The organism is Nocardia sp. NPDC051832 (assembly GCF_040681285.1).
GTDB lineage: Bacteria > Actinomycetota > Actinomycetes > Mycobacteriales > Mycobacteriaceae > Nocardia.
In genome coordinates, this window is the sequence record NZ_JBFAYL010000002.1 from 735,019 (window position 1) to 790,488 (window position 55,470).

Annotated in this window: 53 protein-coding genes and 4 tRNA genes (2 of these 57 cut by a window edge); 28 read left to right on the forward strand and 29 right to left on the reverse strand. The window is 68.7% G+C overall.

What is annotated here, in order from left to right:
- Positions 1–311, forward strand: the final stretch of a protein-coding gene (locus tag AB0M14_RS13225) for a cation:proton antiporter (protein WP_364993342.1). 868 nt of this gene lie to the left of the window's left edge; the window shows 311 of its 1,179 coding nt (coding positions 869–1,179); its start codon lies beyond the left edge, outside the window; the stop codon is at positions 309–311.
- Positions 312–351: 40 nt separating this feature from the next.
- On the opposite strand, the gene AB0M14_RS13230 is transcribed toward AB0M14_RS13225, so the two are convergent.
- Both AB0M14_RS13230 and AB0M14_RS13235 read right to left on the reverse strand, forming a co-directional pair.
- Positions 352–1,107, reverse strand: coding sequence for a rhomboid-like protein (locus tag AB0M14_RS13230; RefSeq protein WP_364993345.1), 756 nt, complete (start codon positions 1,105–1,107; stop codon positions 352–354).
- A 207-nt stretch (positions 1,108–1,314) separates the two neighbouring features.
- Entirely contained in the window at positions 1,315–2,436 is a 1,122-nt protein-coding gene (locus tag AB0M14_RS13235; protein WP_364993351.1) for an MHYT domain-containing protein, read from the reverse strand.
- Positions 2,437–2,647: 211 nt separating this feature from the next.
- Here AB0M14_RS13235 and AB0M14_RS13240 point away from each other — a divergent pair, with 211 nt between their 5' ends.
- The gene (locus AB0M14_RS13240; RefSeq protein WP_364993354.1) at positions 2,648–4,141 is read left to right on the forward strand and encodes a carboxylesterase family protein; all 1,494 of its coding nucleotides are present in this window, start codon (positions 2,648–2,650) and stop codon (positions 4,139–4,141) included.
- Between the two features lie 67 nt (positions 4,142–4,208).
- Here AB0M14_RS13240 and AB0M14_RS13245 read toward each other — a convergent pair whose 3' ends face one another.
- Together AB0M14_RS13245 and ppgK are read right to left on the reverse strand one after the other, a co-directional pair.
- Positions 4,209–5,570 carry an RNA polymerase sigma factor gene (locus tag AB0M14_RS13245; RefSeq protein ID WP_364993357.1) on the reverse strand — a complete coding sequence of 454 codons (1,362 nt, stop codon included), beginning with the start codon at positions 5,568–5,570 and terminating at the stop codon, positions 4,209–4,211.
- 187 nt (positions 5,571–5,757) lie between these two features.
- The gene (gene ppgK, locus AB0M14_RS13250; protein WP_364993361.1) at positions 5,758–6,516 is read right to left on the reverse strand and encodes a polyphosphate--glucose phosphotransferase; all 759 of its coding nucleotides are present in this window, start codon (positions 6,514–6,516) and stop codon (positions 5,758–5,760) included.
- A 101-nt stretch (positions 6,517–6,617) separates the two neighbouring features.
- Here ppgK and AB0M14_RS13255 point away from each other — a divergent pair, with 101 nt between their 5' ends.
- Entirely contained in the window at positions 6,618–7,529 is a 912-nt protein-coding gene (locus tag AB0M14_RS13255) for an inositol monophosphatase family protein (protein WP_364995740.1), read from the forward strand.
- Between the two features lie 4 nt (positions 7,530–7,533).
- On the opposite strand, the gene cei is transcribed toward AB0M14_RS13255, so the two are convergent.
- Positions 7,534–8,208 (reverse strand): envelope integrity protein Cei, encoded by a 675-nt coding sequence (gene cei, locus AB0M14_RS13260; protein ID WP_364993367.1) that lies wholly within the window; start codon positions 8,206–8,208, stop codon positions 7,534–7,536.
- A 380-nt stretch (positions 8,209–8,588) separates the two neighbouring features.
- Here cei and AB0M14_RS13265 point away from each other — a divergent pair, with 380 nt between their 5' ends.
- Complete coding sequence (locus AB0M14_RS13265) at positions 8,589–8,891, forward strand: DUF4193 domain-containing protein (RefSeq protein WP_364993372.1); 303 nt, start codon at positions 8,589–8,591, stop codon at positions 8,889–8,891.
- 50 nt (positions 8,892–8,941) lie between these two features.
- On the opposite strand, the gene AB0M14_RS13270 is transcribed toward AB0M14_RS13265, so the two are convergent.
- Positions 8,942–9,451 (reverse strand): DUF3093 domain-containing protein, encoded by a 510-nt coding sequence (locus AB0M14_RS13270; protein WP_364993375.1) that lies wholly within the window; start codon positions 9,449–9,451, stop codon positions 8,942–8,944.
- Between the two features lie 52 nt (positions 9,452–9,503).
- Between AB0M14_RS13270 and dut the strand changes: the two genes are divergently transcribed.
- Positions 9,504–9,980: a dUTP diphosphatase gene (gene dut / locus AB0M14_RS13275; RefSeq protein ID WP_364993377.1), complete on the forward strand. Its 477-nt coding sequence runs from the start codon at positions 9,504–9,506 to the stop codon at positions 9,978–9,980.
- A gap of 8 nt (positions 9,981–9,988) precedes the next feature.
- On the forward strand, positions 9,989–10,828 hold the full coding sequence (locus AB0M14_RS13280; RefSeq protein ID WP_364995743.1) for a DUF3710 domain-containing protein: 840 nt from the start codon (positions 9,989–9,991) through the stop codon (positions 10,826–10,828).
- 23 nt (positions 10,829–10,851) lie between these two features.
- Here the strand turns inward: AB0M14_RS13280 and AB0M14_RS13285 are convergent, their stop codons facing one another.
- Complete coding sequence (locus tag AB0M14_RS13285; protein WP_364995746.1) at positions 10,852–11,577, reverse strand: alpha/beta hydrolase; 726 nt, start codon at positions 11,575–11,577, stop codon at positions 10,852–10,854.
- Between the two features lie 168 nt (positions 11,578–11,745).
- Between AB0M14_RS13285 and AB0M14_RS13290 the strand changes: the two genes are divergently transcribed.
- The 3 genes from AB0M14_RS13290 (at position 11,746) to AB0M14_RS13300 (ending at position 13,662) form a co-directional block, all read left to right on the forward strand.
- Positions 11,746–12,123, forward strand: coding sequence for an OB-fold nucleic acid binding domain-containing protein (locus tag AB0M14_RS13290; RefSeq protein ID WP_194814291.1), 378 nt, complete (start codon positions 11,746–11,748; stop codon positions 12,121–12,123).
- Between the two features lie 202 nt (positions 12,124–12,325).
- A complete protein-coding gene (locus AB0M14_RS13295; protein WP_364995748.1) occupies positions 12,326–12,910 on the forward strand; it encodes a DUF3159 domain-containing protein in 585 nt (194 codons plus the stop codon).
- A 116-nt stretch (positions 12,911–13,026) separates the two neighbouring features.
- Complete coding sequence (locus tag AB0M14_RS13300) at positions 13,027–13,662, forward strand: sigma-70 family RNA polymerase sigma factor (protein ID WP_364993381.1); 636 nt, start codon at positions 13,027–13,029, stop codon at positions 13,660–13,662.
- Here AB0M14_RS13300 and AB0M14_RS13305 read toward each other — a convergent pair.
- On the reverse strand, positions 13,652–14,323 hold the full coding sequence (locus tag AB0M14_RS13305; protein ID WP_364993384.1) for a TrkA family potassium uptake protein: 672 nt from the start codon (positions 14,321–14,323) through the stop codon (positions 13,652–13,654). The two genes, AB0M14_RS13300 and AB0M14_RS13305, sit on opposite strands and share 11 nt — an antisense overlap.
- Positions 14,324–14,325: 2 nt before the next feature.
- Positions 14,326–14,991 carry a TrkA family potassium uptake protein gene (locus tag AB0M14_RS13310; RefSeq protein ID WP_364993388.1) on the reverse strand — a complete coding sequence of 222 codons (666 nt, stop codon included), beginning with the start codon at positions 14,989–14,991 and terminating at the stop codon, positions 14,326–14,328.
- A gap of 204 nt (positions 14,992–15,195) precedes the next feature.
- Between AB0M14_RS13310 and AB0M14_RS13315 the strand changes: the two genes are divergently transcribed.
- On the forward strand, positions 15,196–17,208 hold the full coding sequence (locus AB0M14_RS13315) for an APC family permease (protein WP_364993391.1): 2,013 nt from the start codon (positions 15,196–15,198) through the stop codon (positions 17,206–17,208).
- A complete protein-coding gene (locus AB0M14_RS13320) occupies positions 17,201–18,613 on the forward strand; it encodes a TRAM domain-containing protein (protein WP_364993394.1) in 1,413 nt (470 codons plus the stop codon). The genes AB0M14_RS13315 and AB0M14_RS13320 overlap by 8 nt, the downstream gene beginning before the upstream one ends.
- Positions 18,614–18,617: 4 nt before the next feature.
- Here AB0M14_RS13320 and AB0M14_RS13325 read toward each other — a convergent pair whose 3' ends face one another.
- Positions 18,618–19,430 carry an alpha/beta hydrolase gene (locus AB0M14_RS13325; RefSeq protein ID WP_364993397.1) on the reverse strand — a complete coding sequence of 271 codons (813 nt, stop codon included), beginning with the start codon at positions 19,428–19,430 and terminating at the stop codon, positions 18,618–18,620.
- Positions 19,431–19,496: 66 nt separating this feature from the next.
- Here AB0M14_RS13325 and AB0M14_RS13330 point away from each other — a divergent pair, with 66 nt between their 5' ends.
- Positions 19,497–20,228 (forward strand): AraC family transcriptional regulator, encoded by a 732-nt coding sequence (locus AB0M14_RS13330; RefSeq protein ID WP_364993401.1) that lies wholly within the window; start codon positions 19,497–19,499, stop codon positions 20,226–20,228.
- Here the strand turns inward: AB0M14_RS13330 and AB0M14_RS13335 are convergent.
- The gene (locus tag AB0M14_RS13335) at positions 20,209–20,943 is read right to left on the reverse strand and encodes an SIMPL domain-containing protein (protein WP_364993405.1); all 735 of its coding nucleotides are present in this window, start codon (positions 20,941–20,943) and stop codon (positions 20,209–20,211) included. The genes AB0M14_RS13330 and AB0M14_RS13335 overlap by 20 nt on opposite strands.
- Positions 20,944–21,211: 268 nt before the next feature.
- On the opposite strand from AB0M14_RS13335, the gene dxs reads away from it, so the two are divergent.
- Both dxs and AB0M14_RS13345 read left to right on the forward strand, forming a co-directional pair.
- Positions 21,212–23,137 carry a 1-deoxy-D-xylulose-5-phosphate synthase gene (gene dxs, locus AB0M14_RS13340; protein WP_364993408.1) on the forward strand — a complete coding sequence of 642 codons (1,926 nt, stop codon included), beginning with the start codon at positions 21,212–21,214 and terminating at the stop codon, positions 23,135–23,137.
- 63 nt (positions 23,138–23,200) lie between these two features.
- Positions 23,201–23,620: an SRPBCC family protein gene (locus tag AB0M14_RS13345; protein ID WP_364993413.1), complete on the forward strand. Its 420-nt coding sequence runs from the start codon at positions 23,201–23,203 to the stop codon at positions 23,618–23,620.
- On the opposite strand, the gene AB0M14_RS13350 is transcribed toward AB0M14_RS13345, so the two are convergent.
- Positions 23,617–24,894: a ribonuclease D gene (locus tag AB0M14_RS13350; RefSeq protein ID WP_364993416.1), complete on the reverse strand. Its 1,278-nt coding sequence runs from the start codon at positions 24,892–24,894 to the stop codon at positions 23,617–23,619. The two genes, AB0M14_RS13345 and AB0M14_RS13350, sit on opposite strands and share 4 nt — an antisense overlap.
- A 22-nt stretch (positions 24,895–24,916) precedes the next feature.
- The gene (locus AB0M14_RS13355; RefSeq protein WP_364995750.1) at positions 24,917–25,468 is read right to left on the reverse strand and encodes a DUF3000 domain-containing protein; all 552 of its coding nucleotides are present in this window, start codon (positions 25,466–25,468) and stop codon (positions 24,917–24,919) included.
- A gap of 215 nt (positions 25,469–25,683) precedes the next feature.
- Here AB0M14_RS13355 and hemE point away from each other — a divergent pair, with 215 nt between their 5' ends.
- The 3 genes from hemE to hemQ all read left to right on the forward strand — a co-directional run bounded on the left by hemE (position 25,684) and on the right by hemQ (position 29,093).
- The gene (gene hemE / locus AB0M14_RS13360) at positions 25,684–26,754 is read left to right on the forward strand and encodes a uroporphyrinogen decarboxylase (RefSeq protein ID WP_364993419.1); all 1,071 of its coding nucleotides are present in this window, start codon (positions 25,684–25,686) and stop codon (positions 26,752–26,754) included.
- A gap of 69 nt (positions 26,755–26,823) precedes the next feature.
- Positions 26,824–28,170 (forward strand): protoporphyrinogen oxidase, encoded by a 1,347-nt coding sequence (locus AB0M14_RS13365; protein ID WP_364993423.1) that lies wholly within the window; start codon positions 26,824–26,826, stop codon positions 28,168–28,170.
- Between the two features lie 227 nt (positions 28,171–28,397).
- Positions 28,398–29,093: a hydrogen peroxide-dependent heme synthase gene (gene hemQ, locus AB0M14_RS13370; protein WP_364993425.1), complete on the forward strand. Its 696-nt coding sequence runs from the start codon at positions 28,398–28,400 to the stop codon at positions 29,091–29,093.
- A gap of 100 nt (positions 29,094–29,193) precedes the next feature.
- Here the strand turns inward: hemQ and msrB are convergent, their stop codons facing one another.
- From msrB to AB0M14_RS13390, 4 genes are all read right to left on the reverse strand, one after another.
- A complete protein-coding gene (msrB, locus tag AB0M14_RS13375; RefSeq protein ID WP_364993429.1) occupies positions 29,194–29,625 on the reverse strand; it encodes a peptide-methionine (R)-S-oxide reductase MsrB in 432 nt (143 codons plus the stop codon).
- Positions 29,622–30,941 carry a glycosyltransferase family 87 protein gene (locus AB0M14_RS13380; protein ID WP_364993433.1) on the reverse strand — a complete coding sequence of 440 codons (1,320 nt, stop codon included), beginning with the start codon at positions 30,939–30,941 and terminating at the stop codon, positions 29,622–29,624. The genes msrB and AB0M14_RS13380 overlap by 4 nt, the downstream gene beginning before the upstream one ends.
- Before the next feature lie 66 nt (positions 30,942–31,007).
- Positions 31,008–32,570 carry an alpha/beta hydrolase gene (locus tag AB0M14_RS13385; protein ID WP_364993437.1) on the reverse strand — a complete coding sequence of 521 codons (1,563 nt, stop codon included), beginning with the start codon at positions 32,568–32,570 and terminating at the stop codon, positions 31,008–31,010.
- Between the two features lie 103 nt (positions 32,571–32,673).
- On the reverse strand, positions 32,674–33,486 hold the full coding sequence (locus AB0M14_RS13390) for a pyrimidine reductase family protein (protein ID WP_364993441.1): 813 nt from the start codon (positions 33,484–33,486) through the stop codon (positions 32,674–32,676).
- 35 nt (positions 33,487–33,521) lie between these two features.
- Here AB0M14_RS13390 and zapE point away from each other — a divergent pair, with 35 nt between their 5' ends.
- Positions 33,522–34,541: a cell division protein ZapE gene (zapE, locus tag AB0M14_RS13395; RefSeq protein WP_364993445.1), complete on the forward strand. Its 1,020-nt coding sequence runs from the start codon at positions 33,522–33,524 to the stop codon at positions 34,539–34,541.
- Between the two features lie 43 nt (positions 34,542–34,584).
- The gene (locus AB0M14_RS13400) at positions 34,585–35,370 is read left to right on the forward strand and encodes a tyrosine-protein phosphatase (protein ID WP_364993448.1); all 786 of its coding nucleotides are present in this window, start codon (positions 34,585–34,587) and stop codon (positions 35,368–35,370) included.
- A 16-nt stretch (positions 35,371–35,386) separates the two neighbouring features.
- Here the strand turns inward: AB0M14_RS13400 and AB0M14_RS13405 are convergent, their stop codons facing one another.
- From AB0M14_RS13405 to AB0M14_RS13415, 3 genes are all read right to left on the reverse strand, one after another.
- Positions 35,387–35,878 (reverse strand): winged helix DNA-binding protein, encoded by a 492-nt coding sequence (locus tag AB0M14_RS13405; RefSeq protein ID WP_364993451.1) that lies wholly within the window; start codon positions 35,876–35,878, stop codon positions 35,387–35,389.
- A gap of 78 nt (positions 35,879–35,956) precedes the next feature.
- Positions 35,957–36,736, reverse strand: coding sequence for an ABC transporter permease subunit (locus tag AB0M14_RS13410; protein ID WP_364993454.1), 780 nt, complete (start codon positions 36,734–36,736; stop codon positions 35,957–35,959).
- A 27-nt stretch (positions 36,737–36,763) separates the two neighbouring features.
- On the reverse strand, positions 36,764–37,651 hold the full coding sequence (locus AB0M14_RS13415; RefSeq protein ID WP_364993457.1) for an ABC transporter ATP-binding protein: 888 nt from the start codon (positions 37,649–37,651) through the stop codon (positions 36,764–36,766).
- 105 nt (positions 37,652–37,756) lie between these two features.
- Between AB0M14_RS13415 and AB0M14_RS13420 the strand changes: the two genes are divergently transcribed.
- Entirely contained in the window at positions 37,757–38,512 is a 756-nt protein-coding gene (locus tag AB0M14_RS13420; RefSeq protein WP_364993460.1) for an alpha/beta hydrolase, read from the forward strand.
- Between the two features lies 1 nt (position 38,513).
- Here the strand turns inward: AB0M14_RS13420 and AB0M14_RS13425 are convergent, their stop codons facing one another.
- Together AB0M14_RS13425 and AB0M14_RS13430 are read right to left on the reverse strand one after the other, a co-directional pair.
- Entirely contained in the window at positions 38,514–39,053 is a 540-nt protein-coding gene (locus AB0M14_RS13425; RefSeq protein WP_364993463.1) for a GNAT family N-acetyltransferase, read from the reverse strand.
- Positions 39,050–40,279 carry an MFS transporter gene (locus AB0M14_RS13430; protein ID WP_364993466.1) on the reverse strand — a complete coding sequence of 410 codons (1,230 nt, stop codon included), beginning with the start codon at positions 40,277–40,279 and terminating at the stop codon, positions 39,050–39,052. The genes AB0M14_RS13425 and AB0M14_RS13430 overlap by 4 nt, the downstream gene beginning before the upstream one ends.
- A gap of 136 nt (positions 40,280–40,415) precedes the next feature.
- Between AB0M14_RS13430 and AB0M14_RS13435 the strand changes: the two genes are divergently transcribed.
- Positions 40,416–41,717, forward strand: coding sequence for a cytochrome P450 (locus tag AB0M14_RS13435; protein WP_364993468.1), 1,302 nt, complete (start codon positions 40,416–40,418; stop codon positions 41,715–41,717).
- 82 nt (positions 41,718–41,799) lie between these two features.
- Positions 41,800–43,341 carry an NAD(P)/FAD-dependent oxidoreductase gene (locus AB0M14_RS13440; protein ID WP_364993471.1) on the forward strand — a complete coding sequence of 514 codons (1,542 nt, stop codon included), beginning with the start codon at positions 41,800–41,802 and terminating at the stop codon, positions 43,339–43,341.
- 1,237 nt (positions 43,342–44,578) lie between these two features.
- Here the strand turns inward: AB0M14_RS13440 and AB0M14_RS13445 are convergent.
- Positions 44,579–46,018 (reverse strand): hypothetical protein, encoded by a 1,440-nt coding sequence (locus AB0M14_RS13445; protein ID WP_364993475.1) that lies wholly within the window; start codon positions 46,016–46,018, stop codon positions 44,579–44,581.
- Between the two features lie 554 nt (positions 46,019–46,572).
- On the opposite strand from AB0M14_RS13445, the gene AB0M14_RS13450 reads away from it, so the two are divergent.
- Positions 46,573–47,529 carry a hypothetical protein gene (locus AB0M14_RS13450; protein ID WP_364993478.1) on the forward strand — a complete coding sequence of 319 codons (957 nt, stop codon included), beginning with the start codon at positions 46,573–46,575 and terminating at the stop codon, positions 47,527–47,529.
- Between the two features lie 22 nt (positions 47,530–47,551).
- Here the strand turns inward: AB0M14_RS13450 and AB0M14_RS13455 are convergent, their stop codons facing one another.
- The 3 genes from AB0M14_RS13455 to AB0M14_RS13465 form a co-directional block, all read right to left on the reverse strand.
- Positions 47,552–48,751 (reverse strand): hypothetical protein, encoded by a 1,200-nt coding sequence (locus tag AB0M14_RS13455; RefSeq protein WP_364993481.1) that lies wholly within the window; start codon positions 48,749–48,751, stop codon positions 47,552–47,554.
- A gap of 99 nt (positions 48,752–48,850) precedes the next feature.
- Positions 48,851–49,615: a glucose 1-dehydrogenase gene (locus AB0M14_RS13460; RefSeq protein WP_364993484.1), complete on the reverse strand. Its 765-nt coding sequence runs from the start codon at positions 49,613–49,615 to the stop codon at positions 48,851–48,853.
- 68 nt (positions 49,616–49,683) lie between these two features.
- Positions 49,684–50,523 (reverse strand): helix-turn-helix transcriptional regulator, encoded by an 840-nt coding sequence (locus tag AB0M14_RS13465; RefSeq protein WP_364993488.1) that lies wholly within the window; start codon positions 50,521–50,523, stop codon positions 49,684–49,686.
- A gap of 172 nt (positions 50,524–50,695) precedes the next feature.
- Here AB0M14_RS13465 and bla point away from each other — a divergent pair, with 172 nt between their 5' ends.
- Positions 50,696–51,601 carry a class A beta-lactamase gene (gene bla, locus AB0M14_RS13470; protein ID WP_364995753.1) on the forward strand — a complete coding sequence of 302 codons (906 nt, stop codon included), beginning with the start codon at positions 50,696–50,698 and terminating at the stop codon, positions 51,599–51,601.
- Between the two features lie 82 nt (positions 51,602–51,683).
- The gene (locus tag AB0M14_RS13475) at positions 51,684–52,529 is read left to right on the forward strand and encodes a type II CAAX endopeptidase family protein (RefSeq protein ID WP_364993491.1); all 846 of its coding nucleotides are present in this window, start codon (positions 51,684–51,686) and stop codon (positions 52,527–52,529) included.
- Positions 52,530–52,563: 34 nt separating this feature from the next.
- Here AB0M14_RS13475 and AB0M14_RS13480 read toward each other — a convergent pair.
- The 3 genes from AB0M14_RS13480 to AB0M14_RS13490 form a co-directional block, all read right to left on the reverse strand.
- Positions 52,564–52,638 (reverse strand) — tRNA-Val (locus AB0M14_RS13480).
- Position 52,639: 1 nt separating this feature from the next.
- Positions 52,640–52,710, reverse strand: a tRNA-Cys gene (locus AB0M14_RS13485).
- Positions 52,711–52,750: 40 nt separating this feature from the next.
- A tRNA-Gly gene (locus AB0M14_RS13490) sits at positions 52,751–52,822 on the reverse strand.
- A gap of 400 nt (positions 52,823–53,222) precedes the next feature.
- Between AB0M14_RS13490 and AB0M14_RS13495 the strand changes: the two genes are divergently transcribed.
- From AB0M14_RS13495 to AB0M14_RS13505, 3 genes are all read left to right on the forward strand, one after another.
- Positions 53,223–53,297 (forward strand) — tRNA-Val (locus AB0M14_RS13495).
- A gap of 155 nt (positions 53,298–53,452) precedes the next feature.
- Positions 53,453–53,770: a YdeI/OmpD-associated family protein gene (locus AB0M14_RS13500; protein ID WP_364993494.1), complete on the forward strand. Its 318-nt coding sequence runs from the start codon at positions 53,453–53,455 to the stop codon at positions 53,768–53,770.
- Between the two features lie 117 nt (positions 53,771–53,887).
- Positions 53,888–55,470 carry the 5' portion of an FAD-binding oxidoreductase gene (locus AB0M14_RS13505; RefSeq protein ID WP_364993497.1) on the forward strand. 22 nt of this gene lie beyond the right edge of the window, so 1,583 of the gene's 1,605 nt are visible here — the first part of the coding sequence; it begins with the start codon at positions 53,888–53,890; its stop codon lies off the right edge, out of view.

The following is a 55,470-nucleotide window of genomic DNA, read 5'->3' on the forward strand; positions in this document are numbered from 1 at the left end:
TGCTCGGCTGGGCGATCGCGCTGGCGCTGATCACCGTGGCGACGAAGGTGGCGACCGGCTGGTGGGCGGCGAGCCGGCAGGGCATCGCCCGGATGGGCCGGGCGCGGGCCGGGGCCGCGTTGGTCGCGCGCGGCGAATTCTCCATCGTCATCGCAGGATTGGCGGTCGGGATGACGACCGTCGGCAAGGAGCTGGCCGCGCTGGCTTCGGCCTATGTGCTGCTGATGGCGGTGCTCGGGCCGGTGGCGGCGCGGGTGGTGGAGCCGGTCATCCGGTTCGGCCTGAACCGGACTCGCACCGAGGCGATTTGAGCGGTCGCGCGCGGCGATTCCCTCGGCTGCGCGCGGCGGTTCATGCGGTCGCGCGCACGACCCGGCGGTGTTCGATCCGGCCCCAGAACGTGCTGGCGATGGTGCCGGCGAGCAAGCCGATCAAGCCCGCGCAAAGGTGGCCGTAGTCGGTGAACGTCCGGTTGCTGACGCACGCGGCGATCAGCACGGCGAGTACCAGCACGACCCACCCCAGCCGCACGACGCCGCGGAACCGGAACGCCAGCGCCGCCAGCACCGCGGTGAACCCGTAGCTGGTGCCGACATCCGGCGCGATCGCGACCCGCAAGGGAATCACCTTGTGCTCGATGGCGCGGGCAATGCCATAAACGGTGACCAGTGACGCCCCGATATGACCGGTCGCGAACAACAGGATCCAGCGCCCGGTCCCCAGCCAGCGCTCCGCGTACGCCATCACGATCAGGAACTCGGCGATGGTCACCCACGGAAAGTTCCCCTCGGTCCAGAACGCTGAGGCGACCAGCACCTGCACCGGATTGTGGTGCATGTTGTACAGATTGGTCGAAGCGGACAGGATCAGCCGCCGCTCCTCGACGGGGCCGAGCCCGCGCAACGTCCACCAGGTGACGAACAAGGTGAACGCGTAGGCGGTGCTGGCCGGGGCCTGGCTCAGATGCCGGCGCAGCGCCGGATAGATCCGAGACAGCAGCCCAGGCCGGCGCAGCCAATCCCACGCCGCACCCACTTCGGCCCGCAGCGCGACGGTCCGGGTCCACGGCGCGTGGTAGCGACCGTCGCCGGCGGTGGAAGTAGCCACAGTGCGAAAGTGTGCCGCGTGGCGCGCACCCACCCGAGGTGCCGCGCCCAGACGAGCGGAACTAACCCTAGGACTGGCGTCGCCGCGAGGGTGACAGTCGCGGCGTGGGATGTCGGCACCGACCAGCCGGGGGCACTGAGCGAAAAGGTCGAGGTGGGCACGGCGGAAATAACGCCGGTGCGAGGCGGGAGAGGTGCGCGCTCTGCGCTAGGAGAAGTTCTGCCGGCGCAGCCAGCCGTCGCCCGGTTCGCGGGGCGGGGCGTCCTCCGCCGGGTCCGGCTCGGCGGCGAAGTCTTCCATTCCGGCACCCTTGGCGAGTAGGCGTTGGCGGTCGGCGCGGGCCAGGGCCTTGCGGGTGTGTGATTCGGTGACCGGGATTGCCGAGCGCGGGCGCGGGTCGCGCTGGGTTGGTGCGGCCCACTGTGTCTTTGAGCCGGGTTGTGGTGGCCAGTAGGAATTGGTGATTTCGGACGGGGCGGGCTCGTCGGGCTTGCGCTGTGGTTGGGGCCGTTGGGGTTTCAGGGTGACCTGGTGCGCGGGCGGGTCCACCGGTTCCGGTTCCGGCGGGCGCGGTGTCGTGCGGCGCAGCCGGGGGAGGTCGACGATGTCGTCCTCGACGGTGGTCAGGCTGACGGCTATCAGCAGCAGCATGGTGGCGATGCTGATCAGCAGGATCAGGGGGGCCAGTAGTTGCGCCGGGTCGGCGCCCGAGGGCGCGGCGGTCTGGCCGGTGTGCTGCGCGTGCATCGAGGTCATGCCGGTGTAGTGCATGCCGGAGACCGCGACGCCCATGATCAGCGCCGCCGCGATCGTCGCGCCGATGCCGTTGACCCGCAACGCGAACCACAGCGCCACCGTCGCCGCGACCACCGCGATCAGCACCGACAACCCCACGCGCGGCAGGTCGTAGGTGAGGTGCGCGTTCGACTTCATCGCGTACATGCCGGTGTAATGCATGGCCGCGACGCCGAGCCCGGTGATCGCGCCGCCGGACAGCAGGGCCGGGACCGTGGGCTGCGGCCGGATCACGATGAACAACCCGATACCCACCACCACGATGGCGGTCACCGCGCTGAACAGCGTCAGCAGCACGTTGTAGCGGATTTCCGCGCCCTCGATCGAAAAGCCCAGCATGGCAATGAAATGCATGCTCCAGATGCCCGCGCCGCCGATCGCCACGGCCGCCGCGACCAGCCAGCCGGAACGGACCTGCCCTTGCTGGCGGGCGCGGACCGCGCATTGCAGGCCGAGCAGGGCGCCGAGGATGGACATCAGGTACGCCATCAGAGGGGTGACCCAGCCGTAGCTGAAGTGAGAGATGTCGAGCACGAGAACCCCGCTGTTCGGGGCGAATCCGCCCCGTGAGTGAAACCAAGTTGGTCAGACGATACGACAGCGGGCGGCGATTTATACAGCGAAAGAACGGCGTCGGCCAGTGGTTTCAATCACTTTTTGTTTAGCGCTGGTCTGCCGAAGTTCGGCGAGAAACGCTCACGCGCGGCGTACGGTGACGGCGAGCGTTTCCCGGATCGGAGCACAGATGGAACCCATAGTCGCAGTCACCGGCGGCCACGTCAGCGGGCGAATCATCGAGGGCGTCAGCGTATTTCTCGGCATCCCCTACGCGGCGGCCCCGGTGGGCGCCGCCCGGTTCGAACGCCCCGCGCCCCCGGCTGCCTGGGACGGCGTACGTCCCGCGGTCGAGTTCGGTGCGACGTGTATGCAGACGCCCTACCCGCCCGCCATCGCCGAAATCCTTGGCAGCGACCATATTCCGGGCGCGGAATACTTGAATGTGAATGTGTGGACGCCGGATACCGGCGCGGCGGACCTGCCCGTGATGGTATGGATCCACGGCGGCGCGTTCACCCGGGGCGCGAATTCCCGCACGGCTTATGACGGCGCCGCCTTCGCTCGCGACGGCGTGGTGCTCGTCTCGGTGAACTACCGGCTCGGGATCTCCGGCTTCGCCGTCCTCGACGGCGCACCCGCCAATCGGGGCCTGCTCGATCAGATCTACGCCCTCGAATGGGTGCGCGACAATATTCGCGGCTTCGGTGGTGACCCGGGCAATGTCACGGTGTTCGGTGAGTCGGCGGGCGGCATCAGCGTGGCCGCGCTGCTCGCCGCGCCGCCGGCGCGCGGGCTGTTCACAAAGGCCATCGTGCAGAGCGGCACCGGGCGGATGGCCGCCGAAGTCGCGGACGGGCGGCTCCTGGGTGCGGAACTGGCTGCCGGGCTGGGCATTCCGGCGACCGCGGCGGCCTTCGCCGAGATCGAACCCGCTACCTTGCTGGCGGCGCAGGAAACGCTGATCGCGCAGTTCACGGCCGATCCCGATCCGAAGCGCTGGGGCGCGTCCATCGTGTCCAGCGGACTCGGCATCACCTGCCTGTTCCCGGTGATCGACGGTGTGGTCCTGACCGGCCCGGTGGCTGACGCACTCACCGCCGGCTCGGCGGCCGGCGTGCCGCTGCTGCTGGGCTACACCGCGGAGGAATTCCGGCTCTTCCTGGTACCCACCGGGATGGCGGCGCTGGTGTCCGACGACGCGTTGCCGGTGCTGCTCACCCGCTACGGTCTCGACCCCGCGCTCGCGCAGGTGTACGCGGCCGATCGCCCCGAGGCCGCCCCGGGTGACCTCCTCGCCGCCATTCTCACCGACCACGCCTTCCGCGCCCCCACCATGGAACTGGCGGACGCGCAGGCCGACACCGGCGCAGCGGTGTATGTCTACGAGTTCGGCTGGCGGCGCACCGATCGCGCCCTGGGCGCGATGCACGCATTGGAAATCCCGTTCGTCTTCGACACGCTCGCCGTCGCCACACCGCTCACCGGCCCGGACGCACCGCAACCCCTCGCCGACGACATGCACGCCTCCTGGATCGCGTTCGCCAAGTCCGGCAACCCCGGCTGGGATCCCTATGACTCCCACACCCGCCCGGTCATGACCTTCGACCACCCGGAATCGGCCCTCGTCTACGACCCGCGAGCGAAGGAGCTGGCGGCGGTGAGCGGCGAGCAGGCCACCTGAACGGCCTCGCCCCGAACAGCGGAAGGGCCGCTGAGCAGTAGCTCAGCGGCCCTTCCCGTGTCATGTCCTAGTCCAAATAGTCGCGCAGGACCTGCGAGCGGCTGGGGTGGCGCAGCTTGCTCATGGTCTTGGACTCGATCTGGCGGATGCGCTCACGGGTGACGCCGTAGACCTGGCCGATCTCGTCCAGGGTGCGGGGCTGGCCGTCGGTGAGGCCGAAGCGCAGGCGGACGACGCCCGCTTCGCGCTCGGACAGCGTCTCCAGGACCGACTGCAGCTGATCCTGCAGCAGGGTGAAGCTGACCGCGTCGACCGCGACGACCGCTTCGGAATCCTCGATGAAGTCACCGAGCTGGCTGTCGCCCTCGTCGCCGATGGTCTGGTCCAGCGAGATCGGCTCACGCGCGTACTGCTGGATCTCCAGCACCTTCTCCGGCGTGATGTCCATTTCCTTGGCCAGCTCCTCCGGCGTGGGCTCACGGCCCAGGTCCTGGAGCAGCTCGCGCTGGATGCGGCCGAGCTTGTTGATGACCTCGACCATGTGCACCGGGATACGGATGGTGCGGGCCTGGTCGGCCATGGCGCGGGTGATGGCCTGCCGGATCCACCAGGTGGCGTACGTGGAGAACTTGTAGCCCTTGGTGTAGTCGAACTTCTCGACCGCGCGGATCAGACCGAGGTTGCCCTCCTGGATCAAGTCCAGGAACGCCATGCCGCGGCCGGTGTAGCGCTTGGCCAGCGACACGACCAGTCGCAGGTTGGCCTCGAGCAGGTGGTTCTTGGCGCGGTTGCCGTCGCGGATGATCCAGTTGAAGTCACGGCGGGTGGCCACGGGCAGCTTCTCGCCGGCCTCGGCCCACTCGCGCATCTTCTCCGCCGCGTAGAGACCGGCCTCGATCCGCTTGGCGAGCTCGACCTCCTCCTCGGCGTTGAGCAGCGCGACCTTGCCGATCTGCTTGAGGTAGGCACGCACCGAGTCGGCGGAGGCGGTGAGCTCGGCATCCTTGCGGGCCTGGCGCAGCGCCTCGGATTCCTCTTCGTCCCAGACGAAATCACCGGAGGCCTTGTCGGCCGCGGTGGGCTCCTCGGCCTCCTCGGCGGCTTCCTCGGGGGCCTCGGCGACCAGTTCCTCGGCGTCCTCGGTGAGGTCGTCCTCGGAGACTTCGAGATCCTCGAGGTCTTCGATGTCGAGCGACTCGTCTTCGACGGCCTCGTCGGCGCCGGGCTCGCCCTCGGCCCCGGTGGCCTTCTTCGCTGCCTTCTTGGCCGGAGCCTTCTTGGCCGCCGCTTTCTTGGCGGGAGCCTTCTTGGCGGCGGCTTTCTTGGCCGGAGCCTTCTTGGCGGCAGCCTTCTTGACCGGCCGTGCTTCGGTTACATCTGCGGAGTCGGCTTCGGCCGAGTCGGCGGTCTGACGGGTCGTGGCTACCACGTACGCCCTTTCGTGACGGTCTCGTGCGGCGTCACGCCAGAGTGGTGTTCCGGCGGAGCGGTCTGTCGGGTTTCACCGGCGGAAGGCCGGTCGGGTTTCACCGGGCGGGGCCGGGCACGTTCCATTGTAACGATCCTGCCAGGGTACTCATGCCCGCCTTGGCTTGGACGCACGACGCGCAGATCTGTTACGGCAGCAACCCCGCCTCGACCGCCATCGCGGCGCCGACGATGCCCGCGGTGTTTCTCAAATGCGCGGGCACCACCTGAGTTCGGTTGGTGAGCAACGGAATCCACTGATCGGCATCGCGGCTGATACCGCCGCCGGCGACGATGACATTCGGCCAGAAGAGATTCTCCAGCCCGATCAGCACCGTGGACACCTCCGCCGCCCACTGTTCGAAACTCAGTTTCTGGCGATCCTTCACCGAGGCGGCCGCCCGGTGCTCGGTTTCCATGCCGCCGACCTCGAGGTGCCCGAGTTCGGTGTTGGGCACCAGCGCGCCGTGGTAGATCAGGGCGGAGCCGATGCCGGTGCCGAAGGTCAGCAGCAGCACCATCCCGGCGTAATCCTTTGCCGCGCCGTAGGTGTCCTCGGCCATGCCCGCGGCGTCGGCGTCGTTGAGCACGGTCACCGCCCGGCCGCCGAGCGCGGCGGAGAACAGCGCGCGAGCGTCGGTGCCGATCCAGGCCTTGTCGATATTGGCCGCGGTGCGCGTGACGCCGTCCAGCACGACCGCCGGGAGCGTCAGCCCGACCGGCCCGTCCCAGTTCGCCTCGGCGACCACCTTGGCGACGGCCTCGGCCACGGCCTGCGGCGTCGACGGATTCGGCGTCGCGATCTTGATCCGTTCGTGCACCAACTCGCCGGTGGCCAGATCCACCGCAGCGCCCTTGACGCCGCTGCCACCGATATCGATTCCGAACGCGTGCCCCCGAGCGGACATGGCTAACCCCTCGTTCCGTGTTTGACATGCAGCCAATGACGACAGTGCCCGACAAGAGTAAAGGCAGCCCGTTCTGCGCGCCGGAGCGTATCTGTGATGCGATGGTCGACGTGCCCGAAACCACGAGCTCCCTCGCCGCGTCCGTAGCCCTCCCGCCCGAAGAAGTGGCCGAATTGCGCCGCATCGCGGTCGATCTCGCCGAGACCGCCGCCGCGCACGTGCGCACTCGCCGCCCCGAGGTTTTCGGCCCGGCCGGGCTGCCGGCCGAGGACGCCGTCCAAGCCAAGGGCCACCCCACCGACCCGGTGACGGTGGTCGACACCGAGACCGAGGAGCTGATCCGCAAGCTGCTGGCCGAACAGCGTCCCGGCGACCCGATCCTCGGCGAGGAGGGCGGCGGCGATCTCGCGGCCGCCGGTGACGCGGTGACCTGGGTGGTCGACCCGATCGACGGCACCGTCAACTTCCTCTACGGCCTGCCCGGGTACGCGGTGTCGGTGGCCGCGATGCGCGGCGGCCGTTCGATCGCCGGCGCGGTGGTCGACGTGGCGCGCGGGGCAACCTACAGCGCGGGCCTCGGGCTCGGCGCCATGCGCGTGGACGGCGACGGCTCGGTCGAACACCTGCGCTGCAATCCGGTCGGCGAGCTGTCGATGTCGTTGGTGGCCACCGGGTTCGCCTACGGCGTGCACCGCCGGGCCCGGCAGGCCGAGATGGTGGCGCGACTGCTGCCGCGGGTCCGTGACATCCGGCGGCTGGGCGCGGCGGCGCTGGACCTGTGCAATGTCGCGGCGGGTCAGGTCGACGCGTATTACGAGCACGGCCTGAACGCCTGGGATTTCGCGGCCGGTGCGCTCATAGCGTCGGAGGCCGGTGCGCTCCTGCGGCTTCCGGCCGCGACCGTGCCCGGGTCGGCGGGCGACCTGGTGGTCGCCGCCGCACCCGGGATCGCCGAGGAGCTCGGTGCGCTTTTGGCCGAGATCGGCGCGACGGCGTCGCTGCCGGATCAGTAGGGGTTCAGCACCTGGCCGAGCGGGCGGCGCTGAGCAGCTTCGAATCGATGGAGCTGCCCGGCACCGGATTCTTCAGCGACCGCAGCACCTCCTCGGCGTCGTTGCCCGGTTGCAGGTCGCTGCCGAACAGTGAGCCCAGCACCAGGTCGACGGTGTCGTCGGTGCGCTGATCCTCGATCAGCTCCGCGCAGGGCGCGACCAGCTGCACCGACGCGGCGGCCGGGCGGCCGTTCACGCCGAAGCGGAGTTGCCCGGTGCACTCCAGGTCGCCATTGACGTAGACCGGATCGTTGCCGGCCTGTGTCCCCGGGGCGGTCGCGAAACCGAGGTCCCCGAGCTGGCCGGCGATGTGTCCGGCCTGCCCACGCTGGCTACTCGCGTTCAGGACGCGCACCTTGGTGGCCGACAGGGCCGCCGGTTCCACGTCCTGCAGCCTTGACGCCCCCACGCGCTGTCCGAGCGGCACGGCGGGGGCGGTGCTGTTGCCGGTAGCGGGGCTCGGCGAGTTGCACGCCATCGCAGTGCCGCTGTTGTCTGTCGTCGTCAACGCCTTGATCCACACGATTGCGCAGATCAGCGTCATCACGCCGAGCAGAATGAGCCAGGGCCGCGGGCGCCGTCGGATCCAGGGGCGACCCTGGGGATCGGAGGGGCTGCCTTCGGTGATCAGTGAAACCACGAGCACACTCTACGAAAATGTCTCGGCAACGGTGCGCAAGGTCTCGGCGAGTTCGACTCGAGGTGTCGATTCACCCTCGATTTCGAATCGTCTGTGTTTTGATTGCGACTTTTCCGCCGGGGTCCGCTATTGTCTGGCGGCCCAGATCGAATCGCCAGCGGCGAAAACCGGTGATCGGTCGCGGGAACAAGTAGGGCATGTCCTGCGTTTACCGAGCGCTATCCCGTGTGGATCTACCACGATCCGCCCTGATAGAGCACCGGTGCACGTGTGATGTGCACCACCGGCGGGGCGGTGCACGCCACCTCGGTTCCACACCAGGAATCGGTGTAGCGCGAGCCGGTCCGGGATATACGGAGTAAGGACGAGGGGAAGACGACATGGCAACCGACTATGACGCACCGAGGCGTACCGAAACCGACGACGTGTCGGAGGATTCGCTGGAGGAGCTGAAGGCTCGTCGTAACGAGGCACAGTCCGCCGTCGTGGATATCGACGAATCCGATACCGCGGAGTCGTTCGAGCTTCCCGGCGCGGATCTGTCCGAGGAAGTCCTGAGCGTTCGGGTCATTCCGAAGCAGGCGGACGAGTTCACCTGTTCCAGCTGTTTCCTAGTGCATCACCGGAGCAGACTGGCCAGTGAAAGTGGCGGGCAGTTGATCTGCATGGATTGCGCCGCCTAACTAAATCCCTGCGGCGGCCGGACACCAGGGTCCGGCCGAGGCGACTTCTGTCAGCCCGCGCTCGGCAGGCCGAGCGCGGCTAGGACGTTTTCTGGGCGACGGGTGCTGACCAGCCAATAGGGGGTCGGGTCATCCGGGTCGTCCAGGACAAGTAGCACCAGCGAGCCGATCCAGGCGCGGTGCTGGACATACGCGGCGGGGTCGAGCTGACGCCCGAGCGCCGCGCTCTTGGCGGTCTTGGGCACGATGACCGCGCGAGCCACGAAGTTCACCGGCAGGTGGGCGCGATCGACGCGCAGTTCCGGCGTCCCCGCCGCATCCCGGGTCACCTCGACCCGATGGCGGCTCAACCACAGCAGCACCCACACCGGGATCGGCAGCATCAGCAGATACGGCAGCCACGCTCGCAGACCCGGTGCGCCCATGTGGATTTCGGCCGCCAGCAAGCCGGCGATGCTGAGCGCGACCGGCCACCACCACAGCGGCACCCACAGGCGCTCGGAATAGGTCCGGGTGGTCTGGTTTTCGTGTTCCGTCACGGGGCTGGGCTGGTCCGACACGACTCAACACTAAGTCACGGGGCCCGAGCGCCTGCGCGTAGGCTCTCGCAATGTGAGCGCACTTTCACCTATCCCTTTGCTGCGGCTTGATCCCGGCATCCCCATGCCCGCGCGCGCCCATCACGGCGACGCCGGCGTGGATCTGTGCACCACCCAGGACGTCATCCTGGAACCGGGGGAGCGGGTGCTGGTCGGCACCGGCGTCGCCGTCGCACTACCGGTCGGCACCGTCGGCCTGATCCATCCGCGATCGGGATTGGCTGCCAAAGCCGGACTTTCGGTGGTCAACACCCCCGGCACCGTCGACGCGGGGTACCGGGGCGAGATCAAGGTGTGCTTGATCAACCACGATCCGCGCACGCCCATCGAACTGCGCCGCGGCGACCGGATCGCGCAGCTGCTGGTGCAGCGGGTGGAACTGGTCGACTTCGTCGAGGTGGACAGCCTCGACGAAACGGCGCGCGGTGCGGGCGGATACGGGTCCAGCGGCGGCCACGCGATCCTGGCCGACGCTGCCAAGGAGGCGTGACAATGGCGATGTTCGGAAGAAAGAAGAAGTCGGGCTACGAGTCCGACGACTACGACGACGCGGGCTACGACGAACTCGACTACGACGAGCCGGTCGAGGAATACGACGCCGCGTTCGAATACGACGACGAGGACACCCCGCAGAGCGGCCCCTACGACTACGAGGCCGTCGCCGACCTGCTGGCCGACGTGGCTGATCAGCGGCTCGACCTCGGTTCGGTCATCGTGCCGGTGCCGCCGGGCGGTCAGTTGCAGGTCGAGATGACCCCCGAGGGCACCCCGCAGGCGGTGCACCTGGCCACCGAGCACGGCCGGCTCACCGTGGCCGCCTACGCCGCGCCCAAGTCCAAGGGGCAGTGGCGCGAGGTGGCCGCGGATCTCGCCGACTCGCTGCGCACCGACGGCGCCCGGGTCTCGATCGAGCAGGGTCCGTGGGGCCGGGAAGTGCTGGCGCTCACCGAGAGCGCGGATCTGCGGTTCATCGGCGTCGACGGACCGCGCTGGATGGTGCGGCTGGTCGCGGCCGGCCCGCAGGGCGCGGCCAACGACGGCACCCCGCTGGTGGCGGCGGCGCGCGCGATCATGAGCGAGACCGTGGTTCGCCGCGGCACCGATCCGCTGCCGGTGCGCGATCCGCTACCGGTGGTGTTGCCGCAGGAGCTGGCCGATCAGCTGGCCGCGGCGCACCAGGCCCAGGTCGAAGCGCAACAGCAGCAGGCGGCAGCCGCCCAGGCGGCGCAGGCGGCGGCAGCGCAAGGGATCCATCCCGGCGTCATCCCGCCCCGCATGCCCGACGAGCCGCGCCGCAACGCGGGCGGGTCGGCCATGCAGCAGCTCGGTCTGAACTGACACCTGGCTGAGACGCGGCCGGTTCAGTCGAAAGCGGCAAGCCCCGTGTGGCCGAGGATCGCGGGGTCCGCGCCGAGTTCGTCGAGGGTGATCCTCGCGAGCCCGGACTTGGGGATCATCGCCGCCCACTCCTCGGCGACGGCCAGTGGATGCACCGGGTCGTCGACAGCGGTGATGATCACCACGGGAACCTCGACAGTCGCGAGGCGCTCGGGTCCCGGCCACTTGTAGTCGGCCGCCTCCTGGAGCGCCTGCGGTAGATCCGGCCACTGCGACCGCCACGACTGCGTCAGCGCCGTGGCGAGCCATTCGGGGCTCCCGCCACGCATCTGTTCGATGACCGCGTCCAGGCCGTGGGCGCGCAATTGTGCGGCCGTGTAGGCCGCGCTCTGCGCCGCCGGGCAGTCCGCGGTATCGGCTCCGGTCCACGCGGGCAGCGCCGCGATGACTCCGGTCACGGCGCTGGGATGCTCGGCCGCCCATTCCAGCGCCACCGCCGCCCCCAGCGAGATGCCCGCGGCCAGCACCGGCCCGCGTTCGGCCGCCGCGTCCAGCGCTGCGCGATAGCTGGCAACCACCCCGAGCGGGTCCGGTTCCACCGCGATGAGCTCGAGATCACGTTTACGGCAAGCAGGTTCGAAGCTGCGCCGGGCGAAATCCGCGTCCGACCCGGTCCCCGGCAACGCCACGGCAATCCCGGGGCGGCCGAAAGGTTTCAACCCGGTGAGTTCTGGGGATTTCCAGGTGATGGATCGGCGAGCCGTCACCACCGCGTGTGGGGAGTCGAACACCGGGCCGAGCGTAGCGGGGCCCGGTCCGTGCGCCTACAGTGGCGGTGTGCGGCCATCAGCCGGTCGTTCGTTGGAAAACACGCTGGCGTGTGACCCACGCCGCGTGCTGTAGCAGGAGAGCGTGCAATGCCATCCGCAGCCTCAGGATATTTTCGCCGACTGGGCCGCAGACTGACCGAGGATCTCGATCAGTTGGACGCCGAGGAACTGGCCGAGACCGCCGAGGCATCGGGAGCGTGTCGAGCCTCGGAGTGTCGCCGCGGCGACGAAGCCACCATGCTGGGCCGTTTACGTAGTGTCGAGGCGTGTCCGAAGTCCTCGGGCGCTAGTGTTCAGGCAGAATTCTTCGACGGCACCGACGCCATCACCCTGGTGTGGATCGGACGCCGCCGGATTCCCGGGATCGAGCCCGGGCGCCGGATACTCGTTCGGGGTCGCGTAGGCGACCGGGACGGCCGCAAGGTGATCTTCAACCCCTACTACGAATTGCGCGGGAACAGCTGACTTTATGCCGAGCAACGACAACGGCGCCGATGTGGGCAAGCCGACCGAGATCGGGCGCCGTGAGCCGCTCGACGCTGACGTTTCCAATGAATCCGAGCTGCGCCAGGTGTTCGATGCCGAGCTGCGCGAGATCGAGGACGATCTGCGCGCGCCGCATCCGGGCGTAGGCGCCGCCACCGAGGACGAGCCCCGCGAGCAGACCATGCTCGAGCAGATGGGCGGTTTCAGTGGCCTGATCTACTCGACACTGCCGGTGCTGGTCTTCGTGCCGGTGAACACCCTCGGCGGGCTCACGGCCGCCATCTGGTCCGCGCTGGGCGTCGCCGCGGCCATCCTGGCCTGGCGCCTGTACCGGCGCAGCCCGGTGCAGCCCGCGATCTCCGGATTTCTCGGCGTCGGCATCTGCGCCTTCATCGCCTACCGGATGGGGGAGGCCAAGGGCTTCTTCCTGTTCGGCATCTACACCAGCCTGGTCTACGCCGGCGCGTTCCTGGTCTCGATCCTGGTGCGCTGGCCGCTGGTCGGCATCATCTGGGGCTTCCTCAACGGGCACGGCAAGGAGTGGCGCCAGGACCGCCGGGTCATCCGGCTCTACGACATCGCCACCGCCACTTGGGTTCTGGTCTTCGGCGCGCGCTACCTGGTGCAATCGTCGCTGTACGACACCGATCACACCGGATGGCTGGCCTTCGCGCGCATCGCGATGGGCTGGCCGCTGACCGCTGTCGCCTTCGGCGTCACGATCTGGGCGGTGCGCCGCGCCGGCCATATGCCCAAGAAGGGGTGATCTTCAGCACCACGGAGGTGGGGTAGCACCCACCCCTGGGGTGCCTGGTTGGAAGGCCGGTTTCGGCCGACGATCGTTGCAGAACGAAAAAACGCAACGATCGAAAGGGCCTGAAGTTGCCTACCGAGCACAAGATTTCGGCAACGAAGTCTCCCGCCCACCCCAGTCCCGCGCTCTCGGAGAGCAAGCGCGTGGCCGCCGAGCTGGACAAGCTGATCGGCGCCGCCGCGGCAGGCGACAAGCAGGCCATGTCGGAGATCGTGCGACTGGTCAGCCCGCTGGTCCGCCGCTATTGCGGTGCGCGCCTGGGTAATACGTCACATCTGCACGTCACCGTCGACGACGTGGTGCAGGAAGTTCTGATCGCGACCGTGAAATCGGTTCCGCGCTACCAGGATCAGGGCAAGTCGTTCCTGGCCTTCGTATACGGGATCTCGGCCAACAAGGTCGCCGACGCCTTCCGCCGTTCCCAGCTGCATCCGGCCTACCCGACCGCGGAGATGCCCGAGGAAGCCTGCCCCGCGGCCGGCCCCGAGGAGTGGGCGCTGGCCTCCGAACGCCGGGCCGCCACCCGGGAGCTGATGAAGATTCTGGCGCCCGCGCACCGCGAGGTGCTGGTCATGCGGATCGTGCTCGGCTGGAGCGCCGCTCAGACCGCCGAGGCCATCGGCACCAGCCCGGGCGTCGTGCGGGTGATGCAGCACCGCGCGCTGAACAAGCTGCGCGCGGAGCTCAACGTCGTCAAGGCTTGATTCCGTGCTGGGCCAGCGCGATCCGCAGATCTTCCTCGGCCTCGACCGAGGTGACGAACAGCAGTTCGTCCTCGCCCTCGAACGGGTCGTCGGCCTGCGGGACGATGACCCGGCCGCCGCGCAAGATCGTCACCAGCGCGGCGTCGCGCGGCAGCGTGAGCGCGCGCACGGGCTTGCCCGCCAGTCCGGTGTCGCTGGGCAGCGTGATCTCGACCAGGTTGGCCTGACCCTGACGCAGCGTCATCAGGCGCACCAGGTCGCCGACTGTCACCGCCTCCTCGACGAGGGAGGCCAGCAGCCGCGGCGTGGACACCGCCACGTCCACGCCCCAGGACTCGTCGAAGAGCCATTCGTTGCGCGGATCGTTGACCCGCGCCACCACCCGGCGCACGCCGAACTCGGTCTTGGCGAGCAGGCTGTGCACCAGATTGGCCTTGTCGTCGCCGGTGGCGGCGATGACGACCTCGTAGCTCTCCAGCCCCGCGTCCTCCAGCAGCGCGAGCTCACAGGCGTCCGCGTGCACCCAGACCGCGTCCGGGATGGCGGCGGGGTCGATGTGATCGAGCTTGCGTTCCAGCAGCATCACCCGATGTCCGCTGCGTAGCAGTTCCCGGGCGATCGATCTGCCGACGGCGCCGGCTCCGGCGATGGCCACCTTCATGATCAGTCCTCGCTCGCGGGGGGCTTGCCGGCCAGCGCGACGGCCTCGCCGACACTGCCGGAGGTCGCGGCCACGTAGACGATGTCGTCGGCCTGAATGATGGACTTGCTGTCGGGCAGCACGCCGTTGCCGAAGCGCAGGATGAACGCCACCCGGACGCCGAGGCCGCGCTCCAGATCGCGCACGGTACGGCCGTACCAGTCCTCGTGCAGGTTCAGCTGGGTGATCGCGACCGAGCCGGTGGGGTCCCGCCAGTTCGACGTGCTGGAATCGTCGATCAGGGTCCGCATGAACCGATCGGTGGTCCACGGCACGGTGGCGATGGTCGGAATGCCCAGGCGCTCGTAGACCGCCGCGCGCTTGGCGTCGTAGATCCGCGCGACCACGCGCTCGATGCCGAAGTTCTCCCGGGCCACGCGCGCGGAGATGATGTTGGAGTTGTCACCGGAGGACACCGCGGCGAACGCGTCGGCGCGCTCGATCCCCGCGCGGGTCAGCACGTCCCGGTCGAAGCCGACGCCGATGATGCGCTGGCCCGGGAATTCCTGGCCGAGCCGCAGGAAGGCGCTCGGATCGCGGTCGATCACCGTGACCTCGTGCCCCACCCGGACCAGGGCGCGGGCCAGCGACGATCCGACGCGGCCACACCCCATGATCACTACGTACACCGTGCAACCCCGTTCTTGGAACCCTGGTGTTCGGTCTGCCATTTGCTGTCGGCAAACCGTACCGCCGATTCGCGGCGGCCTGTGCCCGAGGGATGGTCCAAGCCCCACGTTCCCCGTCCGGGCCACCGTCAAACCTGGCGTGCCGCGTGGCGCGTATCCGAACCCCGCGGGTAATCCGGCCTGCGGGGATCTATGCTCGCTCCAGTGTCCAAGTTGACGACGGCAGCCAAACGCATGCTGCTGGGTAGGCCCTTCCGTAGTGATTCTCTGGGGCATACCCTGCTGCCGAAGCGCATCGCCCTCCCGGTCTTCGCCTCCGATGCGATGTCGTCGGTGGCGTACGCGCCGGAGGAAATCTTCCTGACGTTGTCGGTGGCCGGGATCTCGGCCTACATGTACGCGCCGTGGGTCGGTCTCGCGGTGGTCGCCGTGATGATGGTGGTGGTGGCCAGCTACCGCCAGAACGTGCACGCCTACCCCTCCGGCGGCGGTGACTACGAAGTCGCCACCACCAACCTGGGTCCCACCGCCGGTCTGACCGTCGGTTCCGCGCTGCTGGTCGACTACGTGCTGACCGTGGCGGTGTCGATCTCCTCGGCCGCGTCCAATATCGGCTCGGCGATCCCGTTCGTGGCCACGCACAAGGTGCTGTTCGCGGTGGTGGCGATCGTCCTGCTGACCGCGATCAACCTGCGCGGTGTGCGGGAATCGGGCAAGGCGTTCGCGATTCCGGTGTACGCGTTCATCGTCGGCATGTTCGTCATGCTCGGCTGGGGGTTGTTCCAGGTCTATGTGCTGGGGGAGACGCTGCACGCCGAGTCCGCGGGCTTCGGCATCAAGGCCGAGGACGAGCACCTCTACGGACTGGCCTTCGCGTTCCTGCTCGCGCGCACCTTCTCCTCCGGCTGCGCCGCCCTGACCGGTGTCGAGGCGATCAGCAACGGTGTGCCCGCCTTCCGGAAACCCAAGTCCCGCAACGCCGCGACCACGCTGCTCCTGCTGGGCGTCATCGCGGTCGCGCTGCTGATGGGCATCATCATCCTGGCGCAGAAGATCGGCATCGTGTTCGCGCACGACACCGCCCACCTGATCGGCGCGCCCGCCGACTACCACCAGAAGACGCTGATCGCCCAGATCGCCGAGTCCGTCTTCCACGGCTTCCCGATCGGGTTCTTCTTCATCCTGACCGTGACCGCGCTGATCCTGGTGCTCGCCGCGAACACCGCGTTCAACGGCTTCCCGGTGCTGGGTTCGATTCTGGCGCAGGACCGTTACCTGCCGCGGCAGCTGCACACCCGCGGCGACCGGCTCGCGTTCAGCAACGGCATCCTGTTCCTCTCCGGCGGGGCGATCGCGTTCGTGGTGTTCTTCGGGGCCGACGTGACCAAGCTCATCCAGCTCTACATCGTCGGGGTGTTCGTCTCCTTCGTACTCAGCCAGACCGGCATGCTGCGGCACTGGACCCGCTTGCTGCGCACCGAGACCGACCCCGCGCACCGGGCCCGGATGAAGCGCTCCCGGGTGATCAACGCGGTGGGCCTGACCATGACCGCCACCGTGCTGGTCATCGTGCTGATCACCAAGTTCCTGATCGGCGCGTGGATCGCCATCCTGGTCATGGTGTCGATCTTCATCGTGATGAAAATGATTCGCCGCCACTACGATTCGGTCTCGCGCGAGCTGGACGCGCACGAATGGGACGGTGTGCTGCCGAGCCGCTCGCACTCCATCGTGCTGGTCTCCAAGCTGCACCTGCCGACCCGGCGCGCGCTGGCCTACGCCCGCGCCACCCGCCCGGACACCCTGGAAGCGGTGACGGTGAACGTCGACGAGGCCGACACCCGGGCGCTGGTGCGGGAATGGGAGCGCAGCGATATCACGGTGCCGCTCAAGGTGATCGAGTCGCCCTACCGCGAAATCACCAAGCCGGTACTGGATTACGTCAAGAGGGTACGCAAGGACGCGCCGCGCGATGTCGTGACGGTGTTCATCCCGGAGTACGTGGTGGGCCACTGGTGGGAGCAGGTGCTGCACAACCAGAGTGCGCTGCGGCTGAAGGGCCGACTGTTGTTCGAACCGGGAGTGATGGTGACCAGTGTGCCGTGGCAGTTGAGTTCGTCGACGCGAGCGCGTCAGCCGGGAGACATCAGCGCGCCGGGCGCGGTGCGGCGCGGGTACGAGGACCGGCCGATGAGCTCGGGTGCCCGGGATGAGTGACTGGCGCGGCGAGACTTTCGAGATCCGGCTCGGCCCGCCCGGGCACGGCGGATTCTGCGTCGGCCGGCACGAGGGCCGGGTGGTGTTCGTGCGGCACGGGCTGCCCGGGGAACTGGTCCGAGCCCAGGTCACCGAGGACCGCGGTGGCTCGTTCTGCCGGGCCGACGCGATCGAGATCCTGGCGGCTTCGCCCGATCGGGTGCCCGCCGCCTGCCCGGTCTCGGGTCCGGGCGGCGCGGGCTGCTGTGACTTCTCCTTCGCCACACCGCGGGCGCAGCGCGCGCTGAAGGCGTCGGTGGTCGCCGAGCAGCTGCGGCGGCTGGCCGGTGTGGAGCGTGACATCGCGGTCGAGCCGATCGCTGGATACCCCGCTGACGCCACCGCCGGATGGCGCACCCGGGTGCGGCTGGCCGTCGACGAGCACGGGCGCGCCGGCGTGCACCGGCACCGCAGCACCGGTGTCCTCACGGATCTGCGCTGCCCGCAACCGATTCCGGGCGCGATGGATGGTATCGCCGATCGGGACTGGACGCCGGGCGCGGAACTGGTCGTCGCCGTCGACGGCGACGGGGTGCGGCACATCGTGGAACTCGCTCCGGCGGAGGTGGATCCGCGCGAGGGTCAGCGCCGTGGCCGGGGCCGCGCCGACAGCGACGGCCGCGCTCGTGGCCGCGACGCCCGTGGCCGCGGCGGCCGCCCGGGTCGCGGCCCGCGCACACCGGCCGCCGAAGTGGCCGGCGCGCAGGGCCTGGAAAGCCCCGGCAGCGAACGCCGCAACGCCGCCGCCCGCCGGGCCGCCGGCCACGCGCCCCGCGAGGAATGGGTGCTGGCGGGCAGCGGCCGCGCGGTCGAGTACGTGGCCGGGCGGCGCTGGGAAGTCGCCGCGACCGGCTTCTGGCAGGCACATCGCGGTGCGGCGCAATGTTATTCGGACCTCATCGCGGAATGGTCCGGGCTGAAGTCCGGCGACCTGGCCTGGGATCTGTACAGCGGCGCCGGGGTTTTCGCGGCCCGCCTGGCCGATCAGGTCGGGGCCGACGGCGCGGTGCGCGCGGTGGAATCCGCGCGGACCGCGGTCGCCGACGGCGACGCGGCACTGCGTGATCTGCCGTGGGTGGACCTGCGCACCGATCGGACCGAACGCTGGATCGTCGAACACGCTTCCGGTGCGGCCCCCGCCGCCGTCGTCCTGGACCCGCCGCGCGCGGGCGCGGGCAAGGAGGTCGTCGCGGCGCTGACCGGGGCCGGTCCGGATCGGATCCTGCACATCGGTTGCGACCCGGCCGCTTTCGCGCGCGACGTCGGCCTCTACCAGAACGCCGGCTACACCCTCACCGAGCTGCGCGCCTTCGACGCCTTCCCCGGCACGCATCACGTCGAATGCGTGGCTCTGCTCCAGCGCTAGCGCCTCACTCCCGCAGCAACCAGGCGGCCAGGGCCTCGGTCACCTCCTCGGGGCGTTCCTCCATGACGAAGTGGTCCGCGCCATGGATGCGGACCAGGGTGGCGTGCGGGATCCGCGCGGCGAGTTCCTCGGCGGTGCGGATCGGGATCGCCGGGTCGCGGTCACCCCAGATCACCGCGGTCGGGCACTCGATGCCGGCGAGTCCGGCCGCCAGTTCGGGGCGGACCCGGACCTGGTATCCCGACCAGAAGTGCGCGTACCAGCGGCGGCCCGCGGCGGTGTCGAGGAAGCCGAGATAGGTGCGCAGCCGGTGCTCGTCGAAGGATCCGTTGCGCACGTATCGGGTCAGGCCGCGACGATTCAACCACCCCGTTCCCGGCAGCGTCAGGAGCCGCGGCAGCACCGAGTGCAGTCCGAACAATTGGTAGTACGGCGCCGAGAACGTGCTGTGCGCACGGGAATTCAGGATGGCGAACCGGCGCACCCGCGCGGGATGGCGCTGGACGAAGCCCAGGCCGAGGAAGCCGCCGTAGTCGTGGCAGGCGAGATCGACACGGTCGAGGCCGAGCGCGTCGAGCATCCGGCCGATGCGCGCCACCTCGCTGTCATAGTCACAACTCAGCCGCGGCGTGCGCTCGGATTCGCCCCAGCCGAACCAGTCCGGCGCGATCACCCGGCGGGACAGCGACAGTGCGCCGATCTGGTGCCGCCACGCCGCATGGCTCTCGGGCCAGCCGTGCAGCAGCACCAGCGGATCACCCTGTCCGGCCTCGGCATATCGGAGTCGCGCGCCGTCGACCAGTACGTCTTTCATCATGTCGGTATCGTCGCAACCATGGGGCGGACCACACTTCCAGAAACGTGCGCTCAACTGTGGCTCCGAGTGGGGCACGCGGTCTATCTCGGGCCCGGGATGCCGCTGGGGCCGCACTCGACGGCGGTTGCCTGCCTGGGGATCGGGCTCGACGGGCCGTTCCGGGTACGCGTCGCGCGCGCTCCGGACATCACCGCGCGCAGCTTCCTGTTCCGTCCCCGGGTCACCCACCATGTCCTCGATACCGACGACCGCAAGCTGTACTGCTATTTCGATCCGGCCTCGGCGCGCTTGGCGCGTTGCCTCGGCGGGATGCGGCGCACGGTCCACGGCGTTCCGGTCGAGCACCGGCACGAGGCCGACCTCCTGGCTCTGTGCGCGGACCCCGTGCCCGATATCGAGCGGATCCTCGACCTCGCGACCATCCCGGCGCCGATCATCGGGGACCCGCGGATCGCCGCCGTCGCCGCCGAGATCCGCGCGGATCCGGCCAAGCCCCAGCGCGCCGCCGAAAAGGCAAGTGCCACGGACTTGTCCACGTCCTACTTCCTGCGCCGGTTTGCCGAACAGACCGGTACGAGTTTCCGTCGGTACGTGCAATGGTCACGCATGCTGGCCGTGGCCGAGGCGCACGTGGCGGGTCAGGATTTCACCCGGTCCGCCGCGGACGCCGGCTTCGCCTCCCCGTCCCATTTCAGCGACACCTTCCGCGCCATGTTCGGTCTCACGCCCACGGCGTTCGCCGCCCTGGACGGTCGAATCCATCTGGCCGGGCCGGAGGCTAGTTCAGCTGCCAGGTGACGCGCACGCTCGCGGAGATCTCACTCTCGCCGAGTTCCACCGGCATGGACGCCATCTCGGCGATCATCCCGGCTTTCGCGCGGGCGCCGATCCGCGGCCGCGAGCCGGTGTCCTCGGTGATGACCAGCACCGGCCCGACCGTGCCGCCCGCGCGCGCGGCATACTGCTCGGCCTTGGCCAGGGCGTTGTCCCAGGCGGCGTCGCGGGCCCGCCCGAGCAGGCTCTCCTCGTCGGCGAAACCGAGGGTGAGCCCGTTGAGCCGGACCTCGTCCCCGCCCGCCTCGACGCAGTGCGCGATCACGTCGGCGGGGCTGGGGTCCGCGTGCTCGCCGATCTCGCGCAGCGACACCGTGAGGTCGGTGCTGGCGACATAGCCGGTGATCCGCTGGCCTTTGCCCTCGGTCCATTCGGTCTCGGTGCGCACCGACAAGCCGGTGGTCGCGATATCGGCACTCGATACGCCGTCGCCGCGCAGGGAGTCGGTGATCGCCGTGACGCGTTCACCGGCTTCGCCGTAGGCCAGGGCGACCTTGCTCGCCTTGGCCTCGACCGTGATGGTGACCCGCATCAGATCGGGCGCCGCGCCGGCGGTACCCGCGCCGTAGGTGGTGACGGTGCCCGCCACGGCGTCCGCCTCCGCGAAGCCGCAGCACCCGGCGCCGCAATCGGCGATCGCGATGTCCTTCTTCTTGTCCTTCTTCTTACCTTTGCTCACGGCGCTCTCCTTGCCTTCGAGGATCACGGTTCATCGGTTCAACGGACGAGATCGCGCGATCGTCCCCGCGCGAAGCGGGTACCGTGTGGGCCGGGTCAGCGCGCGTAGATTCGTGTGGAGCCTCACATTTCGCGGCCGTGACCGTGGGTGACAGGCCGATGTGGAGCGGGGGCCCGGCCGCTGCTCCGTAGACTGGCCGCTAGCGGCGGCTTACGGGCCGCCGGAAATGCTCGGTATCAGATGCGCTATCCGGAGGGAGCGAGTTCAGGTGGGAGTGCTTTCCCGGGTCGATACGCCCGAAGATCTGCGTGGGCTGACCGTGCCACAGCTACGCGAATTGGCGGCGGAGATCCGTGAGTTCCTCATACAGAAAGTCGCGGCTACCGGTGGTCATCTCGGGCCGAATCTCGGTGTGGTGGAACTGTCCATCGCGCTGCACCGGATCTTCGATTCGCCGGCCGACCCGCTGATCTTCGACACCGGCCACCAGGCCTACGTGCACAAGATCCTCACCGGCCGCAAGGACCAGTTCGACTCGCTGCGCAAGGAAGGCGGGCTCTCGGGCTACCCGAGCCGCGCCGAGAGCGCGCACGACTGGGTGGAGTCCTCGCACGCGTCGGCGGCCCTGTCCTACGCCGACGGCCTGGCCAAGGCCTTCGCGCTGACCGAGCAGGACCGCCATGTGGTCGCGGTGGTCGGTGACGGCGCGCTCACCGGCGGCATGTGCTGGGAGGCGCTGAACAACATCGCCGCCGGCACCGATCGCCCGGTGGTGGTCGTGGTCAACGACAACGGCCGCTCCTACGCCCCGACCATCGGCGGCCTGGCCGACCGGCTCACCGCGCTGCGCACCCAGCCCGCCTACGAACACGCCCTGGACACGGGCAAGCGCATCCTGAAGAGCATTCCGCGGGTGGGGGAGTCGGCCTACTCGATGGTGCACGCGGTCAAGGCCGGGATCAAGGACGCCGTCAGCCCACAGGAACTGTTCAGCGACCTCGGGCTGAAGTATGTCGGCCCGGTCGACGGGCACGACATCGCCGCCCTGGAGGCCGCGCTGCGCCGCGCCAAGGATTTCGGCGGCCCGGTCGTCGTGCACGCGGTCACCCAGAAGGGCCGCGGCTACGAGCACGCCGAGAACCACGTGGCCGATCAGATGCACGCCTGCGATCCGATCGACCCGCTGACCGGCCGTCCGCTGGCGGGCAAGAAGGCACCCGGCTGGACCTCGGTGTTCTCCGAGGAGCTGATCGCCCACGCCGAACGCCGCGCGGACATCGTGGCGATCACCGCCGCCATGCCCGGACCCACCGGTCTCGCGCCGTTCGGGGAGCGTTTCCCGGAGCGCATGTTCGATGTCGGCATCGCCGAACAGCACGCCATGACCTCCGCCGCCGGCCTGGCCCTGGGCGGGCTGCATCCGGTGGTCGCGATCTACTCGACCTTCCTCAATCGCGCCTTCGACCAGTTGCTGATGGATGTCGCGCTGCTCCAGCAGCCGGTCACCGTGGTGCTGGACCGGGCGGGCATCACCGGCCCGGACGGCGCCAGCCACAACGGCATGTGGGACTTCTCGCTGCTCGGCATCATCCCGGGCATCCGGGTGGCCGCCCCGCGCGACGCTGCCACCCTGCGCGAGGAGCTGGCCGAGGCGCTCGCGGTCAACGACGGGCCCACCGTGCTCCGGTTCCCGAAGGGCAGTGTCGCCGAGGACGTCCCGGCGATCGAGCGGCTCGACGGGGTCGACGTGCTGCGCCTGGCCGCCACCGACGGCGGTTCCGCGCAGACCGGCCGCGGCGACGTGCTGCTGGTCGCGGTCGGCCCGTTCGCCGAGACCGCCATGCGGGTCGCCGAAGCGCTGGAGCCGGAAGGTATTTCGGTCACCGTCATCGATCCGCGCTGGGTGCTGCCGGTGTCGGACACCATCGTCAAGCTCGCCGAGAACTACCGCCTGGTGGTCACGCTCGAAGACGGCGGTCTGCACGGCGGCATCGGATCGACGGTCTCGGCCCGCATCCGGGCCGCCGGGGTCGATGTGCCGACCCGGGATCTCGGTGTGCCGCAGCAGTTCCTGGACCACGCCTCCAGAGACGCGGTCCATCAGGAGCTGGGGCTGACCGCCTCCGATATCGCCCGCCGGATCAGCGGTTGGCTCGACGCCGGCGGAGCAAAACAGCCCGAACGATCGTTCTGAAAACCGCACGCGCACAACTCTGAAGCCGTACCGTTTCCCCTACCTAGTGAAGGAGAAACGGTCATGGCTTGGGTCAAGCGGGAAATCGTCATCGAAGCGCCGGTCGAGGACGTGTGGGCCTACATCGGCGACTTCGAGCAAGGTCCGGCGCGGATGTCGCCGAGTTTGGTCACCGAATGCCGGCCGGACGGACCCGAGGTCCGGGTGGTCACCTTCGTCACCGGCGTGGTGGTGCGCGAACGGCTCATCTCCTACGACGCCGCCGAGCATCGCTACGCGTTCTCGATCATCGGTGACACCGTGCACCCGGAGCACGACACGGCGAGTATGCAGGCGATCGCGTTGGACAATGGGTCGGGTGAGCGCAGCAGGTTTGTGTGGATGCACGACGTCCTGCCCGCCGAACTCGCCGACGCCTTCGGCTCGTTCATGGATCAGGCCATCGCGGAGTTCAAGAAAACCGTGGAGAGCGAGCGCGCCTAGCCGGGCTGCTCCGGTGTCAGCGCGGCGGTCAGCGCCGGCACCGACAGCTCACGCTGCCACGGCCGCGCGCTACCGGACTTGAGGAACCCGTCGATCGCCGCGGAGAGGTCGTCCGCGGTGCCGACGCGGTCATAGGACGGGAGTCCGTCCCAGCACAGCCGCCGCACCAAGTCGGGGGACAGCAGGTTCTCCACCGGAATGGCGTGCTCGGTGGATAGTTCGCCCATCGCCGCGCGGGCCCGCGTCAGCCGGGCCGCGGCGACCGGGTCGCGCCGCTCCCACCGGTTCACCGGCGGCGGACCTTCGAACGGCTGGGTCAGCGAGGGTAGCTCGTCCTCGGTAAGGGCGCGGGCACGGTCGATGGCGGCCAGCCATTCCCGGGAGTAACGGCGCTGGCGCGGGCCGCCGAACACCGGCAGCGCGCGCAGTTGCGCGATGGTGCGCGGATCGGAGGTCGCGGCCGAGACGATGGCCGCGTCCGGCAGGATCCGGGCGGGGGCGACATCGCGGGCGCGGGCCAGGGTGTCGCGCGCGACCCACAGTTCCCGCACCACGGCCAGCTGCCGGGTCTTGCGCAAGGTGTGGATGCCGGAGGTGCGCCGCCACCGGTCGGCCTTCGGACCTGGCGGTTCGGTGGTCCGGATGTGCTCGAATTCCTGTGCCGCCCAGTCGGTCTTGCCCTGTTCGTCGAGCGAGGCGGCGACCTCGTCCCGTAGTTCCAGCAGCAGTTCGACGTCGAGGGCCGCGTAGTTGAGCCAGTCGTCGGGTAGTGGGCGGGTCGACCAGTCGGCGGCGCCGTGCCCCTTGCGTAGCGCTCGTCCGAGCAGCTTCTCCACCATCGCCGCCAGCCCGACCCGCTCGAATCCGGCTAGTCTGCCGCCCAGCTCGGTGTCGAACAGCCGGGCCGGGCGTAGGCCGAGTTCGGCCAGACCCGGCAGATCCTGGTCGGCGGAATGCAGCACCCACTCCAGGTCGTTGATCGCCGCGGCGAGCGGGTCCAGCGCGTCGGTCACCGGAATCGGGTCGATCAAGAAGCTGCCCGCGCCGGCGCGGCGCAGCTGGATCAGGTAGGCCCGCGCCGAGTACCGGAAACCGGAGGCGCGTTCGGCGTCGACCGCCAGGGGGCCGGTACCCGCGGCGAGCTGCTCGGCGGCCGCGGCCACCTGCTCGGGAGTGACCAGCACCGGGGGCACACCATCATTCGGGGCAAGCAGTGGCTCCGCTGTATTCTCTTCCACACTGCGCCCCTCGATGGGCTCGTCAACAACCGGCATAGACGTGAACTTTACGTTGCTGTCAGCCTGGTTCGTTGCTGGTGTGCGAGTCCGGTCGTAGATGGGTGATCCCCGCCGGGGGCAGACCGGCCGAGTAAGCCAGTACTTCGCAGAACGCTTCCACGTGCGGCGCCATCTCGGTACTGGTCGCGGTCCAGGACGCGCGCAGCTCCAGCTGGTGCGCGCGCGGCGGGCCCGCGATATCGCCGTAGCGGACCGACGTCGTCGAGGTCACGGTGCCGCCGAGCGCGGTGAACGGCTCGGACCGCGACTCCAGCGCGTCGACCAGCCAGCTCCACGCCACCTCCGGCAGCAGCGGGTCGGCGGCCAGGGACGCGTCGATGTCGGCCTGGATGTAGGCCACTAATCGGAACACGCCGTGCCAGGCGTCGTCCCCGTCGGGATCGTGCAGCAGGATCAGCCTGCCGAACGCGTCGCCTTCGGAATCGACCGGCACCAGGGGTGTCTCGGGATGTTTGACCTCGGCGCCGACAGCGTAGGAATACGGTGCCAGCCGCTGCGGCGGACGGATCGGCGCGAGCTCGATGCGGGGGTGCACGGATGCGGTGCCCATCGCAGCAACCGCGGCTCGAAATCCAGCTGGTTCGGCGGGGGAGCCCTCGGTCGATGCGGCGCCGTCGCGGATGTCGAGCGGTGTCACGGAAGCGACGGTAGACCGTGTGCCCCCTACCGAGGCGGAGGCGCGCCGCACAGGACGCTGTTCGCGATATGGCGTTCGCGCGGTGACGGTGTCTGTCCGCGACCCGCGGATGGATATCATTCGCGGTGATGACTACCTACACCCGCCGCCAGCTGACCGATGCCCCGTTCTTGGCCGCCGCCACCGGCGCCACGCCCAGCCGGCGGCCGGTGTGGTTCATGCGCCAAGCCGGTCGTTCCCTGCCCGAGTACCGCGAGCTGCGCAAGGGCGTGGGGATGCTGCAGTCCTGCTTCGATCCGGAGCTGGTCTGCGAGATCACCATGCAGCCGATCCGCCGGCACGACGTGGACGCGGCGATCCTGTTCTCCGACATCGTGGTTCCGCTGAAGGCCGCGGGCATCGATCTCGACATCGTGCCCGGCGTGGGTCCGGTCGTCGCGTCGCCGGTGCGGACCGCCGAAGACGTGCGCGCCCTGCCGCGGCTGCGTCCCGAGGACGTCGGCGCGGTCACCGAGGGTGTCCGGCTGCTCACCGCGGCGCTCGGCGACACCCCGCTGATCGGTTTCGCGGGCGCGCCCTTCACCCTCGCGTCCTACCTGGTCGAGGGCGGGCCGAGCAAGCATCACGAGCGCACCAAGGCGATGATGCACGCCGACCCGAAGACCTGGCACGAGTTGCTCGGCGCGCTCACCGACATCACTATCGCGTTCTTGCAGGCGCAGCTGGCCGCAGGTGTCGACGCGGTGCAGCTGTTCGACTCCTGGGCCGGGGCGCTGTCGCTGGCCGACTACCGCAGCTTCGTGCTGCCGCACTCCGAGCGGGTCTTCGCCGAGGTCGCGGACGCGGGCGTGCCGCGCATCCACTTCGGTGTCGGCACCGGCGAACTGCTCGGCGCGATGGGCGAGGCGGGCGCGGATGTCGTCGGCGTCGACTGGCGGGTGCCGCTCAACGAGGCCGTGCGCCGGGTCGGTGCCGGAAAAGTGCTGCAGGGCAATCTGGATCCGGCGGTGCTGTTCGCCGGTTCCGAGGCGATCGAGTCAGAGGTGCGCCGCATCTGCCGCGAAGCCGACGAAGCGGTCACCCTCGGCGCGAAGGGCCACATCTTCAACCTGGGCCACGGCGTCATGCCGGAGACCGACCCGGGCGTCATCACCGCGACCGTCGAACTGATCCACAGCCTGCCCGCGCCGACCGCGTGAGGTGACCCGGGCAACGCCGAAGCGGACCGGGCGGCGGCGCGCCGCGCGGCGAGGGATACCGTCGCAGCCATGAGAATCGCGGTTGTCGGTGCGGGAATCAGCGGGCTGGTCGCGGCCTACCGACTGCGGACACTGCTCGGCTCCGGCGCCGACATCCTGCTGACTGACCGCGCCGAGCGGGTCGGCGGGATCCTGCACACCGGCGAAGTCGCCGGGGAGCCATTGGATTTGGGGGCCGAGGCGTTCGTCGGCCGGCGCCCGGAAGTGCCGGGGCTGCTGCGTGAGCTCGGGCTGGAAAGCCAGCTGGTACTGCCCGCGGGGAAGCGCCCGCTGCTCTGGTCGGGCGGCGTCGCGCATCCGCTGCCGGAGCGCACGCTGATGGGCATTCCGTCGCGGGCCGAGCAGATGCGCGGTCTGGTCGACGAGGACACCCTCGCGAAGATCGCCGCCGAAACCACTCGGCCCTTCGCCTGGTATCCGGATTCCGACATCGACGTCCACAGCCTGATCGCCGACCGCTTCGGTGCGCAGGTCGCCGAACGCAGCGTCGATCCGTTGCTGGGGGGCGTCTACGCGGGCAGCTCGCGTTCCATCGGCGTCCGCGCGGCGTTGCCGACCCTCGCCGCCGCGCTGGACGCGGGCGCGCCGAGTCTCACACACGCGGTGGTCGCCGCCATGCCGCCGCCGTCGAACGCACCGGTGTTCGGCGGGATCCGCGACGGCTACCGGGTGCTGCTCGATACCCTGGCCGCGAAATCCGGTGCGCGCGTCGTTGCCGGCACACCGGCCACCCGGCTCGCGAAGTCGGCCAACGGCTGGGTGCTGGATCCGTTCGGCACGGTCGACGCGGTCGTCCTCGCGACACCGGCTCCGGTGACCGCTCGTTTGCTGCGCACTCTCGCGCCCGCCGCGGCGACGGCTGCGGCCGGTATCGAGCTGTCCTCCTCGGTCGTGGTCGCCCTGGCGCTACCCCGCGACACCCCGCTCCCGGACAACTCCGGCATCCTCGTCGCCACCGGAGAATCCTTGCGTGCCAAGGCCTTCACGCTCTCCAGCCGCAAGTGGCCGCACCTCGCCGACCGCGACACCGCTTTGGTCCGCGCCTCCTTCGGCAAATTCGGCGACGACGCGGCCCTGTCCTGGCCCGACGACAAACTGATCGCCGCCGCCGCCGAAGACCTCGCCCACGTCACCGGCATCGCCATCGAACCGGTCGGCGCGACCGTCCAGCGCTGGCCCGGCGGCCTGGCCCAATACGCCCCCGGCCACACCGACCGGGTCGCCGAGATCGAAGCCGGCACAGCCGAATTGCCGAACCTCGCCCTCGCCGGCGCGTATCTGCACGGGGTCGGCGTCCCCGCCTGCGTCGCCTCCGGCGACACCGCCGCCCGCACCATCGCGTCCCAACTAGCCTGACCCGTCGCCCCAACTAGCCTGACCCGTCGACCCGGCAGCCCAACTCGTCGTCCCGGCATGCTTTTGGCCGGGACCCAGGCCGTCGTCCCGGATCCGGCCGCGCCGCCTGGGTCCCGGCCAAAAGCGCGCCGGGACGACGGAGCGGTGGACGACGGGGCGGCCGACTACCGGGCGGTGGATGACGGGGTGGCAGCCGCGCTCCGGTACCGAAATGGCACGATGGGGGCATGGCGCGACTCGATTACCAGGCCCTCAACTCCACCATCCGGTACCTGATGTTCTCGGTGTTCCAGGTGAAACCGGGTGTGCTCGGTGAGGATCGAGCCAAGGCGATCGCGGACGCGCAGGCGTTCTTCACCGGCCTCGAGGACAAGGGCGTCGTGGTGCGCGGCCTCTACGATGTGGCCGGGATGCGCGCCGACGCCGACTTCATGATCTGGACGCACGCCGAGCACGTCGAGGAGTTACAGGCCGCGTACGCCGATTTCCGGCGCACCACCGACCTCGGCCGGGCCAGCACCCCGGTCTGGAGCAATGTGGCGCTGCACCGCCCGGCGGAGTTCAACAAGAGCCACATCCCCGCGTTCCTCGCGGGCGAGGAGGCCGGTAACTACATCTGCGTCTACCCGTTCGTGCGCTCCTACGAGTGGTACCTGCTGCCCGACGACGAGCGTCGCAAGATGCTGGCCGACCACGGCAAGGCCGCCCGCGGCTACCCGGACGTCCGCGCCAACACGGTCAGCTCCTTCGCCCTCGGCGACTACGAGTGGATCCTCGCCTTCGAGGCCCCCGAACTGCACCGCATCGTCGACCTGATGCGCGACCTGCGCGCCACCGAGGCCCGCCTGCACGTGCGTGAGGAGATCCCGTTCTACACCGGCCCGCGCGTCGAGGTCGCCAAGCTCATCGCCGCCTTGCCCTGATCCCGCAGACAGCACAACGTAATTCAGGCATGCCCCGAGTTTTCGGGGCATGCCTGAATCGTGTTGCTGCCCGTACGCTGCGCACAGCGCGGAAGCCTGATTACTGCGCTGCGGTGTCCGAGGGGTGCAGGCGCAGCGAGATCGAGTTGATGCAGTAGCGCTGGTCGGTGGGTGTTTTGTAGCCCTCGCCCTCGAAGACGTGGCCGAGGTGGCTGTGGCAATTCGCGCACAGCACCTCGACCCGGCGCATCCCCAGCGAATCGTCCGGGCGGAGAATCACCGCGTCGGATTTCGCCGGATCGAAGAACGACGGCCAGCCGCAGTGCGAATCGAATTTCTCGGTGCTGCGGAACAATTCGGCGTCACACGCCCGGCAGACGTACACGCCTTCGGTCTTGGTGTCGGTGTATTCACCGACGAACGGACGCTCGGTCCCGGCTTCGCGCAGGACCTGGTACTCCTCGGGGCTCAGCTTCGCCTTCCACTCCTGGGGCGTCAGCTGGATCCGCGGCGCGGGAAGATCAGCACTCATGGCTCCACGCTAATACGTTTCTCGGAAGAGGGGGTCGACCCGTTGACCGGCGTGGTCACCGCGGGGGCCGCTTCGGCCTCGTCCCGCGAGTCCGGAGCATGTTTCATCCAGGCCGGATCCAGGCTCTGCCCGGCCACCAGACGCCCTTCGCGGCGTGCGTTGAGGTATCGGTCACCCAGGATGCAGAACACCACGAGCAGCATCAGGCCCCAGCCGAAGGTGATGCGCAGGTACTCCAGGTCCCGCCCGATGCTCTGCCAGCGGTCCGACAGCCATTTGTCGTAGGACAGGAACCCGAACGCCGCCAGCCAGGCCGGCCAGTTGCGCAACACCGAATTGCGCAGCACCACCGACATCATGAACGGGAACACCATCATCGAGTAGTACATCTGGCCCAGCGAGGCCAGCAGCCACGACGCGATCAGCAGGACGCCGGAGGCCGTGGTCACGAAGAACAGTTCGTCCTCGCGGTAGTACCGGTACAGCAGCCACAGCGTGAGCGCGACGACGACGCCCATGGCCAGGCGCATGGTCCAGGTCAGCCAGACGGGCAGGCCGTAATAGGCCGCGTTGCCCTCGATGGCGCTGTTGAAGTAGTCGCGCGTGTGGAAGATGTAGGGCGCGGTGCGGTTGATGAAGTCCATCGGATCTTTCACCAGCGGCCACGCGATCGCGTTCAACGCCAGCGGCACGCTGATCGCCGTGATGAACACCTTCCACTGCCCGCGCACCAGCGCGATCAGCAGCAGCGGCGCGAGCGTCGGTTTCACCGCGAGGCTCAAGCCCATGATGGCGCCTGCCCAGAGATCTCGCCGCGAGAGCAGCAGATGGATGAAGAGCAGTTCGCACAGCAGCAGGCAGCCGTTGACATTGGTGAAGATCAGCGTGTTGGTGACGGTCTCGGACATGAACATCGCGAGCAGCAGCACCGGCGCCGCAACGGATTTCACGCTGTACTTGAACAGGCGCAGCAGCAGATACCAGGCGACGATGATGGCGGCGACGTTCAAGAGAATGAACAGCCAGCGCGCCTTCTCGTAGTCGATGACGGCGACCGGCGCGAACAGCAACGTGCCGCTCGGGTAGTACAGGTAGTGCGGGTCGACAGAGTCGAAGTTCGCGGTGTAGACCGGGCGCCCGTTGAGGAACGCGAAGGACGCGTCGTACACGGGCCGGAAATCATCGGTGACGAATCCGTTGACAGCCTTGATGAAGACCCGGTTCAGCACGGTCATGACCGCAATCGGCCACAATGCGAACTTGATCACCTCGGCGGTAGTACGAGCGGTTCGTGGCTCGAGCTGTCGAAGTAACACTGGCGCACCGTACACCGGATTCGGTCACGACCGGTTGCCGGGCGGCGGTTCCGGCGCCCCCGAAGATCAAGCCGGGCAGGCGGTACCGTCTGCGGGGAGCTTCGCTTCGGTCAGATATTCGAGCAGCGCACGCTGCGCGCACCCGGAGTGGGTGAACACCGGATGCCCCCAGCCCTGCCAGTTCACGGTGGCGTGCCGGGCGCCCGCGGAGCCGAGCACACCGGTGACCGAGGCCGTGCCGCCGTTGCCCTTGACCGGGTCGGCGACCGAGTTCAGTACCAGCACCGGCAGATTCAGCTTCTCCGGCATCGGCGCGGGAGAGGGCACCGGCCAGGCCGAGCAGTCCAGCAGGCCCAGCGCCGCGGTCTTGCCGAACACCGGATACTTCTGTCCCCACTGCGCGGCGAGCTCGGTGGCCTTGCTCGGCGTCGGCGGCTGCTGGGTGTCGGTGCAGCGATTGACGAACTGCCCGTCGCTGCCGGTCGCTGCGGTTTCGCGCAGGATCAGGCTGTTCAACGCGGTGCCGTCCCCGCGGCCGGCGGCCGACAGCGCGTCGGCGAGTTCGCCGACCCGGTTGGACTGATCGGCGCGCGGACTGCCGAGGAACCCGGTGATCGCGGTGAGCAGCGCCTTCGCCGAGACGTCACCGAGCCCGCCGGTGCCGGCCCGGTTCACCAGGTCGGCGATCGCGGCGCGCGGGTCCGCGCCGAGCGAGCAGTTCATGCCCTTGCAGCGCTGGGCGAAGGCGGTCAGCGCCGCCTCGGCGCCTTGCAGGCGCTGTTCCTCGCGGGTGACGGAGTCGGTGCCGACAGCCTCGGGGGAGTCCAGCACCAGCCGCGACAGGTGGTCGCCGAACTTGCGCGCGTAGCTGAGCGCGACCTTGGCGCCGTTGCCGGTGCCGAGCAGATCGATGTGCTCGACCTGCCACTGCTTGCGCAGTTGCTCGATGTCGTCGGCGGCGTGCGGCGCGTCGAACAGGCCCTCGTAGGGCTGCAGGAAATCGCGGCAGGAGATGGTGGCCTCCTGACTCAGCGCCGACACCGCCTCGGCGGGATTGCCCGCGCCTGCGCTGAACTGGCCGTTGTCGGCCAGGCCGCGCCGGATCTCGGCGGGCAGGCAGTCGATCGGCTGTGAGGTGCCCAGACCGCGGCGGTCCACCGCGACGATGGGCCGGGTGGTGAGCAGACCGGCGCCGCCGCTGCCGACAGCCAGGCCGGCCAGGGTCGCGGTGGAGGACCGGTCGGTGCCCGAGGTGAGGACCAGCGGGGCCGCCTCGGCCGGAGTCTGCGGCAGGCGAGCCCGCATGGCGCCGGTGCGGAAGCTGCCGATCACGGTGCCCTGGGTGTCGATCGGCGTGGAGTATTCGGCGCACTCCAGCACCAGGCCCGACGGGGCCGGGCCGAGGCCGAGCAGATTCAGCGTGGGGGCGGTGCAATCGCGCCAGCTCAGGTCGGTCTTGGGCACCTGGGCCTGTTTGGGCGGCGCGGGCTGGACGACCTTGGGCGTCTCCGCGTCACCGACGGCCGGGCGCTCGATGGCGACACCGGGGCGGTCGGAGGGGCCCGCCCCGCACCCGGTGAGAACGATCGACAGTGTCGAGGCCACTACGGCGGCTCGAGTCCAGCGCATGCGCTACAGCCTGCCACAGGCCTGGTGAGCTCAGCGGCCGGAGGCGGTGGCGCAGCGTGACCACGGAGGCCGCAATGAGGCAGGCCAATGGGATTCAGCTGCGTCAGCGCCGGACCCACCGGGTGAGGATGGTGCCGTCCTCGTCGAGCAGCAGATGGCGGCGCGTCATGGTGCATTGGAACTCGTGGGCGGACAACGCGATTCGCCGCGCGGTACCGCCGATCAGCAGCGGCGCGGTGGTCAGGCACAGCTCGTCGACCAGGTCGGCCGCGAGCAGTTCGCCGTGCAGGTGCGGGCCGCCTTCGCAGAGCACGCGGTGCAGCCCGCGTTCGGCGAGCACGCTCAGCAGCGCCTTCGGGGTGACGGCCACGCCGCCGGCCTCGATGACTTCCGCGCCTGCGTCGGCGAGGGCGCGTTTGCGGTCCTCGGGCGCGGTGGCGGTGGTGATGATCAGCGGCGGCACCTCGGTGTCGGTGAACAGCCGGCTGCCGGGTTCCAGCGCGGCGCCGGCGGTGACGACGGCGATCGGCGGCGGCGCGCCGTCCTGGTGCCCGCCGAAGCCCTGGGCGTAGAGCTTGCGCCGGCGATGGGCGTCGGTGCGCGCGCCGCCGTAGTTCTCGGCGCGCACGGTGCCCGCGCCGATCAGGATCACGTCGGCCAGATCGCGCAGGAGCATGAAGACCTGTTTGTCGGCGGGCGTGCCGAGTCCCTCCGATTTGTCGCCCGCGGTGGCCGCGCCGTCGATGCTGGAGACGAAGTTCGTTCGGACCCAGGGCGCATCGAGGCTGGTGGGGTAGGCGTACAGCTCGGCTAAGCCGTCGGCGTCGAGTGCTGGGGGATGGCAGCCGGCGGAGCTTGCGGAGCCGGCGGGGTGGGTATGCGCAGTGAGCTGGATCGCATTGGGGATACGCTGCATGACTCACGATCACACCACGTCCGTACGCTTTGTCCATGCAGGAACGCCTCGTCGACCGTCACCCTGAGGTGCCGGCGGATCAACTCGTGGCCCAGATGGTGCCGCCGCCCATGTTCGACGAGGTCAGTTTCGCCTCCTACATTCCCGACCCGAACGAGCCGAGCCAGGCCGCCGCGGTCGCCAAGGCCGAGCAGTTCGCCGGTCAGGTCGCCGCGATCCACAAGGCGGCGAACAAGAAGAGCCTCTTCGGCAAGAAGAAGCCGGTCACCGGCGCGGGCCTGTACCTCGACGGCGGGTTCGGCGTCGGTAAGACCCACCTGCTGGCCTCGATCTTCCACAGCGCGCCCGCGCCGAAGTCGTTCGGCACGTTCGGCGAGGTCACCAACCTGGTCGGCGCGCTCGGCTTCAACAACGCCGTGGAGCGGCTGTCCGGCAACAGCGTGCTGTGCATCGACGAGTTCGAGCTCGACGATCCGGGCGACACCATGCTCGTCTCGCGCCTGCTGACCGAGCTCTCGGCGCGCGGCGTGTCGATCGTGGCGACCTCCAATACGCTGCCCGGCCAGCTCGGTGAGGGCCGTTTCGCCGCACAGGATTTCCTGCGCGAGATCAAGAAGCTCGGCGCGATCTTCGATCCGGTGCGCGTGGACGGTCCGGACTACCGGCACCGCGATCTGCCGCCCGCGCCGGAACCCACCTCGTCCGAGGTGCTGGCCGAACGGGCCGCTGTCACACCGCATTCCACGCTCGACGACTACGACGAACTGCTGCGGCACCTGAGCACCCTGCATCCGTCGAAGTTCGGTGCGCTGATCTCCGGGGTCTCGGCCGTCTTCATCTCCGGCGTGCACCCGGTCACCGATCAGGCGGTCGCGCTGCGCATCGTCGTGCTCGCCGACCGGCTCTACGACGCCAGTGTTCCGGTCACCGTGTCCGGTGCCAAACTGGACGAGATCTTCTCCCAGGAGATGCTGGACGGCGGTTACCGAAAGAAGTACCTCCGGGCAATCTCCCGGCTGCTGGCGCTTTCCCGGTTCGAAGCCGCGACCGCGTGAAGTAGCAGCAGACCCCCGCCCGAACCGATGTAAGGAGTTCCGCGTGTCTCGAGATCGTGCCCTGCGCGGCTGTGTCGCCGCGGCTACCGGCCTTGCCATCGCCTTCGGGCCGGTCGTGGGAACGGCGCTGGCCGCTCCGGCCGCGGCCACCGAGTTCGACCGCTCGCTGCACCTGACCGGCGTCCAGAACGCCCGCGACGTGGGCGGCTACCGCACCACCGACGGTCGTCTGGTGCGTACCGGCCTGGTGTTCCGCACCGGCCAGCTCAACAACGCCACCCCGGAGGATCTGGCCGCGCTGGGCACCGTGCGCGTCGTGGAGGACCTGCGCACGGTCTACGAGCGCACCATCGCCCCGGACCGGGTGCCCGCGGGCGCGACCGAACACTGGGTCGATGTCATCGGGCAGGCTCCGCCGCAGACCATGATGACCACGCTCACCGGGGGCGACGATCTGTATCGCGCGTTCATCACCGCGCCGGGCGCGAACGCGGCCTTCGCCACCGTGCTGCGCGACATCATCGAGACGAAAGACGGTGCGGTGCTGTTCCATTGCACCGCGGGCAAGGACCGCACCGGCTGGGCCGCGGCGGTCCTGCTGACGATCCTGGGCGTGGATCGCGACACCGTCACCCAGGATTACCTGCTGTCCAACGTCTACCGCGGCGCCACCGAGGGCGACGGGCTCAACGGTGTGCAGCAGTCCTGGCTGGACGGCGCCTTCGATCAGGTCGACCAGAGCTACGGCGACTTCGGCGCCTACGTGCGCGACGGGCTGGGGCTCTCCGACGCCGATGTCGCGGCGTTGCGGGCGAAGCTGCTGTCCTGATCCAGGGCAGCGGCTTTCACGACTGCCCGCGCTCGGCGTCCCAGCGGTCCAGCAGCACGGGCATCTCTTTGCTCAACCAGACGAAGAAGTCGTGCATATCGCGTACCCGGCCGGCCTTCGGGCCGTCGGGATCCTCGAACAGTGCCAGCCCGCGTGCGGTCGTCTCGGTGAGCGGGCCGTACTGGGCGAGCTGCTGGCGCTGTAGTTCCGGCATGATGCCCGAGCGGATCGTGTAGTAGTCCTTGCGATCGCCCGGCTTGGAGATCTTGTCGACCCAGCGCATCGTGGTGAGCTGCTTGAGCGCATTGGAGATCGAGCCTTTCGAGGCCTGGAGCGCGTCCCCGATCTGGGCGAAGGTCTGCTCCGGCGGATCGCACACCAGCAGCCAGGCCGCGGCCCGCCCGGTCATCCGCACCAGACCCATGCGTTCGAGGACCAGCGCGAATTCCTCGACGAACGCCAACTGTTCGGGGGTCGGGGCGACTGCGGTGTCTTCGGGGCTGGTCATTGGTCGAGTATCCCTTCGTGGACGGAAAGACGGGTAATGGGGCGGGCCGTGTGTCGGCCCGCCCCCTGGGGGGTGGAGTCAGACCGCGAGGTCGCGGCGATCGAAGGCGCCGAGGGCGGCGGCCAGGGCCGCGGCCGCGAGGACGACCAGCACCGTCAGGTGGAGGATGTTGAACCCGTTCACCAAGGGTGAATCACCGTTGGCGTAGTAGAACGGCGACAGCTTGCGCAGCCACTCGGTGCTCTCCGACATCCCGCCGAGGTTGTTGGCCAGGTAACCGCCGACCGCGACCAGCGATGCCAAACCCAGTGTGAGAGCGCGTTTCCCGGTCACCGCGCCGACCAGCAGGGTGATCGCGCCGACGACCAGGGCCAGCAGTCCGAGTCCGACGCTGGCGGCGGCGATGTTGCCCGCTGGGATATCCATCTTGCCCTGGCTCGCGCCGGCCATGACGCTCAGCAGGAGAATCGTGGTGACGATCGCCGTCTGGACCGCCAAGGCGGCGAATCGCTGCGCCAGCAAGCTGATTCGATTGATCGGCTGGGCCAGGAGCAGGTCCAGCATGCCGTTCTCCTCCTGGGTTACCGAGCGGGCGGCGAAGGTGACAGCGAAGATGAGCAACAGGATCAGGCCCATCAGCGAAAACACGGTGGCGTTCAAATAGCCGGTGGCGCTCGCGAAGTCGCTCAGGCCCATCGCCTCGTACATCTTGTTCTGCTGGATGTCGAGTGAGCCTTGCTCTTTGAGCGACTGGTAGGACGGCAGATACAGCATCGGCACGATGGCCAGGCCGACGGACCAGCCGATCAGGCCGCGCCGCTGTTCGGTCAGAGTCTGGGTGAAGATCGAGCGAGTCATTGCGAATTCTCCTGTGTGATAAAAGGTTCAGCGGCCGTAAAGGCTGAAGAAGATCTGTTCGAGGTCTGGTTCGGTGGAGAGCACGCTCACCAGCTGGTACTTGGCGGCCATCTTGAACAGCCCGTCCACTTCGCCTTCGGTGGTGCAACGCAAGGTCTTTCCCTCGACTGTCAGATCGCGCAGTCCGGGCAGCCGGGCGAAATCGTCGGCGAAGATCTCCTCGCCGAACACCAGTTCCACCGCACGGGGCGATCTGCGGCGCAGGTCCTCCACGTTCTCGGTGCCGAGCAACCGTCCGGCCCGCATGATCACCGCGCGGTCGGCGGTCTGCTGCACCTCCGAGAGGATGTGCGAGGACATGAACACCGTCTGCCCGTTGGCCTTGGCCGCGCTCACCAGATCCAGGAAGCGTTGCTGCAGCAGCGGATCCAGGCCGGAGGTGGGTTCGTCCAGGATCAGCAGGTCGGGGTTGTGCATGAACGCCGCGATGATCCCGACCTTCTGTTTGTTGCCCTTGCTCATCGCGCCGACCTTGCGCGACAGGTCCAGGTCCAGCAGATCGGCGAGGTCGGTAATCCGTTGCGCCGGAACGTTTCCGTGCTGATCGGCCAGGAACTCGAGCAGGGCGCGGGCGGTGTTGCGGCCCTCGATCTCCAGCTCGCCCGGCAGATATCCGATCCGCCGGCGCAGTTCCGCGCCGCCCTTGCGCGGGTCGACGCCGAGCACCTCGACGGTGCCGGCGGTCGGGCGGATCAGGTCGAGCAGGATCCGGATGGTGGTGGACTTGCCCGCGCCGTTGGGTCCGAGGAAGCCGAACACCTCGCCCTGGACGACATCCAGGTCCAGGTCGGTGAGTGCCACATGCTTCCCGTAGTGCTTGGTGAGGCCTTCGGTGCGGATCGCGGCGGGTGTCATTGCTGCTCCTGAGGTCTGGTCTGTTCTGTAAGAATCAGTGAGTTCAGTAAAGACTGAACAGATAGAACTGTCAAGACCTGAGACCGGCGTCACTAAGCTGCGGACATGACGAAGTTCAAGACCTGGGACGGGCTGGAGCTCAGCTACCGCGTGTGGGACGGCGCGGGCGTCCCGGTGGTGTTGCAGCACGGCGTAGTCGCCGATACCGGGGCCAACTGGATCGGGATGGGCGTGGTGCGCGCGCTGCAAGCGGCCGGGCACACCGTGGTCTCGCTGGACGCACGCGGGCACGGACGTTCCGAGAAACCGCATGATCCGGCCCGCTACTCCTGGGCCGCCATGGCCAAGGACGTTCGCGCGCTCTACGACGAACTGGGCCTGGATGAGGTTGTGCAGGTGGGTTATTCGATGGGCGGGGTGATCTCGCTGCTGGTGACCGCTGCCGATCCACGAGTCGAGAAGCTGGCGGTCGGCGGCATCGGCTCCGGGGTCATCGATTGTGGCGGCATCGATCGGCGCGTCATCGACGTCGAAGACCTGCAAGCGGCGATGACGGGGGATGGGTCCGCCGCGCCGCCGGTCGCGCGGATGTTCCGGATTCTCGCCGACACGGTGCACGCCGACATCGACGCGATCCGGGCGGTCGCGAAAGGGCTCGACGAGGAACCGATCAAGACGCTGGACGGCATCACCGTTCCCGCACTGGTGCTCGCCGGTGCGGCCGATCCGTTCGCGGCCGAGCCCGAACGCCTGGCCGCCGCACTGCCCGACGGCCGCGCGGTCGTCGTCCCGGGCGACCATCTGATGGCCGTGGCGGATCCGGCCTTCTCGGCCGCCCTGGTCGACTTCCTGAAGAGCTAGCTCAGAACACCAGCCGCATCACGAAATCGTGGTGCAGCTGCCGCCCGACCAGGAAGGTCTTGGTCCCGACCCGCTGAAACCCGTGCTTGGTGTAGAACCGCTGCGCGCGCTCGTTGCGCTGGTTCACCCCCAGCCACACCCCGGCCGCGCCCTCCTCCCGCGCCCGTTGGAGCGAGGCCCGCATCAGCGCTTTGGAGATGCCGCTGCCGTGGTGCCCGGGCAGCACATACATCTTGCTGATCTCCACCACCGGGCTGAGGTCTACCGCGGCGGCCACCTCCGGGTCAGCCGGGTCGCCCGCGTGCAGCATCGCGTAGCCCACGATGTCGCCGTCCGCGCAGGCTTTGAGCACGGTGAAGGCGGGATCGGTCAGGTAGTCGCCGAACCTTTCGCCGGAGAGGACCTCGGTGATGAAGATGTCGATGTCGTCGGCGGTGGCGTCGGGCGGGCACGCGAGCGGAAAGGTCGCGGCCGCAACGTCACTGAGGGCCTCTGCGTCCCACAGTCCGGCCCGGTCCACGATGACCGGTGAATTGCTCATTTCTCCAGTGAAGCACGCCGGTGATCAGCCGGACGTTCACCCGCTTCGGAACGGGCGTGGAACACGCCCGCGAGCACGATCAGAACCGCGGCGAACAGCAGCGGGACCAGGAAACTCACCCGATGACTGAACCCCGCCGCCACCGCGCCCACCAGCCCGCCGCCGATCAGCGTGCCCGCGTAGTTGAACAGGTTCAGGCGGGCGATGAGCGAATCCAGGGCGCGTCCGCTGGTGAGCCGGCCGGCCTCGCTGAAGCACAGCGGCGCGATCACCGGCAAGCCGATGCCCGCGACGAAGAATCCGGCGATGGCCACGGCCGGCGCGGGCGCGGCGACCACCAGCGCCAGGCCCGCGACGCCGATCGCGGCGGCGGCCCGCACCACCCGGCGCGGGCCGAAGCGGCGCACCCACCAGTCACCGGTGAGCCGGGCCAGCAGCGAAGCGCCCTGATAGGCGGCCAGCGCGAGCGCGGCGGCGGACGCGCCGGCGCGCAGCGTGCCGTCGTTCTCCAGATACAGCGCGGAGAAGCTGCCGACGGCGATGTCGATGGCGAAGACCAGTGCCATCGCGATGCCGAAGCCGAGGTACGCGCGCAGGGCCACCGCGCGGATCGCCTCGGATTCGCTCGGAAGTCGTTCCGCGGGGCTCGCTTCGGCCTCGTCGGCGGCGAGCAGGCGCGGACCCAGCACCAGTCCGGCGACCAGCACCAGCACCGCCGCGGTGAGCAGGGTCTGCCGCAGGGTCACCTCCAGCGCCTCGGCGCCGGCGACGAAGAGCGCGCCGGTGATCGAGCCCGCGCTCCAGGCCGCGTAGAACGAGGACAGGATGAAGGTGCCGTACCCGTGCTGGATGAAGACCGCCTGCATGTTCGTGCTCGCGTCGACCATGCCCAGGGCGATTCCGTAGCCGCACAGCGCTATCAGCAGTCCGGCGGTGTTCGGCGCGAACGCGATCGCGCACCCGGTCGCGGTGATCAGCAGCAGACCCAGGCGCAAGGTGGTCTGGCTCGACCAGCGCACGGCGAGCTGTTCGGCCAGCACGCTGCCGCCGCCCGCCAGCAGCGACACCACCACGATCGAGCCGGCGATCAGCTCGTCGGACAGCCCGAATTTCTCCTGCTGCTGCGGTAATTCGGTGAGCACGACGGCGAAGAAGAACCCCTGCAGGGCGAAAGCGAACGAATTCGCGATCCGCGCGCCGCGCAGGACCGGGGCAATCGAGCTCATTTGCGGAGGGTAGCGGCCATTCTGGCAGGGTGCGCGGTGAATCGAGCAGGTGTCCAGATCCGTCTGTGGCAGGAGGTTCTCACCCGGCGGATGTGGGAGATTGGCTGTAGTGCACGCCGCACCTCAGGGAGGCTCGATGACCGCGACCTATCCACCCGGTCCCACGTTGCCCGCATTCGTGCAGACCTTCTTCTATCTGCGCCGCCGGTCGCTGTTCCTCGGCGCGTTGCGTCGGCGCTACGGTGACGTCTTCGCCGTGCGGGTGCCCCCGTTCAACGACAATGTCGTGATCCTGTCCCGCCCGGAACACATTCGGGAGGTGTTCGCCGGCGACCCGCGCACCATGCACGCGGGCGAGGCGAACAACATCCTCGGCCCGGTCATGGGCGAGCATTCGGTGCTGCTCACCGACGAAGCCGAGCACGCGCGGACCCGGAAGTTGCTGCTGCCCGCGTTCAACAACGCGTCGCTGCGCGGCTATCGCGAGCTGGTCACCGAGATCGCCGCCGCGGAGGTCGCCGGGTGGCAGCCGAATTCCACGGTGATCACGCTGGATCGGATGAACGCGCTGACCCTCGAGGTCATCATGCGCGTGGTCTTCGGCGTCACCGACGCGGCCACTCGGGCCGAGCTGGTGCCGCGCCTGCGTCGGATCGTCGATGTCGGGGCGTTGCAGTACGCCGGGCTGCGGATACCCGTCCTGCGGCGGTTCCGGCCGTGGCAGGCCTTCCACGGCAACCTGATCGCCGTCGACGACCTGCTGTATCGCGAGATCGCCGCGCGCCGTGCCGCACCCGACCTCGCCGAACGGGCCGACGTGCTGTCGCGGCTGCTGCACGTCGGTTCGGCGGGCGACGAGCCGCCGCTGACGGACGCCGAACTGCGCGATCAGCTCATCACCCTGCTGCTGGCCGGGCACGAGACGACCGCCGCGGCGCTGTCCTGGGCGCTCTCCGAGTTGTCGGTGAATCCCGCGGTGCAGCGGCAGGCGTTCGAGGCGGCGCGGGACGAGGACGACAAAGGGCTGGAAGCCGTGCTGAAGGAAGCCATGCGGCTGCATCCGGTGATCCCGGGCGCGGTCCGCCGGCTCACCACCGAGACCACCGTCGCCGGGTGGACGCTGCCCGCGGGCACCACCGTCAGCTGCTCCATCACGCTGGCGCACCGCAGCCCGCAGAACTACGCCGACGTCCAGGCGTTCCGGCCGGCCCGGTTCCTGGAAGGCGAGGTGGAGCCGCACACCTGGCTGCCGTTCGGCGGCGGGGTGCGCCGCTGCCTCGGCGCGGGCTTCTCGATGATGGAGGGCAGCGTCGTGCTGCGGGAGATCCTGACCCGCTACGCGCTCGCCCCGGCCACCGGCAAACCCGAACGCGGGCGGGTGCGCAACATCACCACGGTGCCGCGCGGCAAGGCCCGCATCGTTGTGACCGCGCGGTAAACGGCGTTCTAACCTGTTGGTATCCGCCGAAATCGGGCGCGCGGGCATTGCGGGGGCGCGCATGCGGGTAATCTCGGTGCCCATGACGAGCGGGAACCGCATCGCGATCGTTGGTGCGGGTGTTGCAGGCCTGGCCAGCGCGAAGGTTTTAAGCAGGGAAGGGTTTCCGGTCGAGGTGTTCGACCGGACTCTGGACGTGGGGGGTGTGTGGAGCGCGTCCCGGCGCTATCCGGGGCTGCGTACGCAGAACAGCCGCAACACCTACCATTTCTCGGACTTCCCCATGCCCGAGGACTACCCCCGCGTGCCCGACGGGGCGCAGATGCAGGCCTATCTGGAACGGTATGTGCAGCAGTTCGGGTTGCGGGAGAACCTGCGGCTGGGCACCGAGGTGGTCGCCGCGGACCCGGTCGACAGCGGCTGGCTGCTCGAGGTCCGCGACGAGACCGGGATCCACCGCACCTCCTGCGATCACCTGGTGATCGCCAACGGCGTCTACAGCGAACCGGCCATGCCCGAGTACCGGGGCGCCGACAAGTTCCAGTCGGCCGGCGGGTACCTGTGTCACTCCACCGACTTCCATGACGCCGAGTGGGCGCGCGGGCGCAATGTCGTCATCGTCGGCTACGGCCAGTCCGCCTGCGATATCGCCGAGGCCGTCAGCCATGTCGCGGCGTCGACGACGGTGGTGGCGCGCCGGCTGCTGTGGAAGCTGCCGCGCAAGGTCGCGCCCGGCTTCGACTACGAGCGCCTGATGCTGACCAGGCTGGGCGAGGCGCACTTCCGTTACCAGCAGCTCGGCTGGTTCGAACGGTTCCTGCACGGCGGCGGGGTTTCCTTCCGTGACAGCAACTTCGACCTGCTGCGCGAGCTCGCCACCAAGCGGACCCAGCTGCGCGAACTGGACCTGGTGCCCGGCACCCGCTTCGAGGAGATCGCGCAGAGCACCTTCTCCTTGGCCACCGAGGGTTTCTTCGAGCAGATCCGGGACGGCCGCATCTACGTCGCCCGCGACACCTCGATCACCGAAATGTTCGGCACGCCACAGGGGCCCGCCGTCGCCCTCGACAACGGCGAGCAGCTGCCCGCCGACATCGTGGTGTGCGCCACCGGTTTCCAGCAGCGCGTCCCCTTCCTCACCCCTTACATCCAGCGCCAGCTCACCGACGACGACGGCAACTTCCGCCTGCACCGCCACATCCTCCCCGTCACCGTCCCCAACCTGACCTTCGCCGGCTACAACGCCTCCCCGGTCGCCACCCTCAGTGCCGAAGTCGGCGCCCACTGGACCGCCGCCCTCCTCCAGGGCCGCATCCCCCTCCCCGCCCCCGAAGACATGGCCGCCCAAGTCGAGGACCGCCTCCGCTGGATGGACGCCGGCACCGCCGGCCACCACTCCCACGGCACCACCGTCACCCCCTTCACCCTCCACAACATCGACGAACTCCTGTCGGACCTGCACTTCCGACTACCCCTCCGCACCCGCCTCGCCCAATGGCTCCGCCCAGTAAAGCCGTCCTCCTACCGCGGCCTCGGCGAACGCAAACAACCCAGCGCCGACAAACAACCCCCCACCGAACCCCTCTACCCCCAACCCCAACGCCCCCACGCCGACCACCGCTGACCCCCCTCCCCGCACCGCGGCACGTTCTGCGATCGCGGGGAGGCCCCGCCATCGAGACAAGACCCTCGAGCGTCTCACCGACCAGAACCAGTCTGCGATCTCGAACGCAACCCGGTAACCCCAACCGGCCATCGCCCGGCGCTCATTCGCCGCGTCCCACGCTGTGGCGGCGGCCAATTCGCCGCCGAGCATCTCGGCGCCAGCCTCGTCCACCCTGGCTAGGCGACCTCGCGACAACCTGCGGCAAGCCACCCTCGATCAGCGCCCCGCCGCAAACCGCCGTCGGCGGACACCCGTGCGAACTTCACGCGCGGAGGCGGACGGGCAGGTCGGGGCGTGGTGCTGCGATGCGACTGCCATGCTCTTCGCAGCCTCGATCCCTGAGGTCACACACCCAACGGGCACCTCACATCGCCTGCATCGTGTGTGAACTGGCGGACGGCTGTGTGACGAGATCGTGCGGTCCCCTTCGGCGGCATGCGGGCGGCTGGCCACCGCTGCAGCACCTCGCGCGTTCTCCCCCTGAGGTCGTCATCAACCGGGACATCACCGAGGGAAACCGCGAGAGTGCACCACACTGATGTCCCACTTATCCCCGCCTGGCTGGAGCCAGACGCCGGTCGGGTCGTGTTCCGCGCCAAGGGGTATCTGCTCCGGCAATGCCGCGTGGTCGGAGTCATCTGTCCGATTCGGCCGGATCCCGCGTAGCAGTACGACACGAGGGCGTGTGGCTACCGCGCCAGCTTTGTATGACCGGCGATTCCTTCGCCGCAGGCCGTATACACCGTTGTCAGGAGTTGCTTGGTGGCCCACTATTTGGGCCGAGGTTTGTCAGACCGGCTGTGCGGCATGGCTACTCGGTCGCGGTTGACACTCCCATCGCAGGTTGGAAAAGCGCTACGTGGCAGGCGAATTCGTACTCAGGCGGCGACAGGCTTCGAGGACGCCGTGCGCCAGGTGTCACGCTGTGACGCCGGGAAGTTCACTGCGAAACACCTCGCCGCCAGCCCCGCCCATCCTGGCTCGGGATGACGTGGTGAGCGCAGCAATGCGGCGTTGATCCCTTAGGTCACACACGCAACGGGCACGTCACTTTGCCGCACTGTGTGTGAACTGGCCGATGGCTGTGTGAGGAACCTTTGTAGGCCCACTGTGGTGCTTGGCTTGATGGCCGTGTCCGTGCAGCGGGTGAGGGCGTCGCCAGCGCAGTGGGTTCGGGCGATGTGGGAGTGCGGCGTTAGGCGGGTAGCTCGCCGGGTGGGGTGCCGAGGGGGCGGCCGAAGGGGCCGTGGGGGTTTCGTTTCAGTTCGTCGAGCATGGCTTGGAGCTTGTCGACGTGGGCGTTGTCTTCGGCGGTTGGGCGTTGGGGGGCCGTGGTTGCGATGTCGGGTTCGGGGCGGGGGGAGGTGAGGCCGGAGCCGTTGGGGGTTGGGGTGAGGGAGTCGAAGGCTCCGCTGAGCGGGGGTTCGAGGCGGCCGCTGCCGGTGATGTGCGGGGAGGAGTCGGGGCGGCCGGTGAAGTGGGTGTTGTCCGGGCTGGTGAGGCTTTCCAGGCGGCCGTTGACGCTTGCGGGAGTTTGGGTTTCGGAGCGGCCGGTGATTTCGGTGCTGCCGCTGAAGCTTTCGGAGCGGCCGTTGAGGTTGGCCGGCGACTGGGGGGTGCGGGTCGGGAGTTCGGTGAGGGCGGGGTTCCGCGGTGTCTCGTCGGTGCGGGAGCGCAACGGGACGTAGTCCAGGCCCTGCGGGGCAGTGGTCGGTGCGGCCTCGGTGATGCCCGTAGGGGTGAAACGGTCACTGCGCGGGGTGATTCCGACCGGCTCGAGGCGTTCGGAGGACAGCGCGGGGGCGGGGTCGACGGGTTCGACCCAGTCGTTCAGGGCCGCGGGCACGGTCGGCAACCGGCGTTCGCTACTGAACGCGGTGTCCGCGACGGGCGCGGTGCCGCGAGCACTGAGGGGTTCGGACTGATCGGCACGGGCCGGGGCCTGCGGGCCGCGGTTGGCAACCGCACGCGGCAGCGGACGTTCGGCGCGGGGCTCGGCTTCGGCGCGTGCTGGGGCGCCGCCCCGCTGTGGCAGGGTGCTGCGCTGGGGGAGTTCGCTTTGAGCGGGAGTGGGGTTCTCGGCGCGGGCCAGCTCACGGCGTTCGGCGCGGGTCGCGGGCTCGTCGCGGACAGCGGGTTCGGTTCTGATGACCGGCTCGGACCTCGCGACGGTCTCGGAGCTGGTGACCGACCCAGTTCTCGTGCCCGCCTCGGATCTGGTGCTCGATTCGGATCTGGTGCCTGGCTCGGACCTAGAGCCCGGCTCGGACCATGTGACGGGTTCGGATCTGGAGAACGATTCGGATCCTGTTGCGGGCTCACTCCTGGTGGCCGATTCGCTTCTGGTGCTCGGATCGGAGCCGGACCCCGATCCGGTGACCGCTGCCCCGAGCCCGGCCCGCGGCCCACCCTCGACCCCCTCGATCCGCGTACCCAGCTTCGAAATGTCTTGGTCGGTACGGAAAGCCCAGGCCTCGAGCTTCGCCAACCGCGCGGCGACCGAGCTCTCGTCGCGTGCGCCGTCGACGCGGGCCGCCACTGCATCCAGCTTGTCGCTGACTTCGCGCAAAATCTCCGCGATGCCCGATATGATCTCGCCGATCGAATCGTCGCCGCCCTGCTGGCCGTGCTCCATCCGTACCTACTTCCCCGTCGAGTGCGCGATCACGCCCGTGGCCCGGGCGATTCTATCCGCGAACCGAGGGGTATGCGGGGCGAGCGCCCAACCTCACGTGCCCGCTGGGACTTTCGCGTGCGCGAAAGTTCTCCAGCAACTTGCCCGGCGCACCGGATTGTCCGGTTTCCCGCTGTGTCGAGGCTGGGCGCGATGTCGGCTGGGCCATGTCGGTGTTGCCCGATATTGTCTGTCGCCCGTACCGCCGCTGGGCTGGGCAATCGCTCGAGAAGTCCACCGGTTCCGGCAGTTTGGTCTCGGAATTATTACTGTGCCGTTTCGCGCGATTGGCCGGAACTGTCAATCGACAGGAATTTCTGTGGCGATCGTCTCGCATGTCGCTGCGAAATCCCTTGTGATGCACCACACATCGGCTGGTCGAGAGGTTTTCACCAGTTGTGGCGCACCCGGGCGCGGGGTATAGGGGGCTGGCGAGCGAGGCACATCTGACGCACTCTTGATCTATGGATTAGGTCGCGAGACCAAGCGGTGGTTATGGGCAGGGGTGTGATCGCGTGCGAACCAAGCAGCGTGCGGACAAGGCTTGCGGGCGCCGAGCGGTGCTCGCCGAACTCGGGATCGGCGAAGCTCCGGAGGATTCCGGTGGCAGGTCCGCAGGCATCTCCCGCTACAGCTGCCGGTGCCCGGAATGCGCGGACGCCCAATGGGATATCCAGCGCCTCAAATACTGGCTGTGTGGCCGCCTGCTCGCCATGGGCGCCGACGAAGCCGAAGTGGACCGCCGCATCGGCACGCTGCCGGTCGACATCTACTACCGGATCGGCGACCGCGAGTACGCCATCGAGGTGCGCTCCGGCCCACTCGACCGTGCCGGCGCCGTCGAACACACGAAACGGCTGCGCGAAGCTGGCTGTGAGAGCGTGCTGTGGCTGTGCCAGCCCGGTTACTGGGTCGCGCACCTACCCGCGCTCGGCATCGCGAATTTCGCACCGCCCGCATGCGACTACTTGATCGAATCAGGCATGCTCACCTCGGACGGCAGCGCACTGGCGACACCGCGCCCCGGCCCGTTCGAACTACGCGATTTCTTGGAGGGTTTTCTGTCCGGCACGATCGTCTGGGGTTACCGCGACGAACTGACAGGAGGCTGGGGCACCGTGACCGACTGGACGCACCATACGCACGCGCAAGCGATGGTGATCGCCCGCCAGCGGCAGGAGCTGGTAAACCAGCGCACCGCCCTGGCCCTGTCCCGGAAGTCGGTCCGCGACAAGCAGAAACAGATCATGAAGCTCACCAGCCGCCTGGAACGCGCCGAACTCGACACCGAAGAGCACGCCGACTCCCTGGCCGAAGCGAACCGCAAACTGGCCGACCACCATCGCATCGACGCATCCCTGCGCGTCACCATCAAGGGCTTGCAGGAAACCATCAGCCATTGGCAGCTGGTCACCTACTGCTCGATGATGCTGATCGTCACCTTCGTCGCGGGCGCGATGGTGGTGCGCTGAGGGCGGCTCGGGGGGAGCGCGGTCAGTTGCCGGCGCGGAGGAGGAATGGTGCTCGGTCCCAGCGCCAGTCGTTGCGCAGGATCAGCGCAGTGAAGTCGAGCAGGTCGAGGCCGGTTTCGTCGCGTAGTTGACGCACGGTCGACCAGAACACCGGTCCGCTGGTGAGCTGGTCGCGTAGTCGCTTCTCGAGGTGGCCGTCCACCTTGCGGTGCAGCAGTTCCGGTATGCCGATATGGCTACCTGTCCACACGAGCCAGCCCCACCCGTTGTTGTGCGCGTGGGCGCGGGCGGCCGCCGAGGCGGCGCGGTTGACGTGGAAGCCGACGTGGCCGAGCGGCTGGACGTCGATCAGCGCCACCCGCCCGTCGGTGAATCGTGCGGCGATCGTCGGATAGGTGACCTGTTCGGCCCCGTCGACTTCGAAGCCGATCGCACTCGGATGCTCTTGGAAGGTGTCGACGAGCTCGCTGGCGTTCAGCGTCTGCAACAGGCGCGCTTGCAGCGCGGAGTCGAACCGTACGTCGCGGCCTACCTTGTCCAGGTAGAACCGGCCGCGCCCATCATCATCCCCGTCGATGGTGCGCGCCGACTGCTTCGGCAACGCCGCGGGTTTCCCGCCAGCCCAATCCACCTGCCCCAGAAACGAATTCACCTGGCTGGTCGCTACCGGCCCAGCATCCTGCAGTTTCGCCAGCCGCCGGTTCGTCTTCTTCTGCCACGCCATGATCCGCTGCATGACATACCCCGCGACCCGTTTCGCGTCCTCGGGCGGGTGCCCGGCCAGCCGCAGCTTCAGATACGACAGCTCGTTGCCGACCAGATCCGTCTCGGTCGCATACGTTTCGACCAACAGCGCCCGTGTCAACGCGGGATCCCGCGCCGCCAGCGGATACCGCCGCGTGAACGCCGCCAGCCGCGACCCGCTCAGCGGCAATTCCCGCAACATCTGCCCGACCGACCGGGTGTGCAGCTGCCGCACCCGATCCCGCGCCAGATCGTAGCGGGACCCGATGCGAGCCAGCGTCTCCGGCCGGGCCCCGCTGACCCCGAGCCGCAATCCGAGGATGTCCGCATCCCGTCTGCTGCGCTCGGCCTGCCCCTCGATCAACTCGGCCAGTACCTCGTTGACCTCCTCCAGACCGAACGACACGTCCGTCTCGAGATCATCGGCGAACTCGAGGTCCGCACCCGTCTCGGGCGCTGCCTGCGCATCAGCCGTCATCGGTGCCCCTTCCCTCGACTCCGCCACTGTCCGGCAAAGCCTAGCCGCGAACACCGACAACTCCGGTCGTACGCGGCCCGCGTCCCCCAGTCGGCCTGGTTACACCATCGCCGAGGGAATCACCGTGGTCAGCCCGCCGTCGACGAGCAACTCGTGCCCGTTGATGTACGACGCTTCCGCGGCGGCGAGGAACGCGACCACGGCGGCGACCTCCTCCGCGGTCCCGACCCTGCCGGTGGCAACGCCGGCCCCGGCGACCGACCGGATTTCGGGGGAGAGCTCGGCCCGGAACGCCGGGGTGTCGATGTACCCGGGGCTCACGGCGTTGACGCGAATCCCCCGGGGCGCCAATTCGGCGGCGAGGGTCCGGGCCAGGTTCTGCACCGCGGCTTTGCTCGCCGAATACAGTGCGGCGCCGGGTGATCCGCGGTGCAGGGCGAAGGACGCGTTGATCACGATGGACCCACCATCAGCCAGCAGCGGCAGCGATTTCTGAATGGTGAAGAACGCTCCTTTGAAGTTGCTGTCGATGACACGGTAGAACTCGTCCTCGGTGACAGCGTCGAGCGACTGAAAAGCGCCGATCCCCGCGTTGGCGAACACGACATCAATCCGTCCGAACCGCTCCCGGACCGCCGTGACCAGGTTGTCGAGGTCGGTGAGATTCGCGGCGTCACCGGCCACTCCGAGGACCCGGTCACCGAGCTCGGCCACCGTGGCGTCGAGCCGGGCCTTGTCCCGCCCCGTGATGATCACCTGCGCGCCTTCGTCGAGCAGTCGGCGCGCGGTGGCCAGACCCATCCCGCTGGTCCCGCCGGTGATAAGCGCGATTTTGCCGTCGAATCGGAAACTGTTGGGCGTCATGGCTTCAGCGTGCCGAGCAGCGCCGGCCGCAACCAGTGCGCGCTTATCGTAGGTGTGGCGCCACCAGGCTAGGCAGTCAGCCGGATGCGGTGCAGCCGGTCCAGCCGCCCGGCGGTCTCGCTGCCTTCCTGCGGGTTGTAGAGGATGAGCGACCATTCCGGATGGTGCGCCACGGTCAGCGTCGTCGTCTCGAAATACAGCTCACCGACCTCGGGATGCCGCATCGCGTTCACCGCCTGCGCCGGCGCGGCCACCTCGTGCCGTTCCCACAGCTCCGCGAATTCGGGACTCGCGGCGCTGAGTTCCGTTACCACCCTGTCGAATTCGCCGTCACCCGGAAAGTGCGCGGCGTCCGCCCGATAAGCGCCGACCACTGCCGGGGCAGCCGCGGCCCACACGTCGTGCATCGCGCGGTAGCGCGGGTTGACGAAGAAGGTGCGTAAGCAATTCTGCGGGCCCCCATCGAATCCGAACACGACCCGCGCGGTGTCGTTGAACGCCAAGATATTCCAGGATCGATCCCGCAATACGGCCGGCCGCGGGCCCCACGCATCCAGCAGATGCAGTACCTCGGCACTGACCGCCTGCCCCGAAACCGGCCTCGCGACGGGCGGATTCAACCCGGCGAGCAGATACAGATGCGCCCGCTCCGGTTCGCTCAGCAGCAGCGCCTTCGCGACCGCGTCCAGTACCTCACCCGACACCGTGATGTCGCGCCCCTGCTCCAGCCATGTGTACCAGGACACCCCGACCCCGGCCCGCATCGCGACTTCTTCCCGGCGCAGACCCGGCGTCCGTCGCCGACCTACCGTGGGGAGCCCGATATCGGCGGGTGCGATCCGTGCTCGACGGGCCCGCAGGAACTCCCGGAGCTGCTCGCGGCGGTGTGTCGCGGATTCGCTGGTCATAAGGCACGTTAACAAGGGCCCGGCGACCGCTCGCAGTGAGCCGATTGATGTTGTTGTGGTGCGCAGGGGCTGGGAGAGTACGTCCGGTACCTGATCCGATAGGCGTGGGTCTGCCGCCCATCCTTTCGCGGCGTGACCGAAAGAGGTGTGCATGACGTTGTCGCAGCAGTTCATGGACCGCCGGGCGCTCTTGAGAGCGGCGTTGCTACTACCGCTTGCCGCGTGCGCGACCGAGCCCACCACCACGCCCGAGGCCGCACCCTCGACCGAGCTCGCGCCCGTCACCGCCCCACCTCCCGACCGTCACGACCAACTCTTCACCCTGGAACAACAATTCGACGCCCGCCTCGGCGTCTACGCCCTCGCCACCGCCTCCGGCCGCACCCTCACCCACCGCCCCGACGAACCCTTCGCCTTCTGCTCCACCTTCAAGGCCCTTGCCACCGCCGCCATCCTGCACCGAAACCCCCTGTCCCACTTGGACACCGTCCTCGCCTACACCTCCGCCGACCTGATGAAGAGCTCCACCATCACCCGCGACCACGTCAGCACCGGCATGACCCTCCGCGCCCTCTGCGACGCCGCCGTCCGCTACAGCGACGGCACCGCCGGCAACCTCCTGCTCCGCGCCCTCGGCGGCCCCGCCGAACTCACCGCCTTCACCCGCACCCTCGGCGACACCGTCACCCGCATGGACCGCGTCGAACCCTTCATCACCGAAGCCACCCCCGGCGACCCCCGCGACACCTCCACCCCCCGCGCCCTGGCCACCGACTTCCACACCCTCGTTCTCGGCGACACCCTCCCCGCCGACAAACGCTCCTTCCTCCTCGACCTCCTCGAACGCAACCGCACCGGCGCCCAACGCATCCGAGCCGGAATCCCGGGGGACTGGCGCGTCGCCGACAAAACCGGCACCGGCGACTACGGCACCTTGAACGACATCGCCATCCTCTGGCCCCCGGGCACGCCCCCGATCATCCTGGCCATCATGTCCAGCAAGTCCACCAAGGACGCCCCCTACGACCAAGCCCTCCTCGCCGAAGCCGCCCGATACGTAGCCGCCACCCTTACCTGACGCGAATATCACCTCCGCGTATGAGGGGAGGCCAGTACTTCAGACTGAGTTGCGTTGAGGCCGTGCTGTTTACGGTGCGAACATGTCCTCGCATCGAGTAACCGATCGAGCTGCCCCGCCACAGCGAATCGGCCCGCGCCCCATCATCGTCTACTTCACCCTGGCGTTCGTTCTCACCTGGATGTGGTGGATCCCAGCCGCCCTGATCGAGCGCGGCACCCTCCCGCTCGACCTGCCCTGGCTCGCCCTGATGATCCCGGGCGGCCTCGGCCCCCTGCTCGCGGCCCTGATCTGCGCCAGCACAGCCTGCGGCGGCACCGGCATCCGCCCATTCCTGCGCCGCGCCTTCCACTGGCGCGCCACCCCGCGGCTCTACCTCCTGGCAACCGCCGGCATGGCCGCGATGGTGCTCGGAACCCTCCCCATCCAGCTCCTCGCAGGCGCGACCTGGGACTCCGCAGGCGCACTCGCCGGCCTAGCCGCCTTGGCTCCGATGTTCGCCTTCACCTTCCTTCTCGGCGGCGGCATCGACGAAGAATTCGGCTGGCACGGCTACGCCCTCCCCGCCCTGCAATCCCTGCTCCCACCCTGGTCCGCCAACCTGCTCCTCGGCATCCTCTGGTCCCTCTGGCACCTCCCGCTGTGGTGGAATCCCGCTGTCGCCCAACACAACCTGAACTACCCCCTCTACCTCCTGTCGACCACCGGCTTCGCCCTGGTCCTCGGCTGGCTCTACAACATCTCCCACGGCAACGTAATGCTCATCGTCACCGCCCACACCTTCGCCAACCTCGCCTACGGCCTCCAAGCCGCCGCCATCGACCCGGTCTACCAATGGATCGACGTCACCGTCATGTCCGCCTCCGGCCTACTAGCCCTGACCCTCACCCGCGGCAACCTCGGCTACAACACCCCCAAACACAAGTAAGGCCCCCTCGAAAGGGGGCCTTACTCGTGTCTGATGGTGCGCGATACTGGGATTGAACCAGTGACCTCTTCCGTGTCAGGGAAGCGCTCTCCCGCTGAGCTAATCGCGCGAGGTGGAGACGGGAATCGAACCCGTGTGCACGGCTTTGCAGGCCGTTGCCTCACCACTCGGCCACTCCACCGTACATAAAGGGGAAAGGCGTATTACTGCCCTACCTCTCGAGCGGATGACGGGATTTGAACCCGCGACCCTCACCTTGGCAAGGTGATGCGCTACCACTGCGCTACATCCGCATGTCTTTCCGGGCGGCCTCGCGGCTGTCCTTCCGACGAGAGAGAACATTAGCCGACCATCGGCGTATGCAACAAATCGCCTGGTCAAAAGGGGTAAATGACACGTATGTAGTTCACGCCCCCGCCGCCTCTCGCGATACTGGGATTGAACCAGTGCCCTCACGCGGGCTCCATGCCCGACGCCCTGCTTGCTGCCTCGTGTCGAGCTGTCACCGTGCTGCGGCGTGGCCACAGTCCGCTCAGTGCACCCAGCCGACCCGCTGCTCACTCCACCGCGCTCACTTGCGCCACACAATGTTTCACCAGTTCTGAGTGGCGATTTGGTGCCTCCCCGGTGGTACATGCTAAGGTTCCATCTCGTTCGGAACGGCGAGAAACAGCCGCCTGAACGCCCCGTTAAGGTCCTATAGCTCAGCGGGAGAGCGCTCGCCTCACACGCGAGAGGTCGCTGGTTCGAAACCAGCTAGGACCACCATAAAGACGATTCGAACACCGCGCGCCGCGCGGTGTTTTGCATTTCCGGGCCGTCCAAACCCGGGAACCGTACCGCCGCAACAACCTCCGGCGACATCTCCTTTCAGATTTGCGTGGGGCCCGGCGCTGGCTACCTCGACGCGTAAACTGCTGGTCATGGCTGGGAAAAAGGTCTCCGGCGGCGTGGTGCATGCGATTCCGGACGATTTGCGGGCGTCCTTGGTTGCTGATGCCGAGGCGTTGGCGGCGTGGGAGGACCTGACGCCCCTCGCTCGCAATGAGTGGATCTGCTGGACGATCAGTGTGAAGAAGGCCGAAACCAGGGAACAGCATGTCGACAGGGCTGTCGCGGAGTTGAAAGAGGGTAAGCGTCGGCCCTGCTGCTGGATGGGCTGCGTGCATCGCACCGATAAGAAGATCAGCCCCTCGGTTCAATATGTGCTCGACAGAAAAGCGGGGAACCGCGCCAAGTGACGGTGGCGGAGCTGCCTCGGTAGATGACCACCTTCGGGGACGGTCGCCACCCTTGTAATTGACTCGGAAGTAAATTACCTTCAGGTCAATTGCTGGCTGGGTCGAGAGGAGACGGCTGTGGCGCGGTCGTGGTGGGGCTGGGGGAACGTCGAGGACGCGGTGGTCGGTGCGGAACGTGCCGCGCTCACGCGCAGGGTGGGTGACATCATGCCGGGGGCGGATCTGACCGTGCACGAGCCGCCTGCGCTTGCCGAGCTCGAGGTGCCCGGTAGTCGGGTCGAGCCGCCGAAGGCTTTGGCGGAGTTGGCTTCTCGTGAGCTCGCGGACCGGGTCGCGCATGGGCACGGGCAGGCGTTCCGGGATGTGGTGCGGATGTTGCTCGGGCGGGTGGATCAGGTGCCGGATCTGGTGGTGCGTCCGCGGAGTGAGCAGGATGTCGTGGATGTACTCGACTGGTGTGCGGGCGCGCGGATCGCGGTGATCCCGTTCGGCGGAGGTACTTCGGTGGTGGGTGGGGTGGAGCCGCGCGGTGTCGAGGAGTATGCCGGGACGGTGTCGCTGGATCTGGGGTTGCTGGACCGGGTGCTGGAGGTCGATCAGGTCAGCCGGGCGGCGCGGATTCAGGCGGGGATGTTGGGGCCGGCGCTGGAGCGGGCGTTGCGGCCGGAAGGGTTGACGCTGCGGCACTTTCCGCAATCGTTCGAATTCTCGACCCTCGGCGGGTGGTTGGCGACCCGGGCGGGCGGGCACTATGCGACCGTCTATACCCATATCGACGACATGGTCGAGTCGATGCGGGTGGTGACTCCGGTGGGGGTCAGCGAGTCGCGCCGGTTGCCGGGCTCGGGGGCGGGGCCGTCGCCGGATCGGATGTTCCTCGGATCCGAAGGCATTCTGGGTGTGATCACCGAGGCGTGGATGCGGGTACAGGCGCGGCCGCGGTGGCGGGCGGGTGCGTCGGTGCTGTTCGACGACTACGGCGCGGCGGTCGCTGCCACCCGTGGGATCGCGCAATCCGGGTTGTTTCCGGCCAATTGCCGGTTGCTGGATCCGGTCGAGGCGTTCCTCAACGCGGGCACGCCCACTGCCGGCGGGGTGCTGGTGCTGGGGTTCGAATCGGCGGATCATCCGGTCGACGAGCCGATGTCGTGGGCGCTGCAGATCTGCCGGGACCATGGCGGGAAGGTGCCGGACGGGGTGCGGTCGACCGACTCAGAAGCGGATCCGGCGCGCTCCGGGGCCGCGGACACGTGGCGGTCCTCGTTCTTGCGGATGCCGTATCAGCGGGATGCGCTGGCGGCGCAGTCGATGATCGTGGAGACCTTCGAAACCGCTTGCACCTGGGATCGTTTCGATGAATTGCGGGCGGCGGTGCATGCGGCGGCGGCCAAGGCGTTCGAGGCCCTCGGGATCACCGGAGTGGTGACTTGCCGGTTCACGCATGTGTATCCGGATGGTCCGGCGCCGTACTTCGGTATCTACGCCGCCGGGCGGTGGGGGCAGACGGCCGAGCAGTGGGACGAGATCAAATCCGCTGTCTCGCAGGCATTGTCGAGTTCCGGGGGGACCATCACCCATCACCACGCGGTAGGGCGCGACCATCGGCCCTGGTACGACCAGCAGCGGCCCGAACCGTTCGCACTCGCGTTGCGGTCAGCCAAATCGGCGTTGGACCCGGCCGGGATTCTCAATCCCGGTGT

Excerpts from the sequence above, each read along its gene's own strand:
- AB0M14_RS13460 (WP_364993484.1), bottom strand. The coding sequence starts at position 49,615 with ATGACGCCCAACAGTTTCCGATTCGACGGCAAAATCGCGCTTATCACC.
- AB0M14_RS13385 (WP_364993437.1), bottom strand. The coding sequence starts at position 32,570 with ATGCGCTGGACTCGAGCCGCCGTAGTGGCCTCGACACTGTCGATCGTT.
- AB0M14_RS13255 (WP_364995740.1), top strand. The coding sequence starts at position 6,618 with ATGGTCGACGTGCCCGAAACCACGAGCTCCCTCGCCGCGTCCGTAGCC.
- msrB (WP_364993429.1), bottom strand. The coding sequence starts at position 29,625 with ATGAGTGCTGATCTTCCCGCGCCGCGGATCCAGCTGACGCCCCAGGAG.
- AB0M14_RS13455 (WP_364993481.1), bottom strand. The coding sequence starts at position 48,751 with ATGACGGCTGATGCGCAGGCAGCGCCCGAGACGGGTGCGGACCTCGAG.
- AB0M14_RS13345 (WP_364993413.1), top strand. The coding sequence starts at position 23,201 with ATGGCTTGGGTCAAGCGGGAAATCGTCATCGAAGCGCCGGTCGAGGAC.
- AB0M14_RS13355 (WP_364995750.1), bottom strand. The coding sequence starts at position 25,468 with ATGGGCACCGCATCCGTGCACCCCCGCATCGAGCTCGCGCCGATCCGT.
- AB0M14_RS13440 (WP_364993471.1), top strand. The coding sequence starts at position 41,800 with ATGACGAGCGGGAACCGCATCGCGATCGTTGGTGCGGGTGTTGCAGGC.
- AB0M14_RS13425 (WP_364993463.1), bottom strand. The coding sequence starts at position 39,053 with ATGAGCAATTCACCGGTCATCGTGGACCGGGCCGGACTGTGGGACGCA.
- AB0M14_RS13465 (WP_364993488.1), bottom strand. The coding sequence starts at position 50,523 with ATGACCAGCGAATCCGCGACACACCGCCGCGAGCAGCTCCGGGAGTTC.
- hemE (WP_364993419.1), top strand. The coding sequence starts at position 25,684 with ATGACTACCTACACCCGCCGCCAGCTGACCGATGCCCCGTTCTTGGCC.
- AB0M14_RS13405 (WP_364993451.1), bottom strand. The coding sequence starts at position 35,878 with ATGACCAGCCCCGAAGACACCGCAGTCGCCCCGACCCCCGAACAGTTG.
- AB0M14_RS13290 (WP_194814291.1), top strand. The coding sequence starts at position 11,746 with ATGCCATCCGCAGCCTCAGGATATTTTCGCCGACTGGGCCGCAGACTG.
- AB0M14_RS13350 (WP_364993416.1), bottom strand. The coding sequence starts at position 24,894 with ATGCCGGTTGTTGACGAGCCCATCGAGGGGCGCAGTGTGGAAGAGAAT.
- ppgK (WP_364993361.1), bottom strand. The coding sequence starts at position 6,516 with ATGTCCGCTCGGGGGCACGCGTTCGGAATCGATATCGGTGGCAGCGGC.
- AB0M14_RS13475 (WP_364993491.1), top strand. The coding sequence starts at position 51,684 with ATGTCCTCGCATCGAGTAACCGATCGAGCTGCCCCGCCACAGCGAATC.
- AB0M14_RS13305 (WP_364993384.1), bottom strand. The coding sequence starts at position 14,323 with ATGAAGGTGGCCATCGCCGGAGCCGGCGCCGTCGGCAGATCGATCGCC.
- zapE (WP_364993445.1), top strand. The coding sequence starts at position 33,522 with ATGCAGGAACGCCTCGTCGACCGTCACCCTGAGGTGCCGGCGGATCAA.
- AB0M14_RS13415 (WP_364993457.1), bottom strand. The coding sequence starts at position 37,651 with ATGACACCCGCCGCGATCCGCACCGAAGGCCTCACCAAGCACTACGGG.
- AB0M14_RS13420 (WP_364993460.1), top strand. The coding sequence starts at position 37,757 with ATGACGAAGTTCAAGACCTGGGACGGGCTGGAGCTCAGCTACCGCGTG.
- AB0M14_RS13365 (WP_364993423.1), top strand. The coding sequence starts at position 26,824 with ATGAGAATCGCGGTTGTCGGTGCGGGAATCAGCGGGCTGGTCGCGGCC.
- AB0M14_RS13390 (WP_364993441.1), bottom strand. The coding sequence starts at position 33,486 with ATGCAGCGTATCCCCAATGCGATCCAGCTCACTGCGCATACCCACCCC.
- AB0M14_RS13500 (WP_364993494.1), top strand. The coding sequence starts at position 53,453 with ATGGCTGGGAAAAAGGTCTCCGGCGGCGTGGTGCATGCGATTCCGGAC.
- AB0M14_RS13325 (WP_364993397.1), bottom strand. The coding sequence starts at position 19,430 with ATGATGAAAGACGTACTGGTCGACGGCGCGCGACTCCGATATGCCGAG.
- AB0M14_RS13280 (WP_364995743.1), top strand. The coding sequence starts at position 9,989 with ATGTTCGGAAGAAAGAAGAAGTCGGGCTACGAGTCCGACGACTACGAC.
- AB0M14_RS13320 (WP_364993394.1), top strand. The coding sequence starts at position 17,201 with ATGAGTGACTGGCGCGGCGAGACTTTCGAGATCCGGCTCGGCCCGCCC.
- hemQ (WP_364993425.1), top strand. The coding sequence starts at position 28,398 with ATGGCGCGACTCGATTACCAGGCCCTCAACTCCACCATCCGGTACCTG.
- AB0M14_RS13435 (WP_364993468.1), top strand. The coding sequence starts at position 40,416 with ATGACCGCGACCTATCCACCCGGTCCCACGTTGCCCGCATTCGTGCAG.
- AB0M14_RS13430 (WP_364993466.1), bottom strand. The coding sequence starts at position 40,279 with ATGAGCTCGATTGCCCCGGTCCTGCGCGGCGCGCGGATCGCGAATTCG.
- AB0M14_RS13445 (WP_364993475.1), bottom strand. The coding sequence starts at position 46,018 with ATGGAGCACGGCCAGCAGGGCGGCGACGATTCGATCGGCGAGATCATA.
- AB0M14_RS13265 (WP_364993372.1), top strand. The coding sequence starts at position 8,589 with ATGGCAACCGACTATGACGCACCGAGGCGTACCGAAACCGACGACGTG.
- bla (WP_364995753.1), top strand. The coding sequence starts at position 50,696 with ATGGACCGCCGGGCGCTCTTGAGAGCGGCGTTGCTACTACCGCTTGCC.
- AB0M14_RS13295 (WP_364995748.1), top strand. The coding sequence starts at position 12,326 with ATGCTCGAGCAGATGGGCGGTTTCAGTGGCCTGATCTACTCGACACTG.
- AB0M14_RS13240 (WP_364993354.1), top strand. The coding sequence starts at position 2,648 with ATGGAACCCATAGTCGCAGTCACCGGCGGCCACGTCAGCGGGCGAATC.
- AB0M14_RS13410 (WP_364993454.1), bottom strand. The coding sequence starts at position 36,736 with ATGACTCGCTCGATCTTCACCCAGACTCTGACCGAACAGCGGCGCGGC.